This window comes from Streptomyces sp. NPDC037410 (assembly GCF_055602235.1).
Map to the genome: position 1 here is coordinate 192,733 of NZ_JBVJWR010000008.1, position 56,226 is coordinate 248,958.

The following is a 56,226-nucleotide window of genomic DNA, read 5'->3' on the forward strand; positions in this document are numbered from 1 at the left end:
ACGGCGCCGAGCGCCTCTTCGCCCCGGCGACCCTCACCCTGGCCCGTACCGAGGAGTCCGCGGGCGCGGACCAGGTGCTGCTCGTCGGCACGCGCTTCGGCCTCGGCCACATGCTGCACGGCCCGGCCTCCCCGCTCCTCGGCCCCTCGTCCTTCGGCCACCCCGGCCGCGGCGGCTCGCTCGGCTTCGCCGACCCGGACAGCGGGATCGCCTTCGGGTACGTCACCAACGGCATGCGCAAGACGGTCACGGCCGACCCGCGCGCCCAGTCGCTCGTGCGCGCGGTGCGGTCGGTGACCGGCTGAGCCCGGTCAGGCCACGGCGGGCGTGAGCGCGAGGACCATCCCGAGCCCGACGAGCACGCTCCCGATGACCTTGTTCAGCACGGCCTGCTTCCGCAACAGCCGGGTCCGCAGGCTGTCGTGGGAGAAGAACACCGCCGCGAGCCCGAACCACACCAGGTGCGCGAAGGACATGAACAGGCCGTAGCCGACCTGCTGGAAGAGGGGCGTGTCGGCGCTGACGACCTGGGTGTAGGTGCTCAGCACGAAGAGCATGGTCTTCGGGTTGAGCGCGTTGGTCAGGAACCCGGTGCGCAGCGCCCCGGCCCTGGACAGTCCGGTCCCGCTCACCTGGTCCATGTCGACCTGGGTGGCCTTGGCGACGAACGTCCTGTACCCGATGTACACCAGGTACGCGGCGCCGATCAGCTTCATCGCGGTGAACAGCATCGGCGACCTCGACACCAGCAGGCCCACGCCGAGCATGGTGTACGTGACGTGGACGAGCACGCCCAGCGAGATCCCGACTGCCGCCAGGACGCCGGCGGTCCGCCCGTACAGGTAGCTGTTCCGGACGGTCATCGCGAAGTCCGCGCCGGGGCTGATGACGGCCAGGACGGTGATGACCGCGACGGCGATCAGCTGTCCCATGGTTCCCCCAAGTCTCGACGAAAACTGCGAACCTAGCCGATCACCGACGGTGGCGCGAGGGTGAGGTGACGGAGTACACGCACTGGTGCGGGCGGCTACCGGATGCTGTGATCGCCGCATGGAACTCACCCGGCGGTTCGAGGGATACGCGGTACTGATCACCGGGGCGGCGCGCGGCATCGGCGCGGCCACCGCCCGGCGGCTCACGGCGGAGGGCGCGCGGGTCCTCGTCACGGACATCGACGAGGCGGCGGCCCGCCGCACGGCCGGGGAGCTCCCCGGGGCGCAGGCCCTGCGCTGCGACGTCGGCGACCGGGCGTCGGTCGACGCGGCGGTCGCGTACGCGGTCACGATGTTCGGCGGCCTGGACGTCCTGGTCAACAACGCCCTCGCCCCGGTCGCCGCCGACCGGGACCGCTTCGAGGACGAGCCCGACGAGGGCTGGTCCGGGCAGCTGGACGTCACGCTGATGGGCGCCGTCCGCTGCTCCCGGGCGGCCCTGCCGCACCTCGCGGAGGCGGGCGGGCGCGGGGCGATCGTCACGATCGGCTCGGTCAACGCGGAGGCGGACTTCGGCAACCACGCGTACAGCGCGGCCAAGGCGGGCCTCGCGTCCCTCACCCGCACCCTGGCGGGCGACGCGGCGCCGCGCGGGGTGCGGGTCAACCAGATCAACCCGGGCACGATCGCGACGAGGGCGTGGGCGGGCAAGGAGCCGGAGCTGGAGGCCCTGGCGACCCGCGTCTACCCCCTGGGCCGCGTGGGCACCCCGGAGGACGTGGCGGCGGCGGTGGCCTTCCTGGCCTCGCGGGACGCCTCCTGGATCACGGGCACGACGTTGAGGGTGGACGGCGGCCTGCTGGCGGTGAACACGCACTTCGCGGAGGTACTGGGCGACTAGCCTGTCCGGCGGATCAGGGTCGGACAGACCCTGGCGGGCCGAGCCCGGACCCGACCGGAGCGGGCACGGAATGTCGGGTCCGGCAGGCTTGCTCCTTCCTAACGTTGGTGAGCGAAAGGGAAGGAGGCCGGGGTTGCTGGACAGACTGAACCAGGCCATGGAGTACGTGGAAGACCGGCTCGACGAACCCATCGACGTCTCCGAGCTGGCCCGGATCACGGTCACGTCGGAGTACCACTTCCGGCGACTGTTCTCGTCGCTGGCGGGGATGCCGCTGTCGGAGTACATCCGGCGCAGGCGGCTCACAGTCGCGGGGGCCGAAGTCCTCGCCGGGGAGCCGACCTTGCTGGAGATCGCGATCCGCTACGGCTACACATCGGGCGAGGCCTTCGCCCGGGCGTTCCGCGCCGTGCACGGCGTCGGTCCGGGCGAGGCCAGGCGCACCGGCGCGGCTCTGAACGCGCAGCCCCGGCTCTCCTTCCGCCTCACCGTCGAAGGGAACAGCACCATGCGGTACCGCATCGTGGAGAAGGAAGCATTCCGGGTCGTGGGCAAGAAGGCCCGCGTCCCGCTGATCTACCAGGGCGTCAACCCGCACATCGCCGACCACATCCGCGGCATCCCGCCGGAGACGATGCTGCGGATCGCCGGCCTGTCGGACCAGGACCCGGAGGGCGTGGTGTCGGCGACGGTCCGCCAGTCGGACGGCTTCGAGGAAGGGAGCGAACTCGACTACTACCACGCGGTGGTGACGACCGCGGCCGACCTCCCCGAGGACCTGGACGTCCTGGACTGCCCGCCCGGCACGTGGGCGGTGTTCGAGAACACGGGGCCGTTCCCGCAGGCGCTGCAGCAGATGTGGGGCGACGTGGCGGCCCAGTGGATGCCGTCCAACCCGTACGAGTACCGCCCGGGCCCGGAGATCCTCCGCACCCGCCCGTCGCAGGAGGACCCGTCCCACTCCGAGGCCCAGCTGTGGATCCCGGTGACCCGCACCACGGCCTGAGCGGGGCACCCGGATCCCCGGGCTCGCAGGGCACTCGTCGGTCCGCGCTAGGGGGTACGGGCCCGCAGGGCGCGCACGGTCCATTCGACGGCCGGTGCGCAACTCTCGGGAGCGTCCCATCCGTTGACGACGGCGAGCAGCCGGAAGTACCGCTCGCGGCGCGGGTCGACCATGCGGTCGAGCCGATCGAGGAGCGCCCGCCCTTCGTCCGCGTACGACTCGACGGCGCGGACGAAGGGCCCGGCCTCGGGCGACAGCGGATCGACCCCGGCGGCGAGGGCGGGCCCGACCCGCTCGCGGACGACCGCGGCGAGCCCCGGCCGCGGCACACCGCCGGCCTCCCAGCCCCGCGCCTCGTCCTCCACGGCCCGCCGCACGGAGTCCCGGAACGCCGGCTCCTGGCACAGCTCGGCCAGCTCCACCCAGGCGCGGATCTGCTCGGGCTCGGGATCGTCGGGAAGTTCGGGCGTCATCGACCGCCGCACCCCGGCGAACACGGCGTCGGCGCCGAGCCCCCCGAGGGCGAAGTCGAGGAAGCCGTCGACGAGATGACGTCGTTCGTCCTCGGAAAGCCGGGCGAGTTCGTGCATGAGTTCCGTCTCCTCGACAGTCGATCCGCGCGAGGCCACCGCCGTCAGGACCGCGCGCCGCAGCCGCAGCGTGGAGATCTGCACCGCGAGCGCCTCGGCGTGCACCGCGGCGACCTCCGGCAGCGAGACCTCGCGGTCGAGCACCCGCCGGATCGTGGGCAGATCGATCCCCAGGTCCCGCAGGGTCCGGACGAGCCCGAGCCGCGCGACGGCGTCGACGCCGTACAAGCGGTATCCGGCGGCACTGCGCCCGGCGGGCCGCACGATCCCCTGATCGGAGTAGAACCGCACGGTCTTCACCGACACCCCGCCCCGCCGCGCCAGCTCCCCGATCCCCAACCAGGTGTCCTCTTCCATGCCCTCACCCTCGGGCCTCCCCCTAGGGGAGACGCAAGTCCCTAGGCGGGGAGGAGCCGGCGAGTGAACCCCTGCTCCCGCAGCCGCTCATAGGCCGCGACCACGGCAGCGGGAACCTCCTGCGGGATCATGAACCCCCGCTCCGGGTAGACCATCAGCCGCTGTACGGCCCCGACGAGCATGTCGAGGACGAGGCGGGCGTCCCCGATGCTGTCGACGTACTCCCCGAGCGTCATCGGGGAGGACGCGCTGACGACCTCCACCTCCGGCCAGACCTTGCGGGCAGTCGCGTACGCCCGCCGCTCCTCGTACGGCTTGCTCACGAGCAGTACGGACGTCACGCCGACGCCCCGCTCGGCGAGCAGCTCGCGCGACAACCGGATGTTGTCACCGGTGTTGCGGGCGCGGGGCTCCACGAGCACGGCATCCTCCGGCACCCCCAACTCAAGGGCCCGCTCCCGGTAATGCCAGGCCTCGCCCCGGGGCATCCGGTCCCGCGTCGTCGGACTGGTGGCCCCGGTGAACACGACGACCGGCGCCAGCCCCCGCCGGTACATCTCCACGGCCACATCGGCCACGCCGAGATCGTGGCTCCCGAGCCCGACGAGAACGGAGCAGGGGCGCGGCTCGTGGCCCATCAGCTGGAAGTCCCAGAGGAGTTGGGCGTCTGCCCGGACCGGCTCGGGGATCACGGCTTTCACGGGCGCCTACAGCCGCTCGGCCTTCACCGCGCCGACGAACGACGCCCATGCATCCGCCTCGAAGCAGAGGTGCGACCCAGCGGGCGCCTTGCTGTCACGGACGGCGCTTCCCTCCGTGGACGTGTGGGCCATCTCGACGCAGTCGCCCTGCTGATTGGAGAAGGACGACTTACGGAAAGCGCTGACGATCTCGGGTGTCACGTTGCCTCTTCCATCTGCGCGGGGTCGGGAGGGCCTCACGCGGATTCTGGCGCCGGGAGGGCGGGCATAAACCCCTGCCGGACGGTGATGGATTGCCGAAGTCGGCGGGCCGGTCCGTCCTCGTCCTACAGCCGCTCGGCCTTCACGGCGCCGACGAAGGACGCCCAGGCCTCTCCCTCGAAGAGCAGGTGCGGACCGGCTGGGGCCTTGCTGTCGCGCACGGGCACGGTGCCCGGGCGGTCATCCCTGACTTCGACGCACTGTCCGTTCCCGCTGCTGTAGCTGCTGCTTCGCCAGGCGGGCTCGACCGGGTCGTGCTGCACTCCGAACACCTTCTCTCAGTCTTTCGCTTCCGCAACCTTAGCCAGCAGCTCGGCGCTGTCGTTCGGTCCGAGCGCCACCGCCTGGAGGTGTTCGAACATCGACTTGTAGCGCCGGATCTCCGCTTCCGACTCCAGGAACAGGTCACCGGCGGGGGTGTCCAGGTAGACGAGCTCGGGGTCGTCCACGTCAGGGAAGTCCATGTGCACGAAGCTGCCGGTCATGCCGGCGTGCGCGCCCTTCTCGAACGGGATCACCTGGAAGGTGACATGGGGCTCGGCCATCAGGTCGAGCAGATGTCGCGCCTGGTCCCGCATGACGTCGCGCCCTCCGACAGAGCGTCTCAGGGCCGCCTCGTCCACGATCGCCCAGAGTTGCAGCGGACGTTCCTTGGTGAGGACGGCCTGCCGCTCCATGCGCGCCTGGACGCGCTGCGCGATCTCCTTCTGGCTGGCCATGGGCAGGACGCCCCTGACGACTTCCGAGGCGTAGGACTCTGTCTGGGCGAGTCCGGGAACGAACAACGACTCGTAATTGCGGACCGTTCGGGCCTCGGCCTCGAAGCCGATGTACGCGGTGTACTCCTCGGGCAGTTCCGAGTGGTACGGCCGTAGCCAACCCTGGTCGTTCGAACCGCTCTGCAGCGCCAACAGGTCGGCGCGCCGGGTCTCGTCGGCCCCGTAGATGTCCAACAGCCCTACGAGTGTGCGCTTCTGAGGACGCGCGCGTGACCGCTCGATGCGATACAGCGTCGCCTCGTTGATGCCGGTCCGCTCGGCCACGTCCTCCCGCGTGAGTCCCGCCTCGGCGCGCAGCTTCCTCAATTCGGCGGCCAGGCGCCGGAGTCGGACGGTCGGCGGTCGTGGTCGCTTGTCCGGCATGCTGCGGTCCCTTCTCTGCCGGGCTGGTACCTGCGAGTGTGCGCGCTCCCCTCGTCAGGACTCAACTCGGTTCGAACGCCAAGCGGTATTTCGCAAGCCTTGCATTCTTTGGATGGGTGCGGGCATGCTGTGACCGCGATCACTCACCGTCGCGATGTCGTGACGATGAGGTGATCTTGCTGGCCTGTACGCGAAATGGGCAGACCCCCGCGACCGCGCGCACGGTCCGGGGGCATGGCCAACGCTTCAGAGGAGCGTCAACATGAGTAACCCTATCGTCCGCCTTGTCGGACTGGTCCTGCTGCTGTTACTGCCCCCGACCGGGCGGCGACGGTTGGGCGGGGGTCCGCCGCCCACGCGGGCGCATGTCGTACCGACGCCAACCACCCACTGCCGGGCCCGCGTTCCCCACGTACGAGGAGCGGCGCGGGAGCGGATCCGGGTGCAGCGTCAACGCCGCCGGGCGTTGTGGCTCGCCGTGCACGGGGTCGACGTCGGACCGCGTCGGATCCACGGCGTGGAGGTGGCGGCCTGATGGAGTCCACAGACACGGTCGTACTCCGCTGGGGGCAGGCCACGAAGAGCGTGCCGCTCGCCCGTCGCGAGCTGCGCCGCGCGTTGGAGCGGTGGGAGTGGGGCGCCGTCGAGGACGCCGCCTCGCTCGTTCTCTCCGAGCTGCTCACCAACGCCGTGCGTCACGCGCACGTGCCCGGCCGGGAGATCGAGACCCGTTTCGCGCGGGTGCCGGGCAGTGTGCTCCGTATCGAAGTGCATGACGCCTCCGAGGGGCGGCCGTTGATGGCCTTGCCCGACGACGGGGCGGACGGCGGCTGGGGGCTTCCCCTCGTCGACACCCTCGCCGCGAAGTGGGGCGTCGGCGACCGGTGCGGCCCCGGGAAGCTCGTGTGGGCGGAGCTGGCCGTGGACGGTGGGCCGTGGTGACGGGGACGTATGGCGGCCGGCCCGTACAGCGGCCCCGGCTCTGGGCTCTCCGCGAGGACCGGTCCGGGAGCGGGACCGTCACCGAGGCCGAGTGCACCACCTGCCTGGAGGGCTCCGGCGCGGCGGACGGCGGCCGGGATCCGGCCGTCTGGTGCCTGGCCCACGTCCAGGCCACGGGTCACACCGGCTTCCGCCGCATCCGTACGGACTTCTTCCGGGCCTCGTGCGACGGTCCTTAGCCGATACCGGGCGTCGGCGGCCGATACCGTCGGCGCCCTTCCCGCGCGCTCACCCCGCGTGCAGCATCAGCCCGATCCCCACCACCATCAGGCCCGCCGCCGCGACCCTCGGCGCGCCGAAGCGTTCCTTGAAGAAGACCGCGCCGATGGCCGCGCCCACGATGATCGAGGACTCGCGCAGCGCCGCGATCGGGGCCAGCGGGGCCTTCGTCTGGGCCCACAGGACCAGGGCGTACGCCGCGACCGAGAGGGCCGCGCCGAGAAGGCCGCGGGCCGCGTACGGGCGGAGCTGGGGGAGCAGGGCCGCGCGCCGCGTCCACAGGGCGTACGCCGGGATCGCCAGGCCCTCCAGGACCATCAGCCACCCGATGTAGCCCAGCGGCGTGCCCGAGGCGCGGACGCCGACGCCGTCGACGACCGTGTACAGGGCGATCGACAGACCCGTCGCGCCCGCCGCGAGCAGCGCCGGCCAGTCCGGGCGGCTCCCGCCGCCCCGGATGCCCCATAGCGCGAGGCCCGTCAGGCCCGCGCAGGCCACCCCCACCCCCAGCAACTGCCAGCCGTCCGGCAGCTCGTGGACGAACACCGCCGCGAGGACGGTCACGACCAGCGGGGCCGTACCCCGCGCGATCGGATACATCTGGCCGAAGTCGCCGAGCGTGAACGAGCGCATCAGCAGGACGTAGTAGGCGACGTGGAGGACCGCCGAGGCGATCAGGTACGGCCACGCCCCCGCCGCCGGCAGCGGTGCGAAGCAGGCCACGACCGCGCCGATCAGCGCCCCGCCCCCGGCGATCAGGGTGAAGGACAGCAACTGGTCCTTGATGCTCTTCGCCATCGCGTTCCAGCCGGCGTGCGTGACCGCCGCGACGAGGACCGCGAGCGTGACGAGCGGCGTCACGCCGAGGGCTCGCGGACGTCCACCAGCGCGCCGCCGGCCTGCGTAACCAGCGTCTTCGGGTCCATCGCGAAGACCGTGTGCGGAGTGCCCGCCGCCGCCCACACCACCGCGTGGTCGAGGATCCCCCGGTCGGCGAGGACCCGCGTCCTCGTCCGGTGCCCGAACGGCGGGACGCCCCCGATCGCGTACCCCGTCGTCTCCCGGACCACCTTCGCGTCCGCCCGGGTCACCTTCTCCGCGCCCAGCTCCTGCCGTACCCGCTCGACGTCCACCCGCGACGCGCCGTCCATCAGGACGAGCACCGGCACCCCGTCGGCCGCGAAGATCAGCGACTTCACGATCTCGCCGACCGCGCAGCCGATGGCCTCGGCGGCCTGCCGGGCGGTCCGCGTCTCGTCCGGGAAGCGCCGGATCTCGACGTCGAGCCCCAACTCCTGGAGGGCGGCGGCGAACTGGGGGTGGGCATCGGCGTGTGAGGTCGTCATGGCCCGCACGCTAGCGGTACGTGTAGGGGGCAGGCGACCCCGTTACGGGGAGGGCCGCCGGGCCCGGGCCGCCCCGCGCCCGGCCGCCGCCGTCACCCCGCGCCCGGGCCCCGCCCTCACCCCGCCTTGAGCACCTGCGCCACCACCGGGCCCGCCGCGTCGCCGCCGTGCCCGCCCGCCTGGACGACCGCCGCGGCCGCCAGGTCGCCGGAGTAGCCGGTGAACCAGCTGTTGGAGGCGGACTGGCCGTCGAGCTCGGCCGAGCCCGTCTTCGCGCCCTTCGGGGAGGAGACCCCGGCCATCGCCTCCGCGGCGGTGCCGTTCGTCGCCGCCTCGTACATCATCCGGCGCAGGCCGGTGGCGATCTCGGAGGGGAGGCGGTCGGCGGTGGCGAACGTACGGCCGTCGAGCTCCCGCGCCACCAGGTACGGCTGGAGGAAGCCGCCGTTCTTCGCGGTCGCGGAGAGCGAGGCGACGTTCAGGGCGCTCATCGTGATCTTGCCCTGGCCGATGTACGAGGCGGGCGTCTCGGCCCCGGAGGACTCGGGCACGGAGCCGTCCGCGGCGCCGACGCCGACGTTCCACACCTGGCCGATGCCGAAGGAGTCGCGGGCGGTCGTGCCGAGGGCGGTGTCCGCGACGTTCTTCTCGTCGAGGGGCTTGACGGCCTTGATGAAGGCGGTGTTGCAGGAACGACTGAAGGCCTCGGTGAGGGTTCCGTTCGCGATGGAGAAGTTCTTCAGGTTGTGGAACGGAACACCCATCCACGTCACGCTGGACGGACACTCGACCCGGCTGTCCGGCGTCGCCAGACCGTGCTGCATCATCATCGTCGCCGTGACGATCTTCATCGTCGAGCCGGGCGCCTGCGCCCCCAAGAGCGCGGTGTTGAACTCCTTGACGGGATTGTTGGCGACCGCCCGTATCGCCCCCGTCGACGGCTCGATCGCGGCCACCGACGCCGAGGCGAAGTCCTTGACGGCCTTCTCGGCCGCCGCCTGGACGTCCGCGTCGATGGTGGTCTCCAGGGTGCCCGGCTTGCCCTTCGACAGGACGAGGAGGGGGGTGTCGGCGACGCCCTCGCTGCCCGAGTCGATCCAGGTCTCGACCCCGGCGGTGCCGCCTGCCTTCGACCCGTACCGCCTGCGCAGTTCGGTCAGGACCGGCCCCAGCGAGGGGTACTTCTCCGCCGTCAGCTCGACCCCCTTGTGGTCGACGGCCTTGATGGCGGGGGTCTTCGCCTCGCCCGTCCGCAGCGTTCCGCGCGGGGTGAGCTTCGGGTGGAGCACGGTCGACTGCCACTTCACGAGCGGCCGGCCGGTGGACTGCCCCCGCACCACGGTCAGTTCGGAGACGTACGACCAGTCCTTCGACACACCCTTGTACGAGATCGTCGCCTGTACCGTGAACGGCACCCTCGCCCCCACCGGCGTCCCCGGCGTGATGACCGCCTTCGAGACGCCCCCGCCCGCCCGGTAGCCGGCGACCGCGGGGCCCGCCGTGACCGGGTTGTTCGTCAGCTGGGCCGCCTTGTCCGACTCCCCGGCCGCCCAGGCCGCCAGGAAGTCCTTCGCGGTGGCCGTGACCTCGTCGGGGGTGACGGGCCCCGTCTTCGGTGCGTCACCGGCGTTGACCCCCACGGAGGTCTCGCCGCCCGTGATCCCGGTCCAGAGGTTGTATCCCCCGTACCCGACGCCGCTCGCCACGACGACGAACACGCCCCCGACGATCGCGACCTTCGCCCCACTGCGCATGACTGCGCCTCCCCTCCCCAGGTGGACCCACGAGTGAATCAGTGTCCCGGGAGGCGTGTCGAGGCACTTCCGGCACATCTGTCAGACGCGGAGCCGCTCAGAACATCAGGTCGTAGACGTTCCAGCCGCCGCCGACGAGGCTGCGGGTGGGGCCGGGAACCGCGGTGCCCCAGTACTCCCCGGGCTTGAGCAGGCGCACGCCCTGGTAGAGCCAGAGCCTGCCAGAGGCGTCGCGGGCGACCAGGTCGGGATTCTCGTCACGTCCGAGTTCCGCCACACCGGCGAAGGCGGTGTAGACGTTCCAGCCGCCACCCACGCGCAGCCTCGGCTCGAAGGGCGCACAGGGGGCGCAGCCCTGGCGTTCGTACTTCCACAGCACGCCCTCCTTGTCCCGGCTCAGAATCCCGTCGTACCCGCCCGACTTGGTGAGGGCGTCGTACGTGTTCCAGCCGCCGCCGACGCGCTTGCGCGGCGCGAACGGCCAGCTGTCGCCGTAGTAGCCGTAGTAGTTCCGCTCGTAGACCCACAGCACGCCGTCCCTGTCCCGGGCGACCAGACCGCCTTCGCCGTCGCCGACGATGGCGGTGTAGGCGTTCCAGCCGCCGCCGACCCGCTCGCGCGGTGCGAACGGGGCTGCGGGGTTGCCCGTCTCCTCGTAGTACCAGAGGACACCCGCCTTGTCGCGGGCCACCAGGTCGCCGCGTCCCGCCGCCGTGGGGCTCCTCAGCGGGGTGACGGCGGTGTAGGCGTTCCAGCCGCCGCCGACGCGCTTGCGCGCGGCGAACGGCCGGGTGACGTCGCCCGTGCCCTCGTACCGCCACAGCACGCCGTACTTGTCCCGGGCGTGCAGCGCACCGCGCTGGCTCGGAGGGGGCGTCCCGGGGACGAAGTCGAGGCCGACCGTCCCCTCGGCCACCACCGCGCCCGTGCTGTCCTTCAGTTCGACGCGGGCGTCCGGACGGCCCAGGACCAACGCGGTCCGGTCCGCGTCCATGGTGACGGCGTAGGCGAGGGTGCGCGCGGCCGTCACGGTCGGAAGGGCGAGGGACGGCGGAGGCTTCTCCTCGCCGGCGCGCACATAGGGCATGTCCCACAGACACGCCCCGTACGCCACGCCGTTGACCGAGCAGGTGGAACGGATCACGTTCTCGCTCACCGGCGAGCTGCCCGCACTCGCGACCAGCACGTCGGGCAGGCGCAGGACCGCGGTCACCGGCCCCCGCACGCCCGTCGGCAGCGACGCCGTGAACCGCAGCGTCACCGCCCCTTCCTCGCCCGCCGTGACGGTCAGCCGGCCGCCCTCCTGGACGACCGTCCCGATCTCGGCGGCCGTCCCGGCGACCGCCGCCGTCGCGGGCGCGGCGAAGGCCGCCGCTCCCCCGAACGTCACCGGCGCCAGGGCGGCGACCAACGCCGCCGCGACCACGGCCGTGCGCACTCGTGCCACGGAGTCCTCCAAGTCCTCGGATGCTGTTCACCCGTTCGACTCGCTGACGCCGTGAAGGGTTGTACTAGACCCAGGTGTCGAGCCACATCCGGTTCCGCCACTGGTCCATCGGAATGGGAGTCCCGGTGTACAGGGGCCAGAAGTAGATGAAATTCCAGACGATGAGCAGGACGAGACATCCCGCCGCCACCGCGCCGAATGTCCGGCGCCTTTCCGATGAACCGCGGGGGCCGATGAGCGCGCCCAGCATCATGGCCACCGCCAGGCACAGGAAAGGCACGAAGACGACCGCGTAGAAAAGGAAGATGGTGCGTTCCTGGTAAAGGAACCAGGGGAGCCAGCCGGCCGCGATGCCGCAGGCGATCGCGCCCGCCCGCCAGTCGCGGCGGAAGGCCCAGCGCCACAGGACGTACAGGATCGCGAAGCAGGCGGCCCACCACAGGAGCGGGGTGCCGAGGGCCAGGACCTCCTGGGCGCACTTCTCGGTCGCGGTGGCCGGGCAGCCGTTGGTGCCGGGGGCGGGGGACTCGTAGAAGTACGAGACGGGGCGGCCGAGGACGATCCAGGACCAGGGGTTCGACTGGTAGGTGTGCGGCGAGGTCAGGCCGACGTGGAAGGTGTACACCTCGGACTCGTAGTGCCAGAGGCTGCGCAGCCAGTCGGGGAGCCAGCCCCAGGTGCCGCCGCCGACGGCCTTGTCGTGTTCCTCCGCCCAGTGCCGGAAGTAGCCCTTGTCGGAGGCCAGCCAGCCCGTCCAGGTCGCCAGGTACGTCGCGATCGCCACCGGCACCACCGACACGAACGCCGGGACCAGGTCCTTCTTGATCACCGAGAGGTACGGGTGGACGGCGCCGGCCGTGCGGCGGGCGCCGACGTCCCACAGGACGGTGAGGAGACCGAAGGCGACCATCACGTACAGGCCGTTCCACTTGGTCGCCGCCGCCAGGCCCAGGGACACGCCGGCCGCGATCCGCCACGGCCGCCAGCCCAGGCGCAGGGTCTCCGCGATGTCCGCGTCGGGGCGCAGGACCCCCTCCTCGTCCTCGGGGAGGGCGGCCGCGAGGCGTGCCCGCGTCCGGTCCCGGTCGAGGAGGAGGCAGCCGAAGGCGGCGACCACGAAGAACATCAGCACCTGGTCGAGCAGCGCGGTGCGGCTCATCACGAAGTGGAGTCCGTCGACGGCCAGGAGCAGGCCCGCCAGACAGCCCAGGAACGTAGAGCGGAACAGGCGGCGGCCGATGCGGCACAGCATCAGCACCGACAGCGTGCCGAGCAGCGCGACCATGAAGCGCCAGCCGAAGGGCTCGAAGCCGAAGAGCTTCTCGCCGACGCCGATCACCCATTTGCCCATCGGCGGGTGGACGACATAGCCCGGGTCGGTCGGGATCAGGACCGACCCGGGGTCGGTGAGGATCGTCTTGTCGATGTCCTTCGGCCAGGCCCCCTCGTACCCCTGGTTGATCAGGGCCCAGGCGTCCTTGGCGTAGTACGTCTCGTCGAATATCACCGCGTGCGGCTTGCCCAGGTTCCAGAACCGCAGCACGCCCGCGACCGCCGTGACCAGGAGCGGACCGCCCCAGGCGAGGAGCCGCGACAGCCGCTCGGCGGGTCCCGGCCCGATGCAGAGGAGCGACCACGTCCGCGCGGAGGGCCGGGTGTACGGGGGCACGAGCCGCTCCCGCAGCCCGATCTGGTCTCCGGCGGGCGGCGTGTAGCCGAAGCGCCGCAGCCTGAGCTGCCAGGAAGAGGACTCTGCCACGGGCGCCGCCACGGGGTGCTGGCCCTCCAGGGCCTCGGGTGCGGTACTGGTCACCGCGCCATCGTAGGGACTGCGCCTGTGCGCGTCGCCTGTCCGGGCTGGGAGGATGTCTCGTGTGACAGGAACGCTGGTACTCGCAGGGACCCCCATCGGTGACATCGCGGACGCGCCGCCCCGGCTCGCCACCGAACTGGAGAGCGCGGACATCGTGGCCGCCGAGGACACCCGGAGGCTGCGCGGCCTCACCCGGGCGCTCGGCATCCACACCACGGGCCGGGTCGTCTCCTACTTCGAGGGCAACGAGTCCGCCCGTACGCCCGAACTCGTCGAGGCGCTGGTCGGCGGCGCCCGGGTGCTCCTGGTGACCGACGCGGGCATGCCGTCCGTGTCGGACCCCGGCTACCGGCTCGTCGCCGCCGCCGTCGAGCAGGACATCAAGGTGACGGCCGTCCCCGGCCCGTCCGCCGTGCTCACCGCGCTCGCCCTCTCCGGTCTCCCCGTGGACCGCTTCTGCTTCGAGGGCTTCCTGCCGAGGAAGGCCGGCGATCGCCTCGGCCGTCTGCGCGAGGTCGCGGACGAGCGCAGGACCCTCGTCTACTTCGAGGCCCCGCACCGGCTCGACGACACCCTCGCCGCGATGGCCGAGGTCTTCGGCGGCGAGCGCCGGGCCGCCGTCTGCCGCGAGCTGACCAAGACGTACGAGGAGGTCAAGCGCGGCCCGCTGGCCGAGCTCGCCGCCTGGGCCGCCGAGGGCGTACGGGGCGAGATCACCGTCGTCGTCGAGGGCGCCCCGGAGACCGGCCCCGCCGAGCTCGACGCGGAGGAGCTGGTGCGCAGGGTGCGGGTGCGCGAGGAGGCGGGCGAGCGCCGCAAGGAGGCGATCGCCGCCGTCGCGGCGGAGGCGGGTCTTCCCAAGCGGGAGGTGTTCGATGCGGTGGTCGCGGCAAAGAATGCGGACGCGTCGGGCCCCGGAAACGGTAAAGGACTAATCTGAAAGGCAAAGCCGAACCCGGCGCCGGGACTGTTCCCAGGGCGCTTGGCAAGGGAACGCCAAAGAGCCTTCCATGGTTCGTCCCCCGCTGATGCGCTCCGGCCCGAAAAGGCGTCCACTGATCAGTGGAGAGGAGCTGGCATGAGCGAGATCACCGGCACCGGCATATCCGTCGCCCATGAGGCGTACGCCTTCGCCTGCATGCGCTGTGGATACGGCTGGGAGCAGGCGTACGACATCGAGCACCACGTCGACGCCGCCGGCCAGGAATACGTCGTCTACAAGGCCGGGGGAGAGCGGGTTCCGTCCCCGCTGTCCAGCCCCACCTGCATGAACTGCGGCGGGCACGTCGTCCGGATCATGCGCGCGGGGCAGATATCGTCGGTGGTCGACATGATCGCCGTGACCGAGGGGCACCATCGGGGGGCGCGGGCGACGAGGCCGATCTCCACGACGGGGCCCATCGGTCAGGAGCTGACCGAGGACGTTCCCGAGGAGCCGCCGGTGCCGTCTGAGCCGCCCGTGCCGCACCACTGGCGCCTGTCGGACCTCCTGCACCCGTTCCGGCGTCACCAGTAGTCCACGCGCCGGCACTCATGGTCCTCGTACGATCGGGGCCATGAGTGCCAAGGACGCCCCGCCGCCGCTGCCCGAACCCCTCCTCGTGGAGGTCGCGGACTCGCACACCCACATGGACCTGCAGTCCGGGACCGTCGAGGAGGCCCTCGTCAAGGCCGCCGCCGTCGGCGTGACCACGGTCGTCCAGGTCGGCTGCGACGTGAAGGGCTCGCAGTGGGCCGCCGAGACGGCCGCCGCCCACGAGAACGTGCACGCCGCCGTGGCGCTGCATCCCAACGAGGCTCCGCGGATCGTCCTCGGTGACCCCGACGGCTGGTCCCGGCAGGGCGCCCGCCAGGGCGGTGGCGACTCCGCCCTCGACGACGCCCTGAACGAGATCGACCGGCTCGCCGCCCTGCCGCACGTCCGCGGCGTCGGCGAGACCGGCCTCGACTTCTTCCGTACGGGCCCGGAGGGCATCGCCGCGCAGGAGCGTTCCTTCCGCGCCCACATCGAGATCGCCAAGCGCCACGGCAAGGCCCTCGTCATCCACGACCGCGAGGCCCACGCCGACGTGCTGCGCGTCCTCGACGAGGAGGGCGCCCCCGAGCGGACCGTCTTCCACTGCTACTCCGGCGACGCCGCCATGGCCGAGATCTGCGCCGCCAAGGGCTACTACATGTCCTTCGCCGGCAACGTCACCTTCAAGAACGCCCAGCCGCTGCGGGACGCCCTCGTGATCGCCCCCCTTGAGCTCGTCCTCGTCGAGACCGATGCCCCGTTCCTCACCCCCGCGCCCTTCCGGGGCCGCCCGAACGCCCCGTACCTGATCCCGGTCACCGTCCGGGCCATGGCGGAGGTCCGGGGCATCGGGGAGAACGAGCTGGCCGGGGCGATCGCCGTGAACACGGCCCGCGCCTTCGATTACTGATCCATAACGGTTACGTCATGTAGTCGGGTCGATCGGCTGCGTGACCGGGGCCGGGGCTTAGGGTCCCGGCCTCGTGAGCACTTCCCAGGGCAGTCACCGAGCCGGACGGCGGGCAGCGGGCGCGACCCTGCCCCTGCACGAGCAGCCGACGATGGCGGCGCCCCTCGCGCCGACGCCTGCCGTGCCCGGCACCGTCCCCGGCACCGTGCCCGGCCAGGGCTCCCGGGCCGGGGACCGCCGCGCCGCCCGCCGCCGCAAGGCCTCCACCGGCCCCGGGGCCGCCGCCGAAGGGCTCCGCAAGCTCGTCCCGCAAGCCCTCGTCGTCGCCTTCCTGGCCGGCGGCACCAGCGCCTTCGTCGCCGACGACAAGGCCGTCGAGCTCACCGTCGACGGTGTCCCGCGCACCCTCCACACCTTCGCCGACGACGTGCGCGAGCTCCTCGCCGACGAGGGCGTCGCCGTCGGCGAGCACGACATCGTCGCCCCCGGCCCCACCGAGGCCCTCGCCAGCGGCGACGAGATCGTCGTCCGGTACGGGCGGCCGGTCTCCCTCACCGTCGACGGGCAGCGCCACCAGATCTGGACCACCGCCGAGACCGTCGAGGGCGCCCTGCGCCAGCTCGGGGTCCGCGCGGAGGGCGCCTACCTGTCGGCCTCCCGCGGCGCCGCGATCTCCCGCCAGGGCCTCTCGCTCGACGTCCGCACCGAGCGGGCCGTCACCTTCCTCGCCGACGGACGCGAGCGGACCGTCCGCACGAACGCCGCCACCGTCCGCGAGGCCCTCGCCGAGGCCGGGATCACGCTCTCCGGGCAGGACACCACCTCCGTCCCGGCCGGCTCCTTCCCCCGCGACGGCCAGACCGTGAACGTCCTGCGGATCACCGGCTCCCGGCAGGTGCGGGAGGAGTCCGTCCCGTACGCCGTCGAGCAGGTCCGCGACCCCGCGCTCTTCGCCGGCACCGAGGTCGTCGAACGGCAGGGCGTCCCGGGCGTCCGCCGCGTCACGTACAGCCTGCGCACGGTCAACGGCGTCAGCCAGCGGCCCCGCAGGACCGGCGAGGAGATCGTCCGCGAACCCGTCAGCCGCAAGGTGCGCATCGGCACCCGGCCGCTGCCCGCCTCCGTCGGCGGCGCCGACGGCCTCGACTGGGGCGCGCTCGCCGCCTGCGAGTCCGGCGGCCGCCCGAACGCGGTCGACCCCTCGGGGACGTACGGCGGGCTCTACCAGTTCGACCCCGGCACCTGGCACGCCCTCGGCGGCAGCGGCACCGCCCAGAACGCGCCCGCCGCCGAGCAGACCTTCCGCGCGAAGAAGCTGTACGTGCAGCGGGGCGCGAGCCCGTGGCCCCACTGCGGGCGCCGGCTCACGCACGGGTAGCGGGGCGGGGGAGACGCCCGCCCGTACCGGTGAGCCGTGGGGGTCGGGTGCGCCGTGGGCCGGTGAGCCGTGGGGGTCGGGTGCGCCGTGGGCCGGTGAGCCGTAGGTCGGCCCCACCGGCGCCCCGTACGCTGTACCGGTGAGCACCACCACCGGCCCCGAAAGCCCCGACGCCCTCCTCGGCCCCGCCGACATCCGTGAGCTGGCCGCCGCCCTCGGCGTGCGCCCCACGAAGCAGAAGGGCCAGAACTTCGTCATCGACGCCAACACCGTCCGGCGGATCGTCCGCACGGCCGAGGTCCGGCCCGAGGACGTCGTCGTGGAGGTGGGTCCCGGACTCGGCTCCCTCACCCTGGCCCTCCTGGAGGCCGCCGACCGCGTGACGGCCGTCGAGATCGACGACATCCTCGCCGCCGCCCTCCCGGCCACCATCGCCGCCCGCATGCCGCAGAAGAAGGACCGCTTCGCGCTCGTCCACTCCGACGCGATGCACGTCGAGGAGCTGCCCGGCCCGGCGCCGACCGCGCTCGTCGCGAACCTGCCGTACAACGTGGCCGTGCCCGTCCTGCTGCACATGCTGGAGCGGTTCCCGACCATCGAGCGGACCCTCGTCATGGTCCAGTCCGAGGTCGCCGACCGGCTCGCCGCGAAGCCGGGGAACAAGGTGTACGGGGTCCCCTCCGTCAAGGCCAACTGGTACGCGGAGGTCAAGCGCGCCGGGGCCATCGGCCGCAACGTCTTCTGGCCCGCGCCGAACGTCGACTCCGGCCTCGTCTCCCTCGTCCGCCGCACCGAGCCGGTCGCCACCAGCGCGAGCCGGCAGGAGGTCTTCGCGGTCGTCGACGCGGCCTTCGCCCAGCGCCGCAAGACGCTGCGCGCGGCCCTCGCCGGCTGGGCGGGCTCGCCCGCGGCGGCCGAGGAGGCCCTGGTGAAGGCCGGGATCTCGCCGCAGGCGCGGGGCGAGTCGCTGACGGTGGAGGAGTTCGCACGGATCGCGGAGAACAAGCCGGAGGCGCAGGCATGAGCGGCGATACGGAGTCCCAGGGCGCCCCGCAGGCCGTCACCGTACGCGTCCCCGCCAAGGTCAACGTGCAGCTCGCGGTCGGCGCCGCCCGCCCCGACGGCTTCCACGACCTGGCGAACGTCTTCCTCGCCGTCTCCCTCCACGACGAGGTGACCGCCACCCCCGCCGCCGAGCTCACGATCACCTGCGAGGGCCCGGACGCCGACAAGGTGCCGCTGGACCGCACCAACCTGGCCGCCCGCGCCGCCGAGCTGCTCGCCGCGCGGCACGGCATCTCGCCCGACGTGCACCTGCACATCACGAAGGACATCCCGGTCGCCGGCGGCATGGCCGGCGGCAGCGCGGACGGCGCGGGCGCGCTGCTCGCCTGCGACGCGCTCTGGGGCCTTGACTCCCCGCGCGAGCTGCTCCTGGAGATCTGCGCGGAACTCGGCTCCGACGTGCCGTTCAGCCTCGTCGGCGGGGCGGCGCTCGGCACCGGGCGCGGCGAGAAGCTGACGGAGCTGCCGGTCGGCGGCACCTTCCACTGGGTGTTCGCCGTCGCCGACGGCGGTCTGTCGACCCCGGCGGTGTACGGCGAGTTCGACCGCCTCGCCGAAGGCGTGGACGTCCCGGAGCCGGCCGCGTCCCCGGCCCTCCTGGAGGCCCTGGCGACCGGCGACACCACCGCCCTCGCCGCGACCCTCGCCAACGACCTCCAGGCCCCGGCGCTCTCCCTGCGCCCCTCGCTCGCCGCGACCCTGACGGCGGGCACGGAGGCGGGCGCCCTCGCGGCCCTGGTCTCCGGCTCGGGCCCGACGACGGCGTTCCTGGTGAAGGACGCGGAGACGGCGGCCGCGGTCGCCGCCGCCCTCACCGCCTCGGGCACCTGCCGCACGGCCCGCGTGGCGACGTCCCCGGCCCCGGGCGCGGTCGTCCTCTAGAGCTTGTTCCTGGAGATACGGGCGAGCAGCAGGTTCGGGTCCGGGTCCGTGGTGTCGAAGAAGGCCGCGCTGTTCACGTAGACCGTCTTGGCGCGGACCGCCACCGAGGTCGGGTTGTCGAGGCCGTCCGCCGCCGTGAGGACGGTCTTGTGGGTGCCGTCGGCGCGGACGAGTTCCAGTTCGTTCACCGTGTTCAGCGCGGCGAGGACCGTGTCGCCGTGGCCCGTGAAGGTGAAGTCGTCGATGCCGGTGAGTCCGATGGCCCTCGTCTCGATCGGGCCGGCGGTCCGGTCCGGGCCGAACGGGATGCGGAGCAGGGTGCCCTGGGCCGTGTTGGACACCCAGACGGCGTCGTCGTGGAGCTTGAGGCCGTTGGCGCCGAAGGGGAGCTGCGGGGTGGGCGCGAGGGCCGCTCCCGAGGCCCAGACCGTGGGCGTTCCGCCGGTCAGCGGAATGCTCCACACCTCGCCCCGGTTCGAGTCGGCGGCGTAGATCGTGTCGCAGTGCTCGTCGAGGGCGATGCCGTTGGGGAAGGCGTCGGCCGGCAGCTGGGCGATCTGCTCGGGTGTGCCGCCGCCGGGGGCGATCCGCCAGATGCCGGTCTCGGCGGTGCCGGTGGCGTAGGCGACGTAGAGGGTGCCGTCGTGGGTGCGGGCGATGCCGAGGGCGATTGCGGCGCCGAGGTTCGGGGTCTGCGGGTTCGCGACGTCGGGAAGCGTGGCGATGACCTTCCAGTGGCCCTGCTTGTTGACGCGGGCGACCTGGTGGGCGAAGGCGAAGGCGATGTCCGCGGAGCCGTCGGGTTCGAGGGCGATGTTCTCCGGGGTCTGCCCGTCTTCGAAGCTGAAGTGGGCGACGATGCGGGGATCGGACACGGTCGGGTCGGCGGCCGACGCGGGGCCTCCGGCGAGCAGGGTGAGGGCGGCGGTGGCCAGGGCGACGGCGGCCAGGCGCGGGTGTCTCGACGACATGGGCTTCTCCTCGTGGGGGGGGGTGCAGAGACCTGAGGAGAGGCTCTCGGGTGGCCGCACGGGGAGCACGGCAGCCGTGGCCGGGAGGTCGCCCGCGTGGCCGAGGGCTTGGGGCCGGTTGGCACTGCACGGAGCCCGGGCCAGCCCTTGCGTGGCGGCTTCGGCGGGGCTACAGCTCGTCGAACTCGGTGAGGTCGATGTCGATGGGGAAGGGCACGGCGAGCTCCAGCCGGTCCCGGTGGATGCCGGTGCAGGCGTATGCCTTGGTGACCGGGTCGCGCTTGTAGACGCGTATGACCGGGTGGGCGTCCTCGCCCTCCATCTCCACGAGCCAGAAGTGCTCGATCCCGGCCGCCGCGTACTTGTGCGGCTTGGTGTCAGGGTCCCGGGCCTCGGAGTCCGGCGAGACGACCTCGACGGCGAGCAGGACGTCGGTGACCGGGAACGAGGTCTGTGTGAGCCCTCCGACGGCCGCCTCGCGCACGACCACGACATCCGGCTCGGGGGCGTTGCTGCGGTCGATGACCACGGTCATACGGCTCGCGACTCTGAACTCCGACGGCACGCTTGCCAGGAGCCCGCTCTGGAGCAGCACGATCATCGTGCTGTGGAAGAGATTCTGCGGATTCCGGAAGACCAGGCTTCCATCGACCAACTCCGTATGCGGCGGGAGGTCGGGCAGGGTCTCCGGATCGTCTACCGTCCAGCCCCTGCCGGTGGGGACTGGCCGGTTGCGCGCCGCGACGGTCGGCGGGGGCATCGCCTCGGTGTCCGTGATTTCTCCCCGGGGCTCCGATTCGTCCACGTCATCACAAAGATTGACTGCTCCCCGTCCTGAAATCGGGGGACTCTCGGCTCAGGCTGCCCGGCGATCCTGCGGATCGTCAGGTCTTACGCCCTCGGCACCGCCCGGGTTCAGACCAGCCCGGATGAGCATGACGCGTGCGGAGTTCTTGTCCCTGGGGGACGAGGCTCCGCATGCGGTGCAGGTGTAGGTGCGCATTCCCAGCGGCAGGGCGTGCTTGGCTCTCGCTCCGCACTGCGCGCAGTCCATCGTGGTGTGCGCGGGGTGGACCAGGTGCACGGTACGACCGTGCTTGCGGCCCATCTCGATCAAGGTCTGCTTGGTGGCGCCGATGGCGGCGTCGGCGGCCTTCCTGGCCATGGTGGTCTTGGCCAGGAACTTCGGCCGGAAGTCCTCCACGGCGATGGCGTCATGGTCACGGACCACACGCTTGGCCCACTTGCGCGCCGTGTCCTCGCGCTGTCGTGTGATCTTCTTGCACAATCCGGCCCGCAGGCGCTTCGCATGGCGGTAGCCCTTGGAGGCAGCTCTGCCTCTGGCCGGTCGGCGGCGGGACATCATCCGGTCGTACCGGCTCAGCTTCGCGGCCGCCTTCCTGCCGTGCTGAGCATGGGGCAGGTCGTATGCGTCGGAGGTGGTGGTCGCGGTCTCCTTCACACCCCAGTCGATGCCGATCACCCGCCCGGTCGCGGGCAATGGTTCAGCTCGGACGGGAACGACGAACGATGCGTACCAGTGCCCGATGCTGTCGCGGAACACGCGCACGCTCGACGGGGCAGCCGGAAGGGTCCGCGACCAGACCACCGTCAGGACGACCCCGCCGGCCAGGTTAAGGCGGCCGTCCTTGAGTCGGAAGCCGCGTCGCGTGTAGTTCAGCGTGGGATCGCTTCCCCGCTTCCTCTTCCACCTCGGCATCCCCGCCCTCCGGCGCACCGGAACCTGCGCGCGGATGTCCTTCTGTGCCTTGGTCCGGGACTTACCGAAGTCCCGGACGATCTGCTGCTGAGGAACCGATGAACCCTCACGCAACCACGGGGTACGGGCGCGGGCCTCGGTCAGCATCCTGTCGAGCTGTGCTGGCCCGCAGGTCACCTTCGTGCCGGTGGCCGTGTTGAGTTCGTGGACACGCTTGGACTTGGCCACGCACTCGTTCCAGACCCAGCGGCAGCGGTCCCACTCCGCCAGTAGTGCGGCCAGTGCGGTGGATGACACGCGCAGTCGGAATGTGTACCGGGCGTGTCCGGTATCCGCCCTCACGGCCTGTGTCATGTCCCCTCCCCCAATGAGCCCCGCCCCGACTTTGTGAACCGTATATGCGACCATCGCATGCTCGTACCCGTTTCATTCCTGTATCGCCTGAATGAGCGATCGGGGGAGTATGTGTTCGAAGCAGGGGTGGCGCGTTGCTGCACCGCTGACGACCTGGTCCTGCGTCCTGGCGCCCCGGCCACGGCACCGGCCCACGTACCCTGGACGTCGATCGATCACCCCGTACAGGAGTCAACGTGGCCGTCAACCTGGTCAATGTCGAGAACGTCAGCAAGGTGTACGGCACCCGTGCCCTGCTCGACGGTGTCTCGCTCGGCGTCTCCGAAGGGGACCGGATCGGCGTCGTCGGACGCAACGGCGACGGCAAGACCACCCTGATCCGGATGCTCGCCAAGCTGGAGGAGGCCGACACCGGCCGCGTCACCCACAGCGGCGGGCTGCGCCTCGGGGTGCTCACCCAGCACGACTCCCTCGACCCGAAGGCCACCATCCGGCACGAGGTCATCGGCGTCATGGCCGACCACGAGTGGGCGGGCAGCGCCAAGATCCGCGACGTGCTCACCGGCCTCTTCGGCGGGCTCGACCTGCCCGGCTTCGAGAACGGGCTCGACACGATCATCGGCCCGCTATCCGGTGGCGAGCGGCGCCGCATCGCGCTCGCCAAGCTCCTCATCGACGACCAGGACCTGATCGTCCTCGACGAGCCCACCAACCACCTCGACGTCGAGGGCATCGCCTGGCTCGCCAAGCACCTCCAGGAGCGCCGCTCCGCGCTCGTCTGCGTCACCCACGACCGCTGGTTCCTCGACCAGGTCTGCACCCGCATGTGGGACGTGCAGCGCGGTGACGTGCACGAGTACGAGGGCGGCTACTCCGACTACGTCTTCGCCCGCGCCGAGCGCGAGCGGATCGCGGCCACGGAGGAGACCAAGCGGCAGAACCTGATGCGCAAGGAGCTGGCCTGGCTGCGGCGCGGCGCCCCCGCCCGTACCTCCAAGCCGCGCTACCGCATCGAGGCCGCCAACGAGCTGATCGCCGACGTGCCGCCGCCGCGCGACACCAGCGAGCTGATGAAGTTCGCCAACGCCCGCCTCGGCAAGACCGTCTTCGACCTGGAGGACGTGAGCATCACCGCCGGCCCGAAGGAGCTGCTCAAGCACCTCACCTGGCAGCTCGGCCCCGGCGACCGCATCGGCCTCGTCGGCGTCAACGGCGCGGGCAAGACCTCACTCCTGCGCGCGCTCGCCGAGGCGGCCGTCAGCCAGGGCGAGAAGCAGCCCGCCGCCGGCCGGATCGCCGTCGGCAAGACCGTCCGCCTCGCCTACCTCTCGCAGGACGTCACCGAACTCCCCGCCACGCTCCGCGTCCTGGAGGCCGTGCAGCAGATCCGCGACCGCGTCGACCTCGGCAAGGGCCGCGAGATGACGGCCGGCCAGCTCTGCGAGCAGTTCGGCTTCTCCAAGGAGAAGCAGTGGACTCCCGTCGGTGACCTGTCCGGTGGTGAGCGCCGCCGCCTCCAGCTGCTCCGCCTGCTGATGGACGAGCCGAACGTCCTCTTCCTCGACGAGCCCACCAACGACCTCGACATCGAGACCCTGACGCAGCTGGAGGACCTCCTCGACGGCTGGCCGGGCTCCATGGTGGTCATCTCCCACGACCGGTTCTTCATCGAGCGCACCACCGACCGGACGTTCGCGCTGCTCGGCGACAAGACCCTGCGGATGCTGCCGCGCGGCATCGACGAGTACCTGGAGCGCCGCCGGGTGATGATCGAGGCGTCGGTCCCGGCGCCCGCCGCCGCGCCCGCGCAGGCCAAGCCCGGTGTCTCCGCCGCCGACGCCCGCGCCGCCAAGAAGGAGCTGCAGAAGGTCGAGCGGCAGCTCGACAAGCTCTCCGACAAGGAGTCGAAGCTGCACACCCAGATCGCGGACAACGCCACCGATTTCGAGAAGGTGGCCAAGCTCGACGCGGAGCTCCGGGAACTCGCGGGGGAGCGCGAGGAATTGGAGATGCGCTGGCTGGAGCTGGCCGAGGACGCGTAGGCGTCCTTCGCGTCCGCGACGCATAACGAGGGCATCACAGGCCGGTCCTCCCTTGGGTACAAGGGGCGGACCGGTCGCTTTTGCGTCAGTGCGTGAGTGGTAGAAAGAAAACCCGTTCACGCCAAGGGGGAAACCGCAGATGACCCAGCCGCCCAGCAACCAGCCGCCGGGGGGCTTCGGAGCCCCCCAGGACCCGAACCAGGCCGCCGGCCAGGGCATGCCGCCCGTGCCGCCGGTCCCGCCGCAGGCTCCGCAGACGCCGCCTTCGCCGCAGACCCTGCCGGCGGCCGCGCCGGGCCCGTACGGGCAGGCGCCGCAGCCCGGTTACGGATACCCGCAGCAGCCGGGGCAGCAGCCGGGTCCGTACGGTCAGCCCGGCCCCTACGGCCAGCCGGGTCAGCCCGGCCCGTACGGCCAGCAGCAGCCCTACGGCTACCCGCAGCAGGCCCAGCCCGGCCCGTACGGCCAGCAGCCGGGCCCCTACGGCGGCTACCCCGCCCCGACCCCGCCGCCGGCCCCCGGTGGCGGCGGTCCGTTCAAGGGCAGGACCGGTCTCGTCGCGGGCATCGCCGCCGCGGCCGTCCTGGTCGCCGCCGTCACGACCTGGGCCGTCGTCGGCGGGGACGACGACAACGACCCGGTCGCGAAGCCCACCTCCACCGCGACCGCCACCGGCGCGCCCAAGCCCACCGGCTCGGTGGACCAGGGCGACGGCTCCGGCGACGGCGGCAAGGACGGCGACGAGGACCTCAACGCGGGCCGCCAGGCCGGCGAGGCGAAGGTCAACTGGCTGCTGAAGAACGACGTCGACCTGCCGCGCAACGGCTCCGACGTCTTCGGCCCGTGGATCGTCGGCGACACCGTCGTCAAGGCGATGTACAAGGGCGTCGACGGCTACGGCCTGAGCGACGGCAAGCCCAAGTGGCACGTCGACGTGCCGTTCGAGCTGTGCGCCGTCCCGCCGGAGCCCGCCGCCGACGGCACCATGGTCTTCGGCTACGCCGAGAGCGCCAAGGACGGCGCCAAGTGCACCAACCTGCAGAAGATCGACCTCAAGACCGGCCAGGCCGGCTGGAAGAGGGCCGTCCCGAAGGCCACGGGCCTCTTCGCCTTCGACGACAACACCCTGGCCATCAGCGGCAACACGGTCACCGCCGCCGGTTCCAGCAGCGCGTACGGCTTCTCGCTCGCCGACGGCCACCAGCTCTTCAAGGGCGCCGACACCGGCTGCAAGCCCTTCGCGTACGCGGGCGGCAGCAAGCTGATCGCCGCCATGAACTGCCCGTCGGGCAGCACGACCAAGAAGATCCAGGCGATCGGCCAGGTCGACCCCGGCACGGGCAAGCCGAAGTTCACCTTCCAGCTGGAGGCGAACTGGGAGGTCGACAAGGTCTACTCGGTCGACCCGCTGGTCGTCTCGGCCACCCAGCGCGAGCAGAAGAAGTGGACCATCTTCTCGCTCGACGCCAACGGCAAGCTGCGCTCGACGATCCAGGGCGGCAACGACAAGTTCGCGCCCTCGTGCGGCGGCAGCTTCGTCATCTTCGGCAAGAACCTCCAGGGCTGCACGGGTGTCGCGGCCGACGCGAACACCTTCTACATGTCCACCGAGACCGACTACGGCAAGACGAACGAGGTCATCGCCTACGACCTGAAGACCGGCAAGGCCAAGTGGCGTGCCAAGGCGCCCGAGGGGCGGAAGGTGACCCCGCTGGGCATGGAGGGCTCCGACGTCCTGCTGTACATGGCGACCACGTACGACAAGGGCGGTGCCGTCGCGACCCTCGCCCCGACCGGTGGCGCGCCGAAGATCCTGCTCCAGCACCCGGCCTCGACGTCCGAGATCGAGTCGAGCTTCTACAGCCCGGGTTACGCCTACGGCAGCGGCACCTTCGTGGTGGCGGCCGGGCGTGTGTCCGCGTCCAACGACAAGGAAGAGATGCAGGTCAAGACGATGATGGCCTTCAGCAAGTGAGGTACGCGGACCGATGACGCAGCCACCCCCGCCCCCGCCGAACCAGCCCCCTGACCCGAGGGGCGGCTTCGGCGGCCCGACGCCCCCGACGCCGCAGCAGCAGCCGGAGCCGGGCTACGGCTACCCGCAGCAGCCGCCGACCGCCCCCCAGCCCGAGCCGGGTTACGGCTACCCGCAGGCGCCGCAGCAGCCGTACGGCTACCCGGCTGCGCCCCAGCAGCCGCAGCAGCCCCAGCAGTACGGCTATCCGCAGCAGCCGGGCCAGCCCCCGTACGGCTACCCGGCCCAGCCGCAGCAGCCCTACGGCTACCCGCAGCAGACCGTCGCGGCTCCGGCCGTGTCCGGCGGCAAGAAGCTGTCGGCGCAGATGCAGATCGTCATCGCGGCGGTCGTCGCCGTCGTCCTGATCGTCGGCGTCGGCATCTGGTACGCCAACTCCGGTGACGGCGGCAACGAGGCCAAGGGCTCGGGCGGCACCTCGCAGGGCACCACCGGCGGTGGCGACACCGGCGGCAAGGGCCTGGGCGGCGGTGGGAAGGAGAAGCCGCCGGCCGACACCAAGGCGAAGGTGGCCTTCCTGGTCGGGGAGCCGAAGGTCTCGGACGTCACGGACGTCTCCGGTTCCTTCCTCACCGACAAGTCGTTCGTGAAGCCGGGCGTGAACTCGCTCGTCGCCTACGACCCGGACAAGGGCACCGTCCAGTGGACGCTGCCGCTGACCGGTCAGGTCTGCGGCACCTCGCGGCACGTCACCGCGGACAACAAGGCCCCGATCCTCTTCGAGGCCGCCAAGCGGGTCGCGCCGCGCTACTACCAGCCGTGCACCGAGGTCGGCCTCGTCGACCTGAACACCGGCAAGCTGCTGTGGTCGACCTCGGTCACCGGCGGTTCCGCGGGTGACGCGAAGGCCCGGTTCGGCGAGGTCACGCTCAGCGGGACGACCGTCGCGGCCGGCGGCACCGACGGCGGCGCCGCGTTCGACCTCGCCAACGGCAACCCGCGCTGGAAGCCGCAGGCCAACGACCAGAACTGCTACGACATGGGGTACGGCGGCGGCGAGGGCCTCGTCGCGGTCCGCAAGTGCGGTCAGTACGACAACCCGAACGTGCTGATCCAGAACCTCAACCCGATGACGGGCGCCCCGCTCTCGCAGTTCAAGATGCCGCCCGGCGTGAAGTACGCCTCGGTCGTCTCCACGAAGCCGCTGGTCGTCGCGACCGACATCGGCGACAGCTCCGGCGACGGCAGCGGCATCACGGACTTCTTCTCGATCGACGAGAAGACCGGGAAGCTGAAGGCGAAGATCACGGCGGACCCGGAGCAGTACGCGGCCCGCTGCCGCCCGACCGAGGTCGAGTCCTGCCAGCAGGCGCTCGTCGGCAACGGCCGGCTGTACCTGCCGACCGAGGAGCACGAGGGCAGCACCGGCGAGTACGGCGACGAGACGAACGAGATCATCGGCTTCGACCTGGTCACCGGGCGCACGGTGCCGGAGAAGGCCGACGCCGGCGACAAGTACACCTTCGTCCCGCTGCGGATGGACGGCGGCAACCTCATCGCCTACAAGGAGCCCCCGTACAACCAGGGCGGCCGGATCGTCTCGGTCGACGGCGGCACGATGAAGGAGACGCTCCTCCTGGAGAACCCGGCGAACAAGTCGCTGAACAACCCCGAGTCGAGCTTCAGCCTGAACGGCGCCGAACTCCTCTACCAGGACGGCCGGTTCTTCATCTCGGAGAACATGGTCAGCAAGCCGCGGGAGAACCCGGGGCCCAACGACATCAAGGAGTACCTGATCGCCGCCTGGTCCGTCGGGCACTGACGACGCGCTGACGACCCGCACGACCCCGTGGGCCCCTCCGGTGATCCGGAGGGGCCCACGCGCATGTCGGCGGCCGGGGCGGGGGAGCGTGTAGCTTGCCGGTTTCAGGCCGCCGGGGCGTCCGGCCGGCCAGGCGGAGGGGGGATGACCGGGATGGGCGTACGCCTCGTGGTGGTGGACGACCACCGCCTGCTCGCGGAGGCGCTCGCCTCGGCGCTGAAGCTGCGCGGGCACCGGGTGCTCGCGGCGGCCGCGCCGGTGGCGGGGGCCGCGGAGCTGGTGGTGAGCCGGGCGCCGGAGGTCTGCCTGCTGGGCACCGCGGCGCCGGACGCGCCGGGGACCTTCGACCCGGTCGTACGGATCAAACGGGAGCGGCCGCAGGTGGCCGTCGTGGTGCTCGGCCCGGTGCCGTCGCCGCGCGGGATCGCGGCGGCGTTCGCGGCAGGCGCCTCGGGATACGTCCGGCACGACGAGCGCATCGAGGGCGTCGAGCGGGCCTTGGTGAAGGCGCGGGCGGGGGAGCCGGCGGTGTCGCCGCAGCTGCTCCAGGGGGCCTTCGCGGAGCTGCTGCATCCCTCGGCGCAGCCGGACGACGAGGCACAGCGGCTGCTCCGGCTGCTCACGCAGCGGGAGGTGGAGGTCCTGGTGCGGGTCGCGGAGGGCGAGGACACCCGGCTGATCGCGGCGGGGATGGGGATCGCGCCGAGCACGGCGCGGACGCATGTGCAGCGGGTCCTGATGAAGCTGGGGGTGGGTTCGCGCCTGGAGGCGGCGGCGCTCGCCGCGCGCACGGGGCTGCTCGACCGGGCGGTGCCGGGACCCCGCGGCCCGCGCTGAGGATGCACGTCCGGCCGGCCCCTTCCGTGTGAGGGGGCCGGCTTCGCCATTGACGGTGATGTTCGAATGTGATTCTTTGTGCGTGGTTCTGTTTGGTCCTGCCCGGAGGGCACCCCCGTGAAGAAGACCGTCACCACGCTCGCCGACGGGCGCGAGCTGATCTACTACGACACGCGCGACGACATCGTCCGCACCGCCGTCGACCCGCGCCCCCTCACCCCCGTCGTCTCCCGCTCCGAGATCCGTCACGACGAGCTCACCGGCGACCATGTCGCCGTCGCCTCGCACCGGCAGGCCCGCACCTACCACCCGCCGGCCGACGCCTGCCCGCTCTGCCCCGCCCGGGACGGCCGCGAGAGCGAGATCCCCGAGGCGGACTACGAGGTCGTGGTCTTCGAGAACCGCTTCCCCTCGCTCTCCGGCGGAGTCGGCCGCTGCGAGGTCGTCTGCTTCACCGACGACCACACCGACTCCTTCGCCGACCTCACCGAGGAGCGCGCCGCGCTCGTCCTCGACGCCTGGACCGACCGGACCGCCGCGCTCTCCGCCCTGCCCGGAGTCGAGCAGGTCTACTGCTTCGAGAACCGCGGCGCGGAGATCGGCGTCACCCTGCCCCACGCGCACGGCCAGATCTACGCCTTCCCGTACGTCACGCCCCGCACGGCCGCCATGCGCCGCCGCGCCGACGAACACCGCGCGGCGACCGGCCGGAACCTCTTCGACGACGTCGTCGCCCGCGAGAGGGCCGACGGCGAGCGGGTGGTCCTGGAGACCGGGCACTGGATCGCCTTCGTGCCGTACGCCGCCCACTGGCCGTACGAGGTCCACCTCCACCCGAAGCGCCGGGTGCCCGACCTGCTCGCCCTCGACGCCGCCGCGCGCACAGAGTGCGCACAGGTCTACCTGGAACTCTTGAGGCGCTTCGACCGGATCTTCGGCCCGGACGAGCCGCCGACGCCCTACATCGCCGCCTGGCACCAGGCGCCGTTCACGGACGAGCGGCGCGAGGACTTCGGACTGCACCTGGAGCTCTTCACCGTCCGACGGGCCTCTGACAAGCTGAAATTCCTCGCGGGCACCGAGTCCGGCATGGGCGCGTTCATGAACGACATCCGGCCGGAGGACGCGGCCCGACGACTCCGAGAGGTGGCAAGCGCATGACACGGAAGTATCTGGTGACGGGGGGCGCCGGGTACGTGGGCAGCGTCGTCGCCGCCCACCTCCTGGAGCGGGGCCACCGCGTCACCGTCCTCGACGACCTCTCCACCGGCTTCGCCGAAGCCGCCCCCGAGGGCGCCGAGTTCATCGAGGGCCGCATCCAGGACGCCGCGCGGTGGCTCGACTCCTCCTACGACGGCGTGCTGCACTTCGCCGCCTTCTCCCAGGTCGGCGAGTCCGTCGCCAAGCCGGAGAAGTACTGGGAGAACAACGTCGGCGGCACCATGGCCCTGCTCGCCGCGATGCGCGCCGCCGGCGTCCGCGAGCTGGTCTTCTCCTCCACCGCCGCCACCTACGGCGAGCCGGAGACCGTGCCGATCACCGAGACCGCGCCGACCGCCCCCACCAGCCCGTACGGGGCGAGCAAGCTGGCCGTCGACCACATGATCGGCGGTGAGTGCGCCGCCCACGGCCTGGCCGCCGTCTCGCTGCGCTACTTCAACGTGGCCGGGGCGTACGGCTCCCTCGGCGAGCGCCACGCGCCCGAGTCCCATCTGATCCCGCTCGTCCTCCAGGTCGCCCTCGGCCGGCGCGAGGCGATCTCCGTGTACGGCGAGGACTACCCGACCCCGGACGGCACCTGCGTCCGCGACTACATCCACGTCGCCGACCTCGCCGAGGCCCACCTCCTCGCGCTCGACGCCATGACGGCGGGGGAGCACCTGATCTGCAACCTCGGCAACGGCAACGGCTTCTCCGTCCGCGAGGTCGTCGAGACCGTCCGCAAGGTCACCGGACACCCGATCCCGGAGCTCACCGCCCCGCGCCGGCCCGGCGACCCCGCCGTCCTGGTCGCCTCCGCCGAGGCCGCCCGCGAGCGGCTCGGCTGGACGCCGTCCCGCCCGGACCTCGCGGACGTCGTCGCCGACGCCTGGGCCTTCGCCCGTCTCCAGGAGGAGGGCGCGTGAGCCTCGCCGCCGACTTCCAGGCGCTGTACGGCGCCGCGCCCGACGGCCTCTGGGCCGCCCCCGGGCGGGTCAACCTGATCGGGGAGTACACCGACTTCAACGACGGCTTCGTGCTGCCGCTCGCGCTGCCGCACACCACCGTCGCCGCCGTCTCCCGGCGTGACGACGGCGTCCTGCGCCTGCACTCCGCCGACACCGGCGGCGGGATCGTCCGACTGGACGTCGAAAGCCTGGAGCCGCTCTCCGGCGGCGGCTGGGCCGCCTACCCGGCCGGTGTCGTCTGGGCGCTGCGGGAGGCCGGGCACCCGGTCGCCGGCGCCGACGTCCACCTCGCGTCGACCGTGCCCACCGGTGCCGGGCTCTCCTCATCGGCGGCCCTGGAGGTCGTCATCGCGCTCGCCCTGAACGACCTGTTCGGTCTCGGGCTCTCCCGCCCCGAGCTCGCCCGGCTCGCCCAGCGCGCCGAGAACGCCTTCGTCGGCGTGCCCTGCGGGGTCATGGACCAGATGGCCTCCGCCTGCGCCGAGGAGGGCCACGCCCTCCATCTGGACACCCGGGACCTCTCGTACCGTCAGGTCCCCTTCGACCTGGCGGGGGAGGGGCTGCGGCTGCTCGTCGTCGACACCCGCGTGAAGCACGAGCTCGGCGACGGCGCGTACGCCGAGCGGCGCGCCGGGTGTGAAGCGGGTGCGCGGGCGCTCGGCGTCCGCACCCTGCGCGAAGTCAATTCCGCGCATCTGCCCGAATCACTCGCACGACTGAGCGACGAGACGATTCTGCGGTACGTACGGCACGTCGTCTCCGACAACGCGCGCGTGGAGCGGACCATCGCCCTCCTCGACGCCGGCGCCACCCGCGCGGTCGGCCCGGTCCTCACCGAGGGCCACGCCTCCCTCCGGGACGATCTGCGGGTGTCCTGCCCCGAGCTCGACCTCGTCGTCGAGGCGGCGAACGCGGCCGGGGCCCTCGGCGCCCGGATGACCGGCGGCGGCTTCGGCGGCTCCGCCATCGTGCTGGTGGAGACCGAGCGGGCGGAGGAGGCGTCCGCCGCCGTGGAGAAGGCCTTCGCCGCGGCCGGACACGCGGCCCCGGGGATCTTCCCGGCCGTGCCCTCGGCGGGCGCGCGCCGCCTCTGAGCGACCGCCGGGTGGGCGCGCGCCGCCTCTGAGCACCCGCCCTCACCCCGGATGGCCTACGCCCCGGCCACCGCTCGCGTTCCCACGACTTCGGACAGTTCCGCGAAACGGCCCCCACCACGGCGCCCCGCCCCTACTCTGAGGGGCAGCGCCGGTGGGGGCCGGTGCTGTTCAGGGGGCGAGACCCGTCGGGTACGGCGCCAGAAGCGGGGTAGCAGTCAACGCACGGCGGCGGCCGTGCCGACGACGGACCCGCCTCCGGCGCCGTACCCGCGTCGGTCCGTTCCTCGACACTTGGGAGTGTCCGTGGCACGCATCCGCGTCCTGGTGGTGGACGACCACCGCATCTTCGCCGAATCGCTGGCCGCCGCCCTCGCGGCGGAGCCCGACGTCGACGTCGCCGCCGCCGGCAGCGGCCCGGCGGCCCTGCGCTGCCTGGAGCGCGGCGCGGCGGAGGGCCGCAGGTTCGACGTGCTGCTCGTCGACGCCGAGCTGGGCGCGGGACCCGCGGCGGGCGCGGCCGTGGCGCGCGCGGTGCCCGACGACGCCGAGGGCACGGTCGACGGGATCTCGCTGGTCACGGGCGTACGGCGGGTGCAGCCCGCACTCCGCACGGTCGTCCTCGCCGAGAAGGACGACCCGCGCCGCGCCGCCCTCGCGCTCCAGGCGGGGGCCTCCGGCTGGGTCGCGAAGGACTGCTCGCTCCAGCGGCTGCTCGCGGTGGTCCGGGGCGTGCTGCGGGACGAGACGCATCTGCCGCCCGCGCTGCTCACGGGCGTGCTGCGGGAGCTGACGGAGGCCCGCAGGCACCGGACGGACAGCGAGCGGCTCGTGGAGTCGCTGACCCCGCGCGAGCGGGAGGTGCTGCGCTGCATGGTGGCGGGTCTGGGCCGCAAGGCGGTCGCCGAGCGCCTCTTCCTCTCCCCGCACACCGTCCGTACGCACATGCAGAACGTGCTGGGGAAGCTGGGCGTGCACTCGACGCTCGCGGCGGTGGCGCTGGCCCGCCGGGCGGGCGTGGGCCCCGCGGAGCCGGCGCTACCCGGGGACGTTGTCGAACGGGGCGGTCAGCCGGCGTAGCAGCCCGGCCAGTTCGCCGCGCTGGGCGCGGGAGAGCTGGGCCAGGATGGCGCGCTCCTGGGCGAGGAGTCCGGCGAGCGCCTCGTCGGCGCGGTCGCGGCCCTCGGGGGTGAGCCGGACCAGGACCCCGCGCCGGTCGCTGGGGTCGGGGAGCCGCTCGACGAGGCCCTTCTTGGTGAGCCGGTCGATGCGGTTGGTCATGGTGCCCGAGGTGACCAGCGTCTGGGTGAGGAGCTGGCCGGGGGAGAGCTGGTACGGGGCTCCGGCGCGGCGCAGCGAGGTGAGGACGTCGAACTCCCAGGGCTCCAGCTGGTGCTCCGAGAAGGCGAGCCGACGGGCCCGGTCGAGGTGGCGGGCGAGCCGCGAGACGCGGCTGAGCACCTCGAGCGGTTCCACGTCGAGGTCGGGGCGCTCGCGGCGCCATGCTGCGACCAGTCGGTCGACCTCGTCCTCCATGACGATCAGTGTAGAGGGTCTGTTGACATAAAGTCTCTTGTGTTCAAGATTCTCTATATCAAGTATCTTGAGGTAAAGATATATTTTCCTGGACTATGGGGAAGGGACCCCGCCGGAACTCCGTTCCGCTTCGGCAACACGTGCCAGCAAGGGGGCTTCGAACATGCATTCCGTGGACACCGCCGCACCGACCTGGGATCCACAGCAGTACCTCCGACACTCCGGCCACCGCACCCGCCCGTTCCTCGATCTCCTCGCCCGAATACCGCAGCTGCCCGCCCAGCGGCGTCCCGCCCGCATCGCCGACCTCGGCTGCGGACCCGGCAATGTGACGGTCCTCCTCGCCGACCGGTGGACCGACGCCCACATCACCGGGTTCGACCTCTCGCCCGAGATGCTGGAGCGCGCCGAGAAGGACTGGTCGGGCACCACCAGGGGCGGCGGCTGGCTCGACTTCCGGCCCGCCGACGCCGCCCACTGGACCCCCGGCGAGCCGTACGACCTGATCGTCTCCAACGCGGCCCTCCAGTGGGTGCCCAACCACCCCGAGTCCTTCGCCGCCTGGATCGAAGGCCTCCGTCCCGGCGGCACCCTGGCCTTCCAGGTCCCCGGCAACTTCACCTCGCCCAGCCACGCCCTGCTCGGCGAGCTCTGCGAGACCCCCGAGTGGCGGGCCCGCCTCGGCGACCAGGGCCGCCGCTACGTCCACATCCTCGACACCGACGAGTACCTCACCCGCCTCACCGACCTCGGCTGCGAGACGGACGTCTGGGAGACCACGTACTGCCAGCTGCTCCAGGGGGAGGACCCGGTCCTGGACTGGGTCAAGGGCACGGCGCTGCGGCCCGTCCTGACCACCCTGGGCGAGGACCAGGAGGCGGTCGACGCCTTCCTCGGCCAGTACCGCAGGCTCCTGCGCGAGGCCTACCCGCCCGGCCCGCACGGCACGGTCTTCCCCTTCCGCAGGATCTTCGCCGTCGCGCGCAAGGGCTCGTGACATACGGGGACGCCCCGCACCGGGCATCCGGTGCGGGGCGCCCGTGAGGCACTCGGTCCGTTACTGGACGGAGTTGTAGATCCCCCAGCCGCCGCCGAGCTTGACGCGCGGGGCGAACTTGCCCGGGGTGGTGTTCAGGTAGCGGTAGAGGTCGCCGCCGGAGGTGACGCCGAGGAGGTCGGCCTTGCCGTCGGCGTTGAGGTCGCCGGGGGCGACGATCTTGGAGTACGTGTTCCAGCCGGTGCCGATCTTCAGGCGGGCCTTGAACGGCGTGGTGGCGTTGCCGGTGCCGGCGTAGAGGTACAGGTCTCCGCCGGAGGTGCGGGCCACGATGTCCGTGCGGCCGTCGCCCGTGTAGTCACCGGCGCCGACGATCTTGTTGTACGTGCCCCAGCCGGTGCCGACCTTGATGCGGGAGGCGAGGGCGGTGCCGGAGCCGTTGCCCTTGTACAGGTAGAGGTAGCCGGAGGCGTCGCGGGCGAGCAGGTCGCCCTTGCCATCGCCGGACAGGTCGCCGGGGGCCACCAGGGTGTTGTAGACGCTCCAGCCGCCGCCGATGTCGTTGCCGTCGATCCACAGGTGGCCGCTGTAGACGAAGCCGGTGTCGGACATGCCGTCGGCGTTCATCGACGAGAAGTGGAGCGGGGCCGGACCGCCCGTCAGGCCGCCGGCGCCCATGATCTCGATGCGCGGGTCCAGCTTGCCGGTGGTGCTGTTGTAGTACCAGTACCAGGCCCCGCCGGACGTGGTGGCGAAGATGCCCTCCTTGCCCGTGTACGGGATGTTGCCGGCGCCCGCGAACTGCTGGACGTCCGCCCACAAGCCCGCGGCGCCGGTCTGCACGCGCGGGGCCAGGGTGCCGTTGCCGTTGGCCGGGTAGTAGAACAGGGTGCCCGCGTTGTCCCGGGCGAGCAGGTCGCCGTCACCGGCGGGCAGGATCTGGTTGTAGATGTTCCAGCCGCCGCCGACGGACTGGCGGGCGGCGAACGGCTGGGCCGTGTCGCCCGTACCGGCGTAGAAGTACAGGGTGCCGGCGGTGTCGCGGGCGTACAGGTCGCCCTTGCCGTCGCCGTTGCCGTCGCCGAGGCCCACGAGCTGGTCGTAGGCGCCCCAGCCGCCGCCGACGAGGATCCGGCCGCCGAGCGGCGCGTCCAGGTTGCCGGTGGCCAGGTACAGGTACAGCTGGCCGTCCTTGGTGCGGGCGAGCACGTCGGCCCGGCCGTCGCCGTTCACGTCGCCGGGCGAGGTGACCTTGTTGTAGACCTGCCAGCCGCCGCCGACCGTGTGCTCGTACGGCGTGCCGGTCGGGTCGGCGTCCGCGTACAGCTTGAGCGTGCCGTTCTCCGAGACGACGAGGATCTCGGGCTCGGTGGTGGCACCGCCCTGCTGGCCGATCGGGATGATGTCCTTGGCGACCTCGTCCTCGCGGAAGAGGTCGAAGACGTCACCGGTCTGGGTGGACGTGCTCGAGTAGAGCTCGCCCTCCGTGCCGCGGAGGATGGTGTCGTCGATGCCGTCGCCGTCCAGGTCGGACAGCGGCAGCGAGGAGGCCTCGCTGGCGGCGGCGGCGCCAGCGCGGGCGGCGCCCTGCTTCGGGAGCGTCAGCTTGGGCGGGGTGAAGGAGGGCGCCTCCTTCTTGATGGACGGAAGCGGCGCCGGGGTGTCGGCGGCGGAGGCCGTGCCCGCGAGGAGCATGCCGGCGGAGAGAGCGAGAGCGGTGCAGGCCGCGACGCGGCGAGCGCGCTTGGAGTGCTGGAACAGCAAGAGATCCCCCCCAGGGATCAGAGGTTCGACAGAACCACACAGGGGGGCTCGTACGGCATCGAACGGCGTCAGCGCAGGCCACTGGGCATGCGGAGACGACCTCGTTCGAAGGTCGGAACACCCCCCCGGATGTTGAACACGATTCTACTCACGCTTGCGCCCGACGCCAGCGATCTACGGATGAACAGCAGGCGCCCCGCACCCGGCTCGGGTGCGGGGCGCCTTGCGGGCCCTGGCGGATCGTCAGGACATGCTGTTGTAGATGCCGTAGCCGGTGCCGATCTTGACGCGCGCGGCGAACTTGCCCGGGGTGGTGTTCAGGTAGCTGTAGAGGTCGCCGCCGGAGGTGACGCCGAGGAGGTCGGCCTTGCCGTCGGCGTTGAGGTCGCCGGGGGCGACGATCTTGGAGTACGTGTTCCAGCCGGTGCCGATCTTCAGGCGGGCCTTGAACGGCGTGGTGGCGGTGCCGGTGCCGGCGTAGAGGTACAGGTCTCCGGCAGAGGTGCGGGCCACGATGTCCGTGCGGCCGTCGCCCGTGTAGTCACCGGCGCCGATGATCTTGTTGTACGCGCCCCAGCCGGTGCCGACCTTGATGCGGGAGGCGAGGGCGGTGCCGGAGCCGTTGCCCTTGTACAGGTAGAGGTAGCCGGAGGCGTCGCGGGCGAGCAGGTCGCCCTTGCCGTCGCCGGACAGGTCACCCGCGCCGACGATCGTGTTGTAGACGCCCCAGCCGCCGCCGATGTCGGTGCCGTCGATGGACAGGCGGCCCTGGGAGATCTTCGCGATGTCCGACTGGCCGTCCGCGTTCATCGTGGACAGGTGGGTGAAGTTCGCGCCGTTCCAGCCGCCGACGTTCCCCAGCTGGCTGCGGGCCTCGAGGCCGCCGCCGGTCGAGGAGCGGTACCAGAACAGCGTGCCGCGGGTGTCCCGCGCGAGGACGCCCTCCTTCTCGCCGGTGACCGGGTTGTTGCCCGCCCCGGCGAACTGCGGGATGCCCGCCCAGCCGCCCGTGTCGCTGAGCTGCTGACGGGCCGCGAGGGTGCCGTCGCCGTTGCCGGTGTAGTACCAGAGCGTGCCCTTCGCGTCGCGGGCGATCAGCTCGCCGTTGCCGTCGCCGTTGTCGTCGCCGACGGGCAGGATCTGGTTGTAGGCGCCCCAGCCGGTGCCGATCTGCCTCCGCGCGGCGAGCGGGCCGGCCTTGTCGCCCGTACCGGCGTAGAACCACAGCTTTCCGGCGGTGTCGCGGGCGATCAGGTCCGCCCAGCCGTCGCCGTTGTCGTCGCCGATGCCGAGGAGCTGGTCGTAGATGTTGTAGCCGGTGCCGATCTTCACGCGCGACGCGAAGGGCGCGGTGCGGACACCGGTGGCGTAGTACAGGTAGAGGTTGCCGTCGAGGTCGCGGGCGACCAGGTCGGCGCGGCCGTCGTCGTTGACGTCGCCGGGCGCGACGACCTTGTTGTAGATGTTCCAGCCGTTGCCCTGCCAGACGTAGCTCGCGCTGGTCGGCGTCGCGTCGGCGTACAGCCGGAGGGCGCCCTGCGAGGACAGCGTCAGGAGCTCGGGGCCGCTGGCGTTCCCGTCCTGGTTGCCGATCGGGATGATGTCCTTCGGAGGCGTCGTGATGGACGTGAACTCGCCGCCCTGGCCGGAGGTCGTGGACGTGTAGACCTTGCCGTCCCAGTCGCGGTAGATCAGGTCGCCGCCGCCGTCGCCGTCGAGGTCCGACAGCTGCGGCGAGGCGCCGACGCCGGAGGCCGCCGTGACGCCCTGACGCAGCGGGCCGATCGTCGGCCGCGTCGGGGAGGGCTGGGTGAAGCGGGCCGCCGGCTTCTCGACGGCCGGGCGCGGCCCGGGCTGCGAGGCCGAGGCCGGGGTCGCGAGCAGCATGCCCGCGGACAGGACGAGCGCGGTGCAGGCGCCGAGGCGCGCGCGGGAGAAGGGAACAGAACGCAAGAGATCCCCCCCAGGGATCAGGATGTCTTCGGTCCGGGCACGGGTCCGCGGCGCCTCGCTACGGAGGAAACGCGTACGAGGGCGAACCCCCCCGGGTGTGGGGGGAGCATACCTCCCGGTCATGACTCGCCCCCGACCCTCTGGGACGGACGCGGGGACGCCCCGCACCGGCGAACCGGTGCGGGGCGTTCCGGGGAGCGCACGGCGACTAGTACAGGCCGTTGTAGATCTGGTAGCCGGTGCCGATGGAGGCGCGCGGCTTGAACGGGACGCCCGTCACGCCGGTGCCGCTGTAGCGGAACAGCTCGCCGCCCGAGTTCACCGCGAGCAGGTCGGCCTTGCCGTCACCGGTGATGTCACCGGGCGCCGCGATCTTCGGGTACGCGTTCCAGCCGCCGCCGATCCTGACGCGCGGCTTGAACGGGTAACCGGCCTGGCCCGTGCCCTGGTACAGGTAGAGCGTGCCGTCCTTGGCGCGGGCCACCAGGTCGTTCAGACCGTCGGCCGTGAAGTCGCCGGCGCCGACGATGCGGTCGTACGCGCCCCAGCCGGAGCCGACCTTGACGCGCGCGCTCACGGCGGTGCCGTACGCGTTGCCGCGGTACAGGTACAGGACGCCGGAACGGTCCCGCGCCAGCAGGTCGCCGCGCCCGTCGCCGTTCAGGTCGCCCGGGCCGATGAGCTGGTTGTAGATGCCCCAGCCGCCGCCGAGGTCGTCCTTGACGCGGTAGAGGTGGCCGTTCCAGATGTCGAGGACTTCGGAGACGCCGTCGTCGTCCATCGAGCTGGTCAAGTACATGTTGGCGCCGGCCCAGCCGCCCGTGTCGCTGATCTGCCGGCGCGGGGTCAGCTTGCCGGTCTCCCGGGTGCCGTACCAGAAGAGCGTGCCGGCCTTGTCGCGGGCGAGCATGCCCTCCTTGCCGTGCGCCGGGATGTTGCCCGCGCCGCTCAGCTGCGCTCTCTTCGCCCAGGTGCCGACGCTGCTGGCCTGCCGGCGGGTGTTGAAGTAGCCGCGGCCGGTGCCCCTGTACGAGTACAGGGTGCCTTCGTTGCTCCGCGCGAGCACGTCGCCGACGCCGTCGTGGTTGAAGTCGTCGATGCCGAGGATCTGGTTGTAGATGTTCCAGCCGTGACCGACCTCCTTGCGGGGCTTCACCGAGTACGGGCTGCCGGTGCTGCCGTAGTAGAAGAGGACGCCGGAGGGCGTGCGGGCGAGGAAGTCGCCGCGCCCGTCGCCGTCGCTGTCGCCGAGACCGATCAGGTGGTCGTAGACGCCCCAGCCGTTGCCGACCTTCTGGCGGGCGTGGAACGGGGCGCCGTACGAGCCGGTGGAGACGTACACGTACAGCTCGCCGGAGGGCGTACGGGCCAGCACGTCGGCACGGCCGTCACCGCTGACGTCACCGGGCGAGAAGACCTTGTTGTAGATCCCCCAGCCGGCGCCGGACCAGCGGAACGTGCCGTAGGACTGGGTGGTGTCGCCGTACAGGGCAAGGCGGCCGGTGGTCGACAGCGTAAGGATCTCGGGACGGCTGCCGTTCAGGTCCTGGTCGCCGATCGGGATGATGTCGTTGACGAACTGGGTGGAGTCGTCGCTGCGGGTGATCTTGGCTCCGGCGACGTCGCTGGTCGGCACCGAGTAGATCTGGCCGTTGTAGCCGCGGTAGAGGACGTCGCCGATGCCGTCGCCGTCCACGTCGGAGCGCGGCGCGTTGCCGGCCCCCGCGGTGCCGGAGATCCCGGCGCGGGCGCCGTCGGCCTTCGGCAGGATCGGCTTCGGCAGCGCGACACCGGCCGGAGCCGGTATCTCGACCGACGCGTGCGGCGCCGGCGCGTCGGCGGACGCCGGGCTCGCGAGGAGCATGCCCGCGGAGAGGGCGAGAGCGGTGCAGCCGGCGAGACGGCGGGCACGCTGGGAACGCGTGAAGAACAAGAAGATCCCCCCCAGGGATCAGAGGTTCGACGGAACCAAACAGGGGGGTTCGAACAGGCGTCGAACGGCGTCAGGGCATGGCGGAAAGCACGCGGAGACGACCTCGTAGGACGGTCGGAACACCCCCCCGGATGTTGAACAGGAGTCTACTCACCGCGCCGCCGATGACCAGATGTTTACCCCGCCGAATCCGACCGTCCGGTCGCTTCTCGCCTCCCGGCCCGCGTCCCCTCAGTTCTTGCGGTGCCCTATCAGCCGCGGCTTCTGCTCCAGACCGTCCAGACCGTGCCACGCCAGGTTCACCAGATGCGCCGCGACCTCCGACTTCTCCGGCTTCCGCACGTCCAGCCACCACTGACCCGTCAGCGCCACACTGCCCACCAGCGCCTGCGCGTACAGCGGCGCCAGCTTCGGGTCGAAGCCCCGCGCCTTGAACTCCAGGCCCAGGATGTCCTCCACCTGCGTGGCGATGTCACTGATCAGCGACGCGAACGTGCCCGTCGACTGCGCCACCGGCGAATCCCGTACGAGGATCCGGAACCCGTCCGTGTAGTTCTCGATGTAGTCGAGCAGCGCGAACGCCGCCTGCTCCAGGAGCTCCCGCGGATGCCCCGCCGTCAGTGCCCCCGTCACCCCGTCCAGGAGCTGCCGCATCTCCCGGTCCACGACGACCGCGTACAGACCTTCCTTGCCGCCGAAGTGCTCGTACACCACCGGCTTGGAGACCCCGGCCTTCGCCGCGATCTCCTCCACCGACGTGCCCTCGAAGCCCTTCTCCGCGAAGAGCGTGCGACCGATGTCGAGCAGCTGCTCCCGGCGCTCCGCGCCCGTCATCCGCACCCGGCGCCCCCGCCGGGGCTTCTGCTCTCCGCCGCTGCTGCCGGTACCGCCGGTCCTGCCCTCGATCGCCACGTCTTCCATCATGCCGCGTCTGCGGACGCGCTCTGGCGGCGGGCTTCGATGCGGGACTTCGCCGGCCAGCGCACATCGCTCGCCCAGCCCAGCTGCTCGAACCAGCGGATCAGCCGCGCGCTGGAGTCGACCTGCCCGCGCAGCACCCCGTGCCGCGCCGACGTCGGGTCCGCGTGGTGCAGGTTGTGCCAGGACTCGCCGCAGGACAGCACCGCCAGCCACCACACGTTCCCCGAACGGTCACGCGACTTGAACGGACGCTTGCCCACCGCGTGACAGATCGAGTTGATCGACCACGTGACGTGGTGAAGGAGTGCGACCCGCACCAGCGAGCCCCAGAAGAACGCCGTGAACGCGCCCCACCACGACATCGTCACCAGGCCGCCCACCACCGGCGGGATCGCCAGCGACACGATCGTCCACAGCACGAACTGGCGCGAGATCGCCCGGATCGCCGGATCCTTGATCAGGTCGGGCGCGTACTTGTGCTGCGGCGTCTGCTCCTCGTCGAACATCCAGCCGATGTGCGCCCACCACAGGCCCTTCATCAGCGCCGGAACCGTCTCGCCGAACCGCCACGGCGAGTGCGGGTCACCCTCCGCGTCCGAGAACTTGTGGTGCTTGCGGTGATCCGCCACCCACCGCACGAGCGGGCCTTCGACGGCCAGCGAACCCATGATCGCGAGGGCGATCCGCAGCGGCCGCTTCGCCTTGAAGGAACCGTGCGTGAAGTACCGGTGGAAACCGATCGTGATCCCGTGGCAGCCGACGTAGTACATGACCACCATCAGCCCCAGATCCAGCCAGCTCACCCCCCAGCCCCACGCCAGCGGCACCGCCGCGAGCAGCGCCAGGAACGGCACCGTGATGAACAGCAGCAGAGTGATCTGCTCGATCGAACGCTTGCTGTCCCCGCCCAGCGTGGCGGAGGGCAGCGACGCCTCGGCGGCGTCCGGCGCCTCGGACGCCGACGTCATCTCGGGGCTCATGGTCATGACTGTCCCTGGGGGGTGAGTGGAGGGAAACGCGTCGAAGGACGGATCCGTGGCTACGCCTCCGTAACCTACGGCGTCGTAAGTATGGCAGCGCCATGGCGCGCGGCAAGAGGGCACAAACAGGGGCCTGCCCGCCGCCCACCATGTGGACACCTATCCTGGGGACGTCGGACAGCGCGGTCCGCAAGCCTCCAGAACCCCTCCAGACGTGCTCAAACACTGCAAGGAGCCGCACCTGTGAGCAGTGCCGACCAGACCCCCACCGCCAGCACCGAGCTGCGCGCCGACATCCGCCGACTGGGCGACCTCCTCGGCGAGACCCTCGTACGCCAGGAGGGCCACGAACTCCTCGACCTCGTCGAGAAGGTCCGCCGCCTCACCCGCGAGGACGGCGAAGCCGCCGCCGAACTCCTCCAGGGCGTCGAACTCGAGACGGCCGCCAAGCTCGTCCGCGCCTTCTCCACCTACTTCCACCTCGCGAACGTCACCGAGCAGGTCCACCGCGGCCGCGAGATGCGCGAGAAGCGTGCCGCCGAGGGTGGCCTCCTCGCCCGCACCGCCGACATGCTCAAGGACGGCGACCCCGAGCACGTACGCGAGACGGTCAGGAACCTCAACGTGCGCCCCGTCTTCACCGCGCACCCCACCGAGGCCGCCCGCCGCTCCGTCCTCAACAAGCTCCGCCGGATCGCCGCCCTCCTGGAGACCCCGGTCGGCCAGGTCGAGCGCCGCCGCACCGACCTCCGCCTCGCCGAGAACATCGACCTCATCTGGCAGACCGACGAACTCCGGGTCGTCCGCCCCGAGCCCGCCGACGAGGCCCGCAACGCCATCTACTACCTCGACGAGCTGCACGCCGAGGCCGTCGGCGACGTCCTGGAGGACCTCGCCACCGAACTCGAACGCGTCGGCGTCGAACTCCCCGCCGGCACCCGCCCGCTCACCTTCGGCACCTGGATCGGCGGCGACCGCGACGGCAACCCCAACGTCACCCCCCAGGTGACCTGGGACGTCCTCATCCTCCAGCACGAGCACGGCATCACCGACGCCCTCGAACTCATCGACTTCCTCCGCGGACTGCTCTCCAACTCCATCCGCTACACCGGAGCCACCCAGGAACTCCTGGACTCCCTCCAGCGCGACCTGGAGCTCCTCCCCGAGATCAGCCCCCGCTACAAGCGCCTCAACGCCGAGGAGCCGTACCGCCTCAAGGCCACCTGCGTCCGGCAGAAGCTCGTCAACACCCGCGAGCGCCTCGCGAACGGCACCCCGCACCAGGACGGCCGCGACTACCTCGGCACCGCCGGCCTCATCCACGACCTCACCCTGATCCAGACCTCCCTGCGCGAGCACCGCGGCGCCCTCTTCGCCGACGGCCGCATGGACCGGGTCATCCGCACCCTCTCCGCCTTCGGCCTCCAGCTCGCCACCATGGACGTCCGCGAGCACGCCGAAGCCCACCACCACGCCCTCGGCCAGCTCTTCGACCGCCTCGGCGAGGAGTCCTGGCGGTACGCGGACATGCCCCGCGACTACCGGCAGAAGCTGCTCGCCAAGGAGCTCCGCTCCCGCCGCCCGCTCGCCCCGACCCCGGCCCCGCTGGACGCCGCCGGCGAGAAGACCCTCGGCGTCTTCCACACCATCAAGGAGGCCTTCGAGCGCTTCGGCCCGGAGGTCATCGAGTCGTACATCATCTCGATGTGCCAGGGCGCCGACGACGTCTTCGCCGCCGCCGTCCTCGCCCGCGAGGCCGGCCTCGTCGACCTGCACGGCGGCTGGGCCAAGATCGGCATCGTGCCGCTCCTGGAGACCACCGACGAGCTCAAGGCCGCCGACGTCATCCTCGACGACATGCTCGCCGACCCCTCCTACCGGCGCCTCGTCTCGCTGCGCGGCGACGTCCAGGAGGTCATGCTCGGCTACTCCGACTCCTCCAAGTTCGGCGGCATCACCACCAGCCAGTGGGAGATCCACCGCGCCCAGCGCCGGCTGAGGGACGTCGCCCACCGTTACGGGGTCCGGCTGAGGCTGTTCCACGGCCGCGGCGGCACCGTCGGCCGCGGCGGCGGCCCCTCGCACGACGCGATCCTCGCCCAGCCCTGGGGCACCCTGGAGGGCGAGATCAAGGTGACAGAGCAGGGCGAGGTCATCTCCGACAAGTACCTCATCCCCTCCCTGGCCAGGGAGAACCTGGAACTCACGGTCGCCGCCACCCTCCAGGCCTCCGCCCTGCACACCGCGCCCCGCCAGTCCGACGACGCCCTCGCCCGCTGGGACGCGGCCATGGACACCGTCTCGGACGCCGCCCACACCGCGTACCGCAGGCTCGTCGAGGACCCCGACCTGCCGACGTACTTCCTCGCGTCGACACCGGTGGACCAGCTCGCCGACCTGCACCTGGGCTCCCGGCCCTCCCGCCGCCCCGGCTCCGGCGTCTCGCTCGACGGACTGCGGGCCATCCCCTGGGTGTTCGGCTGGACCCAGTCCCGCCAGATCGTCCCCGGCTGGTACGGCGTCGGCTCCGGCCTCAAGGCCCTGCGCGAGGCCGGCCTCGACGCCGTCCTCGGCGAGATGTACGAGCGCTGGGGCTTCTTCCGCAACTTCCTCTCCAACGTCGAGATGACGCTGGCCAAGACGGACCTGCGGATCGCCCGCCACTACGTCGACACCCTCGTCCCCGACGACCTCAAGCACGTCTTCGACACCATCGAGGCCGAGCACGCGCTCACCGTCGCCGAGGTCCTCAAGGTCACCGGCGGCGAGCGGCTCCTCGACTCCAACCCGGTCCTCCAGCAGACCTTCGCCATCCGCGACGCCTACCTGGACCCGATCTCCTACCTCCAGGTCACGCTCCTCGCCCGCCAGCGCGCGGACGCCGAACGCGGCCAGGACCCGGACCCGCTGCTCGCCCGGGCCCTGCTCCTCACGGTGAACGGCGTGGCGGCGGGCCTCCGCAACACCGGCTGACGCCCTGCCCGTACACACGACGATGCCCCCGTGGAAACCTCCACGGGGGCATCGTCATGACGGTGTACGCCGGTGACGCGGGCCTTAGTTCTGCTGGGCCTTGCGACGACGGGTCACCAGGACCGCACCGGCGGCACCGAGCGCCAGGGCGACGGCGGCGATGATGCCGACCGGGGCGCTGGAGCCGGTCTCGGCGAGGTTGCCGCCCGCGTCCTTGACCTCGCCGCCGGTGGTCGAACCACCGGTCGTGGTCGTGGAACCGCCGGTGGCGGAGGTCTCGCCCGTGGTGGAGCCGCCGGTGGCGGTCGTCTCACCCGTGGTGGAACCGCCCGTGGCGGTGGTCTCGCCGGTCGTCGAACCACCGGTCGTGGTGGTCTCGCCGGTGGTGGAACCGCCCGTGGTGGTCTCACCGGTGGTCGAACCGCCGGTGGTCTGCTCGCCCGTGGTGGAGCCGCCCGTGGTCTGCTCGCCCGTGGTGGAGCCGCCCGTGGTCTGCTCACCGGTGGTGGAGCCGCCCGTGGTCTGCTCACCGGTCGTGCCGCCGGTGGTGGAGGTGGCCACGCAGGTGTGGGACAGGTTGAACCAGCCCTGCTTGATCACACCGTCGACATCGGCCTCGGCCGACACCAGCTTCGCGCCCGGCTCGGAGGCCACGTACGCGTGCTTGTCGGACGGCGGACCGAAGGAGGTGATGACCTGCTCGCCACCCGGCTCGAACGTCACCGTCAGCTTGACGAAGTTGACCGTGCTGCCGGGGATGACGAAGTGCCAGCCGTCCTTGTCGGCCGGGATCGTCGGGCAGTCACCGTCGTGGGACGCCTCGGACGCCAGGATCGGCGTCGGCTGGTGCAGCGCGTAGTGGTGGGAGCCGTCCGACGCGAAGGCGGCGGGGGCCAGGGCCAGGGAAGAGCCCGCCATGGCCGCGACAAGAGCGGCTGCGGGTATGAGGGAGCGTCGCATGTGCAGTCGTCCATCTGTGGGATGAGGATGCCGTGGGAGGTGGCTGGGGCAGCCTATCCGTCGCCTTAAGTCGCCTTTAAGCCAGCGGTCCATAACGATTGACCCTGGAAAGGGGTTTAAACGGGCATCAGAGGGCGAAGAACGCCGCCACCAGCACCGCACCGCCGGCCCCCGCCAGCGACCACGCCGTCCGCCGCAGCCGCAGTCCGCCGCCCACCAGCGGAGCCGCGAGCAGCAGCGCCCCGCCCAACGGCAGCCACGCGTGCAACCCGCCGCCCCAGCCCGCCCGCACACCCTCGTCCGTGCCCGGCTTCACCACCACCGGGATCGTCACGCCCTTCTCCGCCGCCACCGAACGCGCGATCGTCAGCGTCCGGCGCGTCGACGACGGATCTTCCGGGGCATAACGCCCGCTGCACGTCTCGTCGTTGCAGTCGGTCACCGTCAGCGTCCCGTGCTCACGCCCCTTCGCGAGCAGGACGTGCTGGGCGGAGTTCCACGAGGACCACGCACCCGCGACGAGGAGGAGCAGGGCGACCAGGGCCACGGCGGCGTTACGGACGTGCGTCATGACCCGCGATCGTACAGTCGTACGTTCCCGGCGCCAGGCCCTACGAGTCGCAGGCCGACCGGGCCGCGCCAGGCCCTACGAGTTGTACGCCGACTGGGCCCGCTCCAGGCCCTCCGCCACCAGGCACTCCACCGAGTCCGCCGCCCGGTCCACGAACCAGTCCAGGTCCTTGCGCTCCGTCGACGAGAAGTCCTTCAGGACGAAGTCCGCGACCTGCATCCGGCCCGGCGGACGCCCGATCCCGCACCGCACCCGGTGGTACTCCGCACCCATCGCCTTCGTCATCGACTTCAGACCGTTGTGCCCGTTGTCGCCGCCGCCCAGCTTCAGCCGCAGCACCCCGTAGTCGATGTCCAGCTCGTCGTGGACCGCCACGACGTGCGCCGTCGGCACCTTGTAGAAGTCGCGCAGCGCCGTCACCGGACCGCCCGAGAGGTTCATGTACGACATCGGCTTCACGAGGATCACCCGTCGGCTCGAAGGCCCGGGAGGCCCCATCCGGCCCTCGACGACCTGCGCCTGCGCCTTCTGCGCCCGCTTGAACGAGCCGCGGATCCGGTCCGCGAGCAGGTCCACGACCATGAAGCCGATGTTGTGCCGGTTGGCGGCGTACTCGGGCCCGGGGTTGCCGAGGCCGACGATCAGCCAGGGCGCGTTCGCGTCGTCCGTCATGTGCGTCAGGTCTCCTCGTATCCGTACAAGAGAAACGGGGTGACGGGCCCGTACGGCCCATCACCCCGTCACGTCAGGCAGAGCCTACGGCTCAGGCCTCGGCGCCCTCGGCGGCCTCGGTCTCGGCGGCCGGCTCCTCGGCCTGGGCGGCCAGGACCTGCAGGACGACGGCGTCGGCGTCGGTCACCAGGGTCGCGCCCTTCGGGAGGGTGATGTCCTTGGCGAGGACGGAGGCACCGGCCTCCAGGCCCTCCACGGAGACCGTGACGGCCTCGGGGAGGTGGGTGGCCTCGGCCTCGACGGAGAGGGTGCTGAGCACGTGCTCCAGCAGGTTGCCACCGGCGGCGAGCTCGCCCTCGGCCTGGACCGGGATCTCGACGGTGACCTTCTCGCCGCGCTTCACGAGGAGCAGGTCGACGTGGACCAGGAAGCCCTTGATGGCGTCACGCTGGACGGCCTTCGGGATCGCCAGCTCGTTGGTGCCGTCGATGTCCAGGGAGAGCAGGACGTTCGGCGTACGCAGCGCGAGGCCGAGCTCGTGGGCCGGGAGGGTGACGTGGACCGGGTCCGAGCCGTGACCGTAGACGACGGCGGGAACCTTGGAGTCGCGGCGGATGGCACGGGCGGCGCCCTTGCCGAACTCGGTGCGGACGGAAGCGGCGAGCTTGACCTCGGACATGGTGCACTCCTCGTAGAAGGTGACGAAAAAGGTGGTCACCCGGCCACGACTGGCGATGGCCTGCTACGAAGAGCGCGTCGATAACGGACCGCCGTGACCCTTACGGGCACGGCCTCCCTCGCCGAGCAACTACGGCAGTCTACCCGCCGCACCCGACCCGCCCAAATGGATCAACGGATCAGCGGACACGAAAGAAGGGCCGCTTCCCCCGACCGGGGGAAGCGGCCCTTCTCGGCTACTCGGTGGGAGCTCAGTGCTCCTCGAAGAGGCTCGTCACCGAACCGTCCTCGAAGACCTCGCGCACCGCACGCGCGATCGTCGGCGCGATCGACAGCACCGTGATCTTGTCCAGCTCCAGCGCGCCCGGAACCGGCAGCGTGTCCGTGAAGACGAACTCGCTGACCTTGGAGTTCTTCAGGCGGTCCGCGGCCGGACCCGACAGGATGCCGTGCGTGGCCGTCACGATGACGTCCTCGGCACCGTGCGCGAACAGCGCGTCGGCGGCGGCGCAGATCGTGCCACCCGTGTCGACCATGTCGTCGACCAGGACACAGACGCGGCCCTTCACGTCACCGACGACCTCGTGCACGGTGACCTGGTTGGCGACGTCCTTGTCACGGCGCTTGTGCACGATCGCGAGGGGAGCGTCCAGACGGTCGCACCAGCGGTCGGCGACCCGCACGCGGCCCGCGTCCGGGGAGACGATCGTCAGCTTGTCGCGGTCGACCTTCGCACCCACGTAGTCCGCGAGGACCGGGAGGGCCGACAGGTGGTCCACCGGGCCGTCGAAGAAGCCCTGGATCTGGTCCGTGTGCAGGTCCACGGTCAGGATGCGGTCCGCACCGGCCGTCTTCAGCAGGTCCGCCACCAGACGCGCCGAGATCGGCTCACGGCCGCGGTGCTTCTTGTCCTGACGGGCGTAGCCGTACGACGGGATGATCACGGTGATGCTCCGGGCCGAAGCCCGCTTGAGAGCATCGATCATGATCAGCTGCTCCATGATCCACTTGTTGATCGGAGCCGTGTGGCTCTGGATCAGGAAGCAGTCGGCGCCGCGGGCCGACTCCTGGAAGCGGACGTAGATCTCACCGTTGGCGAAGTCGAACGCCTTGGTCGGTACGAGACCGACGCCCAGCTGGTGCGCGACCTCCTCGGCCAGCTCGGGGTGGGCGCGGCCGGAGAAGAGCATCAGCTTCTTCTCGCCGGTCGTCTTGATCCCGGTCACAGCACTGTCTCCTCAGACGTGTTCTCTGGCCGCGATCCCGCGCCTGTCGAGCGCATGGGCGAACCAGCCGAATTTGTGTGCACGTATCACGGTACGCCGACTTCGACGTACCCGTTTCCGGTCAGCTTTCGCCGGCGGACTCCTCAGAGGCGGCCTGAGCGGCCTGCGCGGCGGCACTGCCGGGCCGCTTCCGGGCCACCCAACCCTCGATATTCCGCTGCTGGCCCCGGGCCACGGCGAGCGAGCCGGCCGGCACGTCCTTCGTGATCACGGACCCCGCGGCGGTGTAGGCCCCGTCCCCGATGGTGATGGGAGCCACAAACATGTTGTCCGAACCCGTACGGCAGTGGGAGCCGATCGTGGTGTGGTGCTTCGCCTCGCCGTCGTAGTTCACGAAGACGCTCGCGGCACCGATGTTCGAGTACTCGCCGATGGTCGCGTCGCCCACGTACGACAGGTGCGGGACCTTCGTGCCCTCGCCGATCGTCGCGTTCTTCATCTCGACGTACGTGCCGGCCTTGGACTTCTTGCCGAGGTTCGTCCCCGGACGGAGGTACGCGAACGGGCCCACGGAGGCGCCCTCGCCGACGACGGCGGAGAAGGCGACGGTGTTGTCCACGCGGGCGCCCTTGCCGACGGTGACGTCCGTCAGGCGGGTGTTCGGGCCGACCACGGCGTCCTCGGAGATGTGCGTGGCGCCGAGCAGCTGCGTACCGGGCAGGATCACGGCGTCGGCCTCGAAGGTGACGGTGACGTCCACGAACACGGAGGCGGGGTCCTGGACGGTGACGCCGGCCATCATGGCCGCGTCGAGGAGCCGCCGGTTCAGCAGGGCGCGGGCCTCGGACAGCTGCACGCGGTTGTTGATCCCGAGGATCTCGCGGTGGTCGCCGGCGACGGACGCGCCGACGCGGTGACCGGCCTCGCGGAGGATGGACAGCACGTCGGTGAGGTACTCCTCGCCCTGGCTGTTGTCCGTACGCACCTGGCCCAGGGCCTCGGCGAGCAGCTTCCCGTCGAACGCGAACACACCGGAGTTGATCTCCCGGATCGCGAGCTGGTCCGCGGAGGCGTCCTTGTGCTCGACGATCTCGGTCACGGCGCCGTCGGCGTCCCGCACGATCCGGCCGTACCCGGTGGAGTCCGGAACCTCGGCGGTCAGCACGGTGACGGCGTTGCCGTCGGCCGCGTGCGTACCGGCGAGCGCGCGGAGGGTGTCCCCGGACAGCAGCGGAGTGTCGCCGCAGACGACGACGACGGTCCCGTCAGGCGCGGCCCCGAGCTCCTCCAGGGCCATCCGCACGGCGTGCCCGGTCCCGTTCTGCTCCTCCTGAACGGCGGTCCGGGTCCCGGCGTAGTGCTCCTCCAGATGCCCCTTCACCTGCTCGCGGGCGTGCCCGACGACCACGACGAGGTGCTCGGGCTCCAGCTCCCGGGCGGCGGACACGACATGCCCGACGAGCGAACGCCCGGCGATCTCGTGCAGGACCTTGGGGGTCTTCGACTTCATGCGGGTGCCCTCACCCGCTGCGAGGACGACGACGGCTGCCAAGGGGGCCTCCCCTGTTCGAGCGGAGCCGAGAACTTGGGGGAGGTTGGCGCTCACGGGAATGCCCTTCGGCTTTGGGTGGTGGACCCACGAAGGATACCGGGGGGCAAGAAGGCGGACATGAGTGCGGGTCCTGACCTGGACGGTCAGGACCCGCTTCGTATGGCTCCCGGAGAAGGATTCGAACCCTCATTCAATGGACCAAAACCATTTGTCCTGCCCTTAGACGATCCGGGATGGTTCGCCCTCTATGCCCGATTCCTTGTTGGGGGGATCGGGACGGCCCCTACTATGCCGTACCAGGCCCCTTCGATGCGACGGTACAGATCGGCGCTGCCGAGGATCCGGATCGCCAGGCAGCCGTGGTAGTCATCGTGCACGTTCTTGCGGTTGGTTCGCGGGTTGTGGCGCTTGAGGGTCGTCTTGCCGAATGCCGACGAGACGGCGCCGACGAGATCACCCCAGTACTGCTCGGCCCCGGCTACGTCGGCGGTCTCGTGGATCATCACGTAGTACCTCCGCCGCTCGGGTTCGATGTCGAGGAGGTCGAGCCAGGCGCTGAAGACCCGGATCATCCCCGGATCGCTGTTCACGAACGTCACGCGTTCCCGGCGGGCGTGCGGCTTGTCCTTCGTGCCCTCCGCCCAGTAGAGCCCCACGCCCAAGAGGAAGAGTTCGCGCTCCGACATCGCGCCGATCTTGTCGGATGCGGCGCGCTTGACGGCTTGCCGCTCCTGATCGCGGCGGTGCAGGGTGACCTCCCACCCCCGCCGTGCGATCTCCGACGCCTCCTCGCGGGTCCGCTTCCGTTCCGGCTTCGGGAGATCCCGTACCCACAGGGAGATCGAGCTCTTCGAGCAGCCCAGCTCGACCTGGATCTGGTCGTAGGTCCAGCCCTGGAGGCGTAGCTCGCGGGCTCGGTCGCGGAGGTCGTCCTTCGCGTTCGGGCGCTTGGTCCACTCCGGCGGGGGCTCTCGTTCGAGCAGGCGGTTGAGGATGTCGTTGTTGTCGACGTGGAGGCGGTCTCGGATCTGGCGTCGGCTGAGGCCCTCGCGGCGGAGGGTGACGGCCTGATCGCGCAGGCTCTCGAAGTCCGCGTACTTGCTGGTGACGGCTGTCATTTGAACACCATCGTTCAGAATGCAGATGTCTGGATCGAAAATGCGGGCGATTCAGTAGTTCGAGGGACTGGTGTCCACCACGTTGACGACGGGCCTCGCCCGTAGGGTGGTGGGCATGACCACAACGGGGGCGGACCGGGACGCCGAGCGCGTCGGGACTTGGTGGTGGTGGGGGAGACGGCGCAGCGCCGTGCTCGATGTGGGGCTCGCGCTGGTGTCCGCGCTCGAGTGTGCCGTCGAGGGCGTCGGCTTCGCCGGCAAGGCCTCGCTGCCCGTGCCCGTGGGCGTGGTCTTCGGGCTCCTCGTCGGCTCCGTGCTGATCTTCCGGCGCCGCTGGCCCATCGCCGTCGTGCTCGTGTCGATCGCGGTCGCGCCCGCCGAGATGGGCTTCCTGATGGGGATCGTCGGGCTGTACTCGCTCGCCGCCTCCGACGTGCCCCGGCGGATCACCGCCGTCCTCGCCGGGATGTCGACCCTCGCGCTCTTCGTCGTGACCTTCGTACGGATGAAGCAGGACCTCGCCCAGGCCGACGTCGGCCCGCCGGACATCGACCCCAGCGGCTGGTACGTGCCGAGCGTCTCCCTCTTCATGACGCTCGGGCTCAACGCCCCGCCCGTTCTCTTCGGCCTCTACATAGGGGCGCGGCGCCGGCTCATGGAGAGCCTGCGGGAGCGGGCCGACTCGCTGGAGCAGGAGCTGTCCCTGCTCGCCGACCGGGCCGAGCAGCGGGCGCAGTGGGCCCGGCAGGAGGAGCGGACGCGGATCGCGCGGGAGATGCACGACGTGGTGGCGCACCGGGTGTCGTTGATGGTGGTGCACGCGGCCGCGCTCCAGGCGGTGGCGTTGAAGGATCCGCAGAAGGCCGTGAAGAACGCGGCGCTGGTGGGGGACATGGGCCGGCAGGCCCTGACGGAGCTGCGCGAGATGCTGGGCGTGCTCCGGGAGGAGGCGGTTCCGGCCGCTCCGGCCGCGGTGCCGCTGGCGGCCGTGGGGCGGGCCGCCGCTGCCGCCGCCGAGGCCGCCGCGGACGACGGGCCGTGCCTGGACGCCCTGGAGGCCTTGTGCGAGCAGTCGAGGCTCGCCGGGGCGGCGGTGGAGCTGTCGGTGCTCGGGGAGGTGCGTCCGTACGCCCCCGAGGTGGAGCGGACGGCGTACCGGGTGGTGCAGGAGGCGCTGACGAACGTCCACAAGCACGCGGCGGGAGCGAAGGTCGTGGTGCGCCTGGCGCACCGGGACGGTGAGGTCGCGATGCAGGTGGAGAACGGGCCGTCGGACGCGGCGGTGGCCGATGTGGGGCTGCCGAGCGGCGGGAACGGTCTGGTGGGCATGCGCGAGCGGGTGCTGCGGCTCGGCGGCGTGTTCGTATCGGGGCCGACGGACGCGGGCGGCTTCAGGGTGTCGGCGGTACTGCCGACGGGGGCGTAGCCGGGCCCTCGCCGGGTCGGCGGTGCCGTCGGCGGGGCCTTGCGCGGGCGCGCTGCCGACGCGGGCCTCGGGGGGCCGGCCCCGGCTACCGTCGGCTCTGCCCGCTAGCCCGCCGTCAGGCGGACCGGCTGGGCTCCTGTGATCAGGGTCGACAGGGCCGCGTCGATGTCCCTGCCCAGGTACCAGTCGCCCGCGTGGTCGAGGCTGTAGACCCGGCCCTCGACGTCCATCGCCAGGACGGCCTGGTGCTCGCCCTCCTCGCCGAGGGGGGCGAGTTCGGTGTCGAGGGCGCGGCCGAGGTCGGCGAGGGTGCGGGAGAGGTGGAGTCCCGCGAGCGGGTCGAAGCGGACGGCGGCGGGCGCTATCTGTCGGCCGTGGCCGGGCGCGGTGATCCGCAGGCCGCCGAACTCGGCCCAGGCCTCGACGGCGGCGGGGAAGACGCTGTGCCGGTGCCCGGCGGGCGAGATGTGGGCCCGGAGCGTGTCGGCCCACTCTTCGGCGAGCTTGATGTCCCAGCGGCCGGGCTGCCAGCCGGCCTCGCGGAGGGCGGCGTCGACGTTGACCGGGAACCGGGTGGTGCTGAGGTGGTCGGACATGGGGTGCGGTCAGCCGTTCTCGACAGGCGTGGCGGGGTCGACGGCGCGGACTCCGAAGTGGGCGAGCATCGCCGTACAGGAGCGGCAGGGTGCCGCGTAGCTGCCGTGGAGCGGGTCGCCGTCCTCGCGGATGCGCCGGGCGGTGAGTTTGGCCTGCTTGAGCGAGCGGCGGGCCTCGCTGTGGGTGAGCGGTTTGCGCTGGGCGCGCTTGGAGCGGCCGTTCTCGGTGGCGGCGAGGTGCTGGGAGAGCAGGATCGCCTCGGGGCAGCGGCCGGTGAAGCGTTCCCGCTGGCTGCTGGTGAGGGTGTCGAGGAAGTCCTGGACGAGGGCGTGCAGGGCGGGCGGCCGGTCGCCGCGGCCCGCGGTGCACGTGAGGGTTTCGCCGCGGACGGAGAGGGCGGCTCCCACGGTGGGGAGGATTCCGTCGCGACGGTGACGCAGTAAGGGTGCGCGCGTGGCCTCGGCGCTGCTGCTCCAGTTGAGGCGTGGGTCACCCTGCGTGGGTGTCGTTGCTACGTGCATGGTGCTGGTCTTCCCCTCCTGCAATCCCCCGAGTTGCGTGGACAGCCTGCCAAATAGGGAGCCATATGGGGAAGCTGGGGCGGCGAAACGCGCCTTCGGTGTGTCGGAATCATGGTGCAGCTGTCATGACGTCGTGACAGTTGGTCACTCTCGGTCGCGGACGGATCGGGTCCGGTTCGGCCTCTTGTGGCAGCGCATAGGCTGTGCGGCATCAGTCGGCCGCAGCCGTCGACTGTCGGTAGCAAGCAGTCAGCGACGCCATGCAGGGGGCAACCGCCATGACGACAGGTCGGCTCGGGCAGGACACCGCGCCACCGAACGCGGCCTACGCCGGGCAGGTCGTGCATTTCCCGGATCCGGTACGTGCGTCCCGGCACCCCAGAGGGGTGCGGGTGGACGAGCACGGCTACCCGGACTTCTCGCCGTACGCGCGGGCGGCCGCGGAGATCGCCGATCCGCCGGAGGGTTTCGGTGTCGACGAGCTGCGTCTGACGGACTACGTGTCGGCGAACGCGGCGCTCGCGGCGACGGGCCACGAGCTGTGGGACACGATCCCGTCGGTGGCGACCCCGCACGGCTGGACGTGGCATCACGTGGCGCGTTCGCGGCGGATGGAGCTGGTCCCGGTCGAGGTGAAGGCGCTGCTGCGGCACCACGGCGGGGTGGCGACGGCCGCCGTGGACCAGTCGAAGCGGGGCACGCGTCCGCTGCAGGAGACCCGGCCGGCGCACTTCGGGCTGCCGAAGGGCCTGGTGTCGGTGTCGGAGCAGCAGCTCCAGGGCGTCGAGGAGGACCTCGGCTACCGGCTGCCGGGCGCGTACCGCTCCTTCCTGAAGGCGGCGGGCGGCTGCGCTCCCGTGGGAGCGGCGCTCGACGCGGAGCTGGGGCTCCTGGTCGACCAGCCGTTCTTCACGGTGCGCGAGGAGGCGGGGGTCAACGACCTCGTCTACGTCAACAAGTGTCTGCGTGACCATCTGACGAAGGACTATCTGGGCGTCGCGTTCGTCCAGGGCGGTCTGATGGCGTTGAAGGTGCGGGGCGCGGCGGTCGGTTCGGTGTGGTTCTGCGCGTACGACGACGCGCGGGACTCCGGCGAGGTCGCGGCCGGCTGGACGGTGAACGAGCGGGTGGAGCGGCTGCTGCTGCCCTGCGGCGCGGACTTCGACGCGTTCCTCGGGCGTCTGGCGGGCAATCCGCCGGAGCTGGAGACGGTGGCGAACCTGATGGTGGACGGCGGCTTCGCGCGCGCCGTGCCCGTGGTCCCGGTGGGGGAGTGAGCTGGCTGTGGTGACGTTCGCGCAGGCGCAGGAGCGCGCCGAGGAATGGATCAACGGCGACCTGCCGGGGTACCAGCACCGTGAGGTGCGGGTGCGGGAGTTCGAGCTGGGCTTCGTGCTGTGGGCGGAGGACCGCGAGGGCGGTCCGACGTCGGACGGCGGGCGTCAGCGGCTCGTGATCGCGCGGGACAGCGGCGAGGCGACGCTGTGGCCGGGGCTGCCGGTGGGTGAGGTGATCCGGCGGTACGAGGAGGAGTACGGGGCGACGGAGGAGGTTCCCGCGCAGGCGGCGGTGCCGGCGGCGCGGATCGATCTCAACCAGACGTCGTTCCTGCTGAGTCCGCCGGAGTGGCTCCAGGACGCGGC

Annotated in this window: 51 protein-coding genes, 1 tRNA gene and 2 pseudogenes (2 of these 54 cut by a window edge); 24 read left to right on the plus strand and 30 right to left on the minus strand. The window is 71.6% G+C overall.

Annotated features, from left to right (window positions below; all coding sequences use genetic code 11):
- On the plus strand, window positions 1-305 hold the end of the coding sequence (locus ACZ7HT_RS15855) for a serine hydrolase domain-containing protein (RefSeq protein WP_471165722.1). Its footprint begins 862 nt before the window's first position; the window shows 305 of its 1,167 coding nt (coding positions 863-1,167); its start codon lies beyond the left edge, outside the window; its stop codon occupies window positions 303-305.
- A 6-nt stretch (window positions 306-311) separates the two neighbouring features.
- Here the strand turns inward: ACZ7HT_RS15855 and ACZ7HT_RS15860 are convergent, their stop codons facing one another.
- A complete protein-coding gene (locus ACZ7HT_RS15860) occupies window positions 312-932 on the minus strand; it encodes a LysE family translocator (RefSeq protein WP_471165361.1) in 621 nt (206 codons plus the stop codon).
- A gap of 118 nt (window positions 933-1,050) precedes the next feature.
- On the opposite strand from ACZ7HT_RS15860, the gene ACZ7HT_RS15865 reads away from it, so the two are divergent.
- Together ACZ7HT_RS15865 and ACZ7HT_RS15870 are read left to right on the plus strand one after the other, a co-directional pair.
- Entirely contained in the window at window positions 1,051-1,833 is a 783-nt protein-coding gene (locus ACZ7HT_RS15865; RefSeq protein WP_471165363.1) for an SDR family NAD(P)-dependent oxidoreductase, read from the plus strand.
- Between the two features lie 133 nt (window positions 1,834-1,966).
- A complete protein-coding gene (locus ACZ7HT_RS15870) occupies window positions 1,967-2,839 on the plus strand; it encodes an AraC family transcriptional regulator (RefSeq protein ID WP_471165365.1) in 873 nt (290 codons plus the stop codon).
- A gap of 47 nt (window positions 2,840-2,886) precedes the next feature.
- On the opposite strand, the gene ACZ7HT_RS15875 is transcribed toward ACZ7HT_RS15870, so the two are convergent.
- The 5 genes from ACZ7HT_RS15875 to ACZ7HT_RS15895 all read right to left on the minus strand — a co-directional run bounded on the left by ACZ7HT_RS15875 (window position 2,887) and on the right by ACZ7HT_RS15895 (window position 5,890).
- On the minus strand, window positions 2,887-3,786 hold the full coding sequence (locus ACZ7HT_RS15875; RefSeq protein WP_471165367.1) for a MerR family transcriptional regulator: 900 nt from the start codon (window positions 3,784-3,786) through the stop codon (window positions 2,887-2,889).
- 41 nt (window positions 3,787-3,827) lie between these two features.
- The gene (locus tag ACZ7HT_RS15880; protein WP_471165724.1) at window positions 3,828-4,424 is read right to left on the minus strand and encodes a YdcF family protein; all 597 of its coding nucleotides are present in this window, start codon (window positions 4,422-4,424) and stop codon (window positions 3,828-3,830) included.
- 69 nt (window positions 4,425-4,493) lie between these two features.
- Window positions 4,494-4,688, minus strand: coding sequence for a DUF397 domain-containing protein (locus ACZ7HT_RS15885; RefSeq protein WP_471165370.1), 195 nt, complete (start codon window positions 4,686-4,688; stop codon window positions 4,494-4,496).
- A gap of 125 nt (window positions 4,689-4,813) precedes the next feature.
- The gene (locus ACZ7HT_RS15890; RefSeq protein ID WP_471165376.1) at window positions 4,814-5,011 is read right to left on the minus strand and encodes a DUF397 domain-containing protein; all 198 of its coding nucleotides are present in this window, start codon (window positions 5,009-5,011) and stop codon (window positions 4,814-4,816) included.
- Window positions 5,012-5,026: 15 nt separating this feature from the next.
- On the minus strand, window positions 5,027-5,890 hold the full coding sequence (locus ACZ7HT_RS15895) for a helix-turn-helix domain-containing protein (RefSeq protein ID WP_471165378.1): 864 nt from the start codon (window positions 5,888-5,890) through the stop codon (window positions 5,027-5,029).
- Window positions 5,891-6,424: 534 nt separating this feature from the next.
- Here ACZ7HT_RS15895 and ACZ7HT_RS15900 point away from each other — a divergent pair.
- Both ACZ7HT_RS15900 and ACZ7HT_RS15905 read left to right on the plus strand, forming a co-directional pair.
- A complete protein-coding gene (locus tag ACZ7HT_RS15900; RefSeq protein WP_471165381.1) occupies window positions 6,425-6,832 on the plus strand; it encodes an ATP-binding protein in 408 nt (135 codons plus the stop codon).
- Window positions 6,829-7,071: a DUF7848 domain-containing protein gene (locus tag ACZ7HT_RS15905; protein WP_471165383.1), complete on the plus strand. Its 243-nt coding sequence runs from the start codon at window positions 6,829-6,831 to the stop codon at window positions 7,069-7,071. The genes ACZ7HT_RS15900 and ACZ7HT_RS15905 overlap by 4 nt, the downstream gene beginning before the upstream one ends.
- 49 nt (window positions 7,072-7,120) lie before the next feature.
- Here the strand turns inward: ACZ7HT_RS15905 and ACZ7HT_RS15910 are convergent, their stop codons facing one another.
- From ACZ7HT_RS15910 to ACZ7HT_RS15930, 5 genes are all read right to left on the minus strand, one after another.
- Entirely contained in the window at window positions 7,121-7,972 is an 852-nt protein-coding gene (locus ACZ7HT_RS15910; RefSeq protein WP_471165386.1) for an EamA family transporter, read from the minus strand.
- Entirely contained in the window at window positions 7,969-8,457 is a 489-nt protein-coding gene (locus ACZ7HT_RS15915) for a YbaK/EbsC family protein (RefSeq protein WP_471165389.1), read from the minus strand. The genes ACZ7HT_RS15910 and ACZ7HT_RS15915 overlap by 4 nt, the downstream gene beginning before the upstream one ends.
- 116 nt (window positions 8,458-8,573) lie before the next feature.
- Window positions 8,574-10,211 (minus strand): penicillin-binding transpeptidase domain-containing protein, encoded by a 1,638-nt coding sequence (locus ACZ7HT_RS15920; RefSeq protein WP_471165392.1) that lies wholly within the window; start codon window positions 10,209-10,211, stop codon window positions 8,574-8,576.
- Between the two features lie 97 nt (window positions 10,212-10,308).
- Window positions 10,309-11,658, minus strand: a complete 1,350-nt coding sequence (locus ACZ7HT_RS15925) for a hypothetical protein (RefSeq protein ID WP_471165395.1) — start codon at window positions 11,656-11,658, stop codon at window positions 10,309-10,311.
- A gap of 64 nt (window positions 11,659-11,722) precedes the next feature.
- Window positions 11,723-13,471: a dolichyl-phosphate-mannose--protein mannosyltransferase gene (locus tag ACZ7HT_RS15930; protein ID WP_471165398.1), complete on the minus strand. Its 1,749-nt coding sequence runs from the start codon at window positions 13,469-13,471 to the stop codon at window positions 11,723-11,725.
- A gap of 52 nt (window positions 13,472-13,523) precedes the next feature.
- Between ACZ7HT_RS15930 and rsmI the strand changes: the two genes are divergently transcribed.
- The 6 genes from rsmI to ACZ7HT_RS15960 all read left to right on the plus strand — a co-directional run bounded on the left by rsmI (window position 13,524) and on the right by ACZ7HT_RS15960 (window position 19,222).
- Entirely contained in the window at window positions 13,524-14,411 is an 888-nt protein-coding gene (rsmI, locus tag ACZ7HT_RS15935; protein WP_471165401.1) for a 16S rRNA (cytidine(1402)-2'-O)-methyltransferase, read from the plus strand.
- Window positions 14,412-14,549: 138 nt separating this feature from the next.
- Window positions 14,550-14,987 (plus strand): hypothetical protein, encoded by a 438-nt coding sequence (locus ACZ7HT_RS15940; RefSeq protein ID WP_471165404.1) that lies wholly within the window; start codon window positions 14,550-14,552, stop codon window positions 14,985-14,987.
- Between the two features lie 40 nt (window positions 14,988-15,027).
- Window positions 15,028-15,897: a TatD family hydrolase gene (locus ACZ7HT_RS15945; RefSeq protein ID WP_471165407.1), complete on the plus strand. Its 870-nt coding sequence runs from the start codon at window positions 15,028-15,030 to the stop codon at window positions 15,895-15,897.
- Window positions 15,898-15,970: 73 nt separating this feature from the next.
- Window positions 15,971-17,275: a ubiquitin-like domain-containing protein gene (locus ACZ7HT_RS15950; protein ID WP_471165410.1), complete on the plus strand. Its 1,305-nt coding sequence runs from the start codon at window positions 15,971-15,973 to the stop codon at window positions 17,273-17,275.
- A gap of 139 nt (window positions 17,276-17,414) precedes the next feature.
- On the plus strand, window positions 17,415-18,299 hold the full coding sequence (gene rsmA / locus ACZ7HT_RS15955) for a 16S rRNA (adenine(1518)-N(6)/adenine(1519)-N(6))-dimethyltransferase RsmA (protein WP_471165413.1): 885 nt from the start codon (window positions 17,415-17,417) through the stop codon (window positions 18,297-18,299).
- Window positions 18,296-19,222, plus strand: coding sequence for a 4-(cytidine 5'-diphospho)-2-C-methyl-D-erythritol kinase (locus ACZ7HT_RS15960; protein WP_471165416.1), 927 nt, complete (start codon window positions 18,296-18,298; stop codon window positions 19,220-19,222). Before rsmA ends, ACZ7HT_RS15960 begins: the two co-directional genes overlap by 4 nt.
- Here ACZ7HT_RS15960 and ACZ7HT_RS15965 read toward each other — a convergent pair.
- The 3 genes from ACZ7HT_RS15965 to ACZ7HT_RS15975 all read right to left on the minus strand — a co-directional run bounded on the left by ACZ7HT_RS15965 (window position 19,219) and on the right by ACZ7HT_RS15975 (window position 22,267).
- The gene (locus tag ACZ7HT_RS15965; protein ID WP_471165418.1) at window positions 19,219-20,193 is read right to left on the minus strand and encodes an NHL repeat-containing protein; all 975 of its coding nucleotides are present in this window, start codon (window positions 20,191-20,193) and stop codon (window positions 19,219-19,221) included. The genes ACZ7HT_RS15960 and ACZ7HT_RS15965 overlap by 4 nt on opposite strands.
- Window positions 20,194-20,362: 169 nt before the next feature.
- Window positions 20,363-20,953, minus strand: coding sequence for a Uma2 family endonuclease (locus ACZ7HT_RS15970; protein WP_471165726.1), 591 nt, complete (start codon window positions 20,951-20,953; stop codon window positions 20,363-20,365).
- Window positions 20,954-21,049: 96 nt separating this feature from the next.
- A complete protein-coding gene (locus ACZ7HT_RS15975) occupies window positions 21,050-22,267 on the minus strand; it encodes an RNA-guided endonuclease InsQ/TnpB family protein (RefSeq protein WP_471165421.1) in 1,218 nt (405 codons plus the stop codon).
- A 236-nt stretch (window positions 22,268-22,503) separates the two neighbouring features.
- Between ACZ7HT_RS15975 and ACZ7HT_RS15980 the strand changes: the two genes are divergently transcribed.
- From ACZ7HT_RS15980 to ACZ7HT_RS16015, 8 genes are all read left to right on the plus strand, one after another.
- A complete protein-coding gene (locus ACZ7HT_RS15980) occupies window positions 22,504-24,309 on the plus strand; it encodes an ABC-F family ATP-binding cassette domain-containing protein (protein WP_471165424.1) in 1,806 nt (601 codons plus the stop codon).
- Between the two features lie 139 nt (window positions 24,310-24,448).
- On the plus strand, window positions 24,449-26,284 hold the full coding sequence (locus ACZ7HT_RS15985; RefSeq protein WP_471165426.1) for an outer membrane protein assembly factor BamB family protein: 1,836 nt from the start codon (window positions 24,449-24,451) through the stop codon (window positions 26,282-26,284).
- 13 nt (window positions 26,285-26,297) lie between these two features.
- On the plus strand, window positions 26,298-28,106 hold the full coding sequence (locus tag ACZ7HT_RS15990) for an outer membrane protein assembly factor BamB family protein (protein WP_471165429.1): 1,809 nt from the start codon (window positions 26,298-26,300) through the stop codon (window positions 28,104-28,106).
- A gap of 153 nt (window positions 28,107-28,259) precedes the next feature.
- On the plus strand, window positions 28,260-28,943 hold the full coding sequence (locus ACZ7HT_RS15995) for a helix-turn-helix transcriptional regulator (protein ID WP_471165728.1): 684 nt from the start codon (window positions 28,260-28,262) through the stop codon (window positions 28,941-28,943).
- A gap of 117 nt (window positions 28,944-29,060) precedes the next feature.
- Window positions 29,061-30,104 (plus strand): galactose-1-phosphate uridylyltransferase, encoded by a 1,044-nt coding sequence (gene galT, locus ACZ7HT_RS16000; RefSeq protein ID WP_471165431.1) that lies wholly within the window; start codon window positions 29,061-29,063, stop codon window positions 30,102-30,104.
- On the plus strand, window positions 30,101-31,069 hold the full coding sequence (galE, locus tag ACZ7HT_RS16005; RefSeq protein ID WP_471165434.1) for a UDP-glucose 4-epimerase GalE: 969 nt from the start codon (window positions 30,101-30,103) through the stop codon (window positions 31,067-31,069). The genes galT and galE overlap by 4 nt, the downstream gene beginning before the upstream one ends.
- On the plus strand, window positions 31,066-32,205 hold the full coding sequence (gene galK / locus ACZ7HT_RS16010; RefSeq protein WP_471165437.1) for a galactokinase: 1,140 nt from the start codon (window positions 31,066-31,068) through the stop codon (window positions 32,203-32,205). Before galE ends, galK begins: the two co-directional genes overlap by 4 nt.
- 306 nt (window positions 32,206-32,511) lie before the next feature.
- Complete coding sequence (locus tag ACZ7HT_RS16015) at window positions 32,512-33,285, plus strand: LuxR C-terminal-related transcriptional regulator (protein WP_471165440.1); 774 nt, start codon at window positions 32,512-32,514, stop codon at window positions 33,283-33,285.
- Here the strand turns inward: ACZ7HT_RS16015 and ACZ7HT_RS16020 are convergent.
- On the minus strand, window positions 33,244-33,741 hold the full coding sequence (locus ACZ7HT_RS16020; RefSeq protein ID WP_056554248.1) for a MarR family winged helix-turn-helix transcriptional regulator: 498 nt from the start codon (window positions 33,739-33,741) through the stop codon (window positions 33,244-33,246). The genes ACZ7HT_RS16015 and ACZ7HT_RS16020 overlap by 42 nt on opposite strands.
- Before the next feature lie 163 nt (window positions 33,742-33,904).
- Between ACZ7HT_RS16020 and ACZ7HT_RS16025 the strand changes: the two genes are divergently transcribed.
- Window positions 33,905-34,738: a trans-aconitate 2-methyltransferase gene (locus tag ACZ7HT_RS16025; protein WP_471165444.1), complete on the plus strand. Its 834-nt coding sequence runs from the start codon at window positions 33,905-33,907 to the stop codon at window positions 34,736-34,738.
- 231 nt (window positions 34,739-34,969) lie between these two features.
- On the opposite strand, the pseudogene ACZ7HT_RS16030 reads toward ACZ7HT_RS16025, so the two are convergent.
- The 5 genes and pseudogenes from ACZ7HT_RS16030 to ACZ7HT_RS16050 form a co-directional block, all read right to left on the minus strand.
- Window positions 34,970-36,433 (minus strand): annotated as a pseudogene (locus ACZ7HT_RS16030) (FG-GAP-like repeat-containing protein); the annotation flags it as partial.
- 483 nt (window positions 36,434-36,916) lie between these two features.
- Window positions 36,917-38,578 (minus strand): annotated as a pseudogene (locus tag ACZ7HT_RS16035) (FG-GAP repeat domain-containing protein); the annotation flags it as partial.
- Between the two features lie 85 nt (window positions 38,579-38,663).
- Complete coding sequence (locus tag ACZ7HT_RS16040; RefSeq protein WP_471165447.1) at window positions 38,664-40,388, minus strand: FG-GAP repeat domain-containing protein; 1,725 nt, start codon at window positions 40,386-40,388, stop codon at window positions 38,664-38,666.
- Between the two features lie 231 nt (window positions 40,389-40,619).
- Entirely contained in the window at window positions 40,620-41,312 is a 693-nt protein-coding gene (locus tag ACZ7HT_RS16045; RefSeq protein WP_116160544.1) for a TetR/AcrR family transcriptional regulator, read from the minus strand.
- Window positions 41,309-42,289, minus strand: a complete 981-nt coding sequence (locus ACZ7HT_RS16050; RefSeq protein ID WP_471165450.1) for an acyl-CoA desaturase — start codon at window positions 42,287-42,289, stop codon at window positions 41,309-41,311. Before ACZ7HT_RS16050 ends, ACZ7HT_RS16045 begins: the two co-directional genes overlap by 4 nt.
- 243 nt (window positions 42,290-42,532) lie before the next feature.
- Here ACZ7HT_RS16050 and ppc point away from each other — a divergent pair, with 243 nt between their 5' ends.
- Entirely contained in the window at window positions 42,533-45,262 is a 2,730-nt protein-coding gene (gene ppc, locus ACZ7HT_RS16055) for a phosphoenolpyruvate carboxylase (protein WP_471165452.1), read from the plus strand.
- An 84-nt stretch (window positions 45,263-45,346) separates the two neighbouring features.
- On the opposite strand, the gene ACZ7HT_RS16060 is transcribed toward ppc, so the two are convergent.
- The 8 genes from ACZ7HT_RS16060 to ACZ7HT_RS16095 form a co-directional block, all read right to left on the minus strand.
- Window positions 45,347-46,180: an LPXTG cell wall anchor domain-containing protein gene (locus ACZ7HT_RS16060; RefSeq protein WP_471165454.1), complete on the minus strand. Its 834-nt coding sequence runs from the start codon at window positions 46,178-46,180 to the stop codon at window positions 45,347-45,349.
- Window positions 46,181-46,349: 169 nt separating this feature from the next.
- On the minus strand, window positions 46,350-46,793 hold the full coding sequence (locus ACZ7HT_RS16065; protein ID WP_471165457.1) for a hypothetical protein: 444 nt from the start codon (window positions 46,791-46,793) through the stop codon (window positions 46,350-46,352).
- Between the two features lie 75 nt (window positions 46,794-46,868).
- Window positions 46,869-47,465 carry an aminoacyl-tRNA hydrolase gene (pth, locus tag ACZ7HT_RS16070; RefSeq protein ID WP_471165459.1) on the minus strand — a complete coding sequence of 199 codons (597 nt, stop codon included), beginning with the start codon at window positions 47,463-47,465 and terminating at the stop codon, window positions 46,869-46,871.
- Window positions 47,466-47,556: 91 nt separating this feature from the next.
- Window positions 47,557-48,144, minus strand: a complete 588-nt coding sequence (locus tag ACZ7HT_RS16075) for a 50S ribosomal protein L25/general stress protein Ctc (protein WP_471165462.1) — start codon at window positions 48,142-48,144, stop codon at window positions 47,557-47,559.
- A 250-nt stretch (window positions 48,145-48,394) separates the two neighbouring features.
- The gene (locus ACZ7HT_RS16080; RefSeq protein ID WP_352026009.1) at window positions 48,395-49,369 is read right to left on the minus strand and encodes a ribose-phosphate diphosphokinase; all 975 of its coding nucleotides are present in this window, start codon (window positions 49,367-49,369) and stop codon (window positions 48,395-48,397) included.
- A 121-nt stretch (window positions 49,370-49,490) separates the two neighbouring features.
- Window positions 49,491-50,921: a bifunctional UDP-N-acetylglucosamine diphosphorylase/glucosamine-1-phosphate N-acetyltransferase GlmU gene (glmU, locus tag ACZ7HT_RS16085; RefSeq protein ID WP_471165465.1), complete on the minus strand. Its 1,431-nt coding sequence runs from the start codon at window positions 50,919-50,921 to the stop codon at window positions 49,491-49,493.
- A 160-nt stretch (window positions 50,922-51,081) separates the two neighbouring features.
- A tRNA-Gln gene (locus ACZ7HT_RS16090) sits at window positions 51,082-51,155 on the minus strand.
- A gap of 11 nt (window positions 51,156-51,166) precedes the next feature.
- The gene (locus ACZ7HT_RS16095; protein ID WP_471165468.1) at window positions 51,167-52,039 is read right to left on the minus strand and encodes a hypothetical protein; all 873 of its coding nucleotides are present in this window, start codon (window positions 52,037-52,039) and stop codon (window positions 51,167-51,169) included.
- A gap of 115 nt (window positions 52,040-52,154) precedes the next feature.
- Here ACZ7HT_RS16095 and ACZ7HT_RS16100 point away from each other — a divergent pair, with 115 nt between their 5' ends.
- Window positions 52,155-53,465, plus strand: a complete 1,311-nt coding sequence (locus ACZ7HT_RS16100; RefSeq protein WP_471165470.1) for a sensor histidine kinase — start codon at window positions 52,155-52,157, stop codon at window positions 53,463-53,465.
- A gap of 104 nt (window positions 53,466-53,569) precedes the next feature.
- Here the strand turns inward: ACZ7HT_RS16100 and ACZ7HT_RS16105 are convergent, their stop codons facing one another.
- Complete coding sequence (locus ACZ7HT_RS16105) at window positions 53,570-54,061, minus strand: SUKH-3 domain-containing protein (protein ID WP_471165473.1); 492 nt, start codon at window positions 54,059-54,061, stop codon at window positions 53,570-53,572.
- A 9-nt stretch (window positions 54,062-54,070) separates the two neighbouring features.
- Window positions 54,071-54,583: a YwqJ-related putative deaminase gene (locus ACZ7HT_RS16110; RefSeq protein ID WP_471165476.1), complete on the minus strand. Its 513-nt coding sequence runs from the start codon at window positions 54,581-54,583 to the stop codon at window positions 54,071-54,073.
- A 278-nt stretch (window positions 54,584-54,861) separates the two neighbouring features.
- On the opposite strand from ACZ7HT_RS16110, the gene ACZ7HT_RS16115 reads away from it, so the two are divergent.
- Complete coding sequence (locus ACZ7HT_RS16115; protein ID WP_471165479.1) at window positions 54,862-55,860, plus strand: SMI1/KNR4 family protein; 999 nt, start codon at window positions 54,862-54,864, stop codon at window positions 55,858-55,860.
- A 7-nt stretch (window positions 55,861-55,867) separates the two neighbouring features.
- Window positions 55,868-56,226: the beginning of an SUKH-4 family immunity protein gene (locus ACZ7HT_RS16120; RefSeq protein ID WP_471165481.1), read on the plus strand. The gene runs 2,338 nt beyond the window's last position; the window shows 359 of its 2,697 coding nt (coding positions 1-359); the start codon lies at window positions 55,868-55,870; its stop codon lies beyond the right edge, outside the window.

Bases quoted from the DNA above. Each gene is read 5' to 3' on its own strand.
- ACZ7HT_RS15860 (WP_471165361.1), bottom strand. From the start codon at position 932: ATGGGACAGCTGATCGCCGTCGCGGTCATCACCGTCCTGGCCGTCATC.
- ACZ7HT_RS15865 (WP_471165363.1), top strand. From the start codon at position 1,051: ATGGAACTCACCCGGCGGTTCGAGGGATACGCGGTACTGATCACCGGG.
- ACZ7HT_RS15875 (WP_471165367.1), bottom strand. From the start codon at position 3,786: ATGGAAGAGGACACCTGGTTGGGGATCGGGGAGCTGGCGCGGCGGGGC.
- ACZ7HT_RS15880 (WP_471165724.1), bottom strand. From the start codon at position 4,424: ATGGGCCACGAGCCGCGCCCCTGCTCCGTTCTCGTCGGGCTCGGGAGC.
- ACZ7HT_RS15895 (WP_471165378.1), bottom strand. From the start codon at position 5,890: ATGCCGGACAAGCGACCACGACCGCCGACCGTCCGACTCCGGCGCCTG.
- ACZ7HT_RS15900 (WP_471165381.1), top strand. From the start codon at position 6,425: ATGGAGTCCACAGACACGGTCGTACTCCGCTGGGGGCAGGCCACGAAG.
- ACZ7HT_RS15915 (WP_471165389.1), bottom strand. From the start codon at position 8,457: ATGACGACCTCACACGCCGATGCCCACCCCCAGTTCGCCGCCGCCCTC.
- ACZ7HT_RS15920 (WP_471165392.1), bottom strand. From the start codon at position 10,211: ATGCGCAGTGGGGCGAAGGTCGCGATCGTCGGGGGCGTGTTCGTCGTC.
- rsmI (WP_471165401.1), top strand. From the start codon at position 13,524: ATGTCTCGTGTGACAGGAACGCTGGTACTCGCAGGGACCCCCATCGGT.
- ACZ7HT_RS15940 (WP_471165404.1), top strand. From the start codon at position 14,550: ATGAGCGAGATCACCGGCACCGGCATATCCGTCGCCCATGAGGCGTAC.
- ACZ7HT_RS15945 (WP_471165407.1), top strand. From the start codon at position 15,028: ATGAGTGCCAAGGACGCCCCGCCGCCGCTGCCCGAACCCCTCCTCGTG.
- ACZ7HT_RS15960 (WP_471165416.1), top strand. From the start codon at position 18,296: ATGAGCGGCGATACGGAGTCCCAGGGCGCCCCGCAGGCCGTCACCGTA.
- ACZ7HT_RS15965 (WP_471165418.1), bottom strand. From the start codon at position 20,193: ATGTCGTCGAGACACCCGCGCCTGGCCGCCGTCGCCCTGGCCACCGCC.
- ACZ7HT_RS15970 (WP_471165726.1), bottom strand. From the start codon at position 20,953: ATGCCCCCGCCGACCGTCGCGGCGCGCAACCGGCCAGTCCCCACCGGC.
- ACZ7HT_RS15975 (WP_471165421.1), bottom strand. From the start codon at position 22,267: ATGACACAGGCCGTGAGGGCGGATACCGGACACGCCCGGTACACATTC.
- ACZ7HT_RS15985 (WP_471165426.1), top strand. From the start codon at position 24,449: ATGACCCAGCCGCCCAGCAACCAGCCGCCGGGGGGCTTCGGAGCCCCC.
- ACZ7HT_RS15990 (WP_471165429.1), top strand. From the start codon at position 26,298: ATGACGCAGCCACCCCCGCCCCCGCCGAACCAGCCCCCTGACCCGAGG.
- ACZ7HT_RS15995 (WP_471165728.1), top strand. From the start codon at position 28,260: ATGGGCGTACGCCTCGTGGTGGTGGACGACCACCGCCTGCTCGCGGAG.
- galE (WP_471165434.1), top strand. From the start codon at position 30,101: ATGACACGGAAGTATCTGGTGACGGGGGGCGCCGGGTACGTGGGCAGC.
- ACZ7HT_RS16020 (WP_056554248.1), bottom strand. From the start codon at position 33,741: ATGGAGGACGAGGTCGACCGACTGGTCGCAGCATGGCGCCGCGAGCGC.
- ACZ7HT_RS16025 (WP_471165444.1), top strand. From the start codon at position 33,905: ATGCATTCCGTGGACACCGCCGCACCGACCTGGGATCCACAGCAGTAC.
- ACZ7HT_RS16045 (WP_116160544.1), bottom strand. From the start codon at position 41,312: ATGATGGAAGACGTGGCGATCGAGGGCAGGACCGGCGGTACCGGCAGC.
- ACZ7HT_RS16050 (WP_471165450.1), bottom strand. From the start codon at position 42,289: ATGAGCCCCGAGATGACGTCGGCGTCCGAGGCGCCGGACGCCGCCGAG.
- ACZ7HT_RS16060 (WP_471165454.1), bottom strand. From the start codon at position 46,180: ATGGCGGGCTCTTCCCTGGCCCTGGCCCCCGCCGCCTTCGCGTCGGAC.
- ACZ7HT_RS16065 (WP_471165457.1), bottom strand. From the start codon at position 46,793: ATGACGCACGTCCGTAACGCCGCCGTGGCCCTGGTCGCCCTGCTCCTC.
- pth (WP_471165459.1), bottom strand. From the start codon at position 47,465: ATGACGGACGACGCGAACGCGCCCTGGCTGATCGTCGGCCTCGGCAAC.
- ACZ7HT_RS16075 (WP_471165462.1), bottom strand. From the start codon at position 48,144: ATGTCCGAGGTCAAGCTCGCCGCTTCCGTCCGCACCGAGTTCGGCAAG.
- ACZ7HT_RS16095 (WP_471165468.1), bottom strand. From the start codon at position 52,039: ATGACAGCCGTCACCAGCAAGTACGCGGACTTCGAGAGCCTGCGCGAT.
- ACZ7HT_RS16100 (WP_471165470.1), top strand. From the start codon at position 52,155: ATGACCACAACGGGGGCGGACCGGGACGCCGAGCGCGTCGGGACTTGG.
- ACZ7HT_RS16105 (WP_471165473.1), bottom strand. From the start codon at position 54,061: ATGTCCGACCACCTCAGCACCACCCGGTTCCCGGTCAACGTCGACGCC.
- ACZ7HT_RS16110 (WP_471165476.1), bottom strand. From the start codon at position 54,583: ATGCACGTAGCAACGACACCCACGCAGGGTGACCCACGCCTCAACTGG.
- ACZ7HT_RS16115 (WP_471165479.1), top strand. From the start codon at position 54,862: ATGACGACAGGTCGGCTCGGGCAGGACACCGCGCCACCGAACGCGGCC.